This window comes from Weissella koreensis KCTC 3621, from assembly GCF_000277645.1.
The window spans coordinates 1-57,671 of record NZ_AKGG01000017.1; the positions used below are offsets into that span (position 1 = coordinate 1).

At 33.3% G+C, this 57,671-nt stretch carries 55 protein-coding genes (1 of these 55 running past the window's edge); 23 read left to right on the forward strand and 32 right to left on the reverse strand.

Annotation, left to right across the window (positions count from 1 at the left end; all coding sequences use genetic code 11):
* Positions 1-484: 484 nt before the first annotated feature.
* The 11 genes from JC2156_RS09125 to JC2156_RS08175 form a co-directional block, all read right to left on the reverse strand.
* On the reverse strand, positions 485-610 hold the full coding sequence (locus JC2156_RS09125) for a hypothetical protein (protein ID WP_006846161.1): 126 nt from the start codon (positions 608-610) through the stop codon (positions 485-487).
* Entirely contained in the window at positions 607-1,260 is a 654-nt protein-coding gene (locus tag JC2156_RS08130; protein ID WP_006846162.1) for a DsbA family oxidoreductase, read from the reverse strand. Before JC2156_RS08130 ends, JC2156_RS09125 begins: the two co-directional genes overlap by 4 nt.
* A gap of 14 nt (positions 1,261-1,274) precedes the next feature.
* Entirely contained in the window at positions 1,275-2,219 is a 945-nt protein-coding gene (gene trxB, locus JC2156_RS08135; RefSeq protein WP_006846163.1) for a thioredoxin-disulfide reductase, read from the reverse strand.
* A 14-nt stretch (positions 2,220-2,233) separates the two neighbouring features.
* On the reverse strand, positions 2,234-2,557 hold the full coding sequence (locus JC2156_RS08140) for a thioredoxin family protein (protein WP_038241359.1): 324 nt from the start codon (positions 2,555-2,557) through the stop codon (positions 2,234-2,236).
* A gap of 11 nt (positions 2,558-2,568) precedes the next feature.
* Positions 2,569-2,883 (reverse strand): thioredoxin, encoded by a 315-nt coding sequence (gene trxA, locus JC2156_RS08145; RefSeq protein ID WP_006846165.1) that lies wholly within the window; start codon positions 2,881-2,883, stop codon positions 2,569-2,571.
* An 18-nt stretch (positions 2,884-2,901) separates the two neighbouring features.
* Positions 2,902-3,198, reverse strand: coding sequence for a thioredoxin family protein (locus tag JC2156_RS08150; RefSeq protein WP_338009593.1), 297 nt, complete (start codon positions 3,196-3,198; stop codon positions 2,902-2,904).
* A 153-nt stretch (positions 3,199-3,351) separates the two neighbouring features.
* Positions 3,352-4,002, reverse strand: a complete 651-nt coding sequence (locus JC2156_RS08155) for an ArsR/SmtB family transcription factor (RefSeq protein WP_006846168.1) — start codon at positions 4,000-4,002, stop codon at positions 3,352-3,354.
* A gap of 668 nt (positions 4,003-4,670) precedes the next feature.
* Positions 4,671-5,354 (reverse strand): Crp/Fnr family transcriptional regulator, encoded by a 684-nt coding sequence (locus JC2156_RS08160; RefSeq protein ID WP_006846169.1) that lies wholly within the window; start codon positions 5,352-5,354, stop codon positions 4,671-4,673.
* 436 nt (positions 5,355-5,790) lie between these two features.
* Positions 5,791-6,960: a glycosyltransferase gene (locus tag JC2156_RS08165; protein WP_006846170.1), complete on the reverse strand. Its 1,170-nt coding sequence runs from the start codon at positions 6,958-6,960 to the stop codon at positions 5,791-5,793.
* A 45-nt stretch (positions 6,961-7,005) separates the two neighbouring features.
* Positions 7,006-7,740 carry a hypothetical protein gene (locus JC2156_RS08170; RefSeq protein ID WP_006846171.1) on the reverse strand — a complete coding sequence of 245 codons (735 nt, stop codon included), beginning with the start codon at positions 7,738-7,740 and terminating at the stop codon, positions 7,006-7,008.
* 566 nt (positions 7,741-8,306) lie between these two features.
* Positions 8,307-9,446, reverse strand: a complete 1,140-nt coding sequence (locus JC2156_RS08175; RefSeq protein WP_006846172.1) for an ABC transporter permease — start codon at positions 9,444-9,446, stop codon at positions 8,307-8,309.
* A 180-nt stretch (positions 9,447-9,626) separates the two neighbouring features.
* Between JC2156_RS08175 and JC2156_RS08180 the strand changes: the two genes are divergently transcribed.
* Positions 9,627-10,208 (forward strand): TetR/AcrR family transcriptional regulator, encoded by a 582-nt coding sequence (locus JC2156_RS08180; RefSeq protein ID WP_006846173.1) that lies wholly within the window; start codon positions 9,627-9,629, stop codon positions 10,206-10,208.
* A gap of 60 nt (positions 10,209-10,268) precedes the next feature.
* Here JC2156_RS08180 and JC2156_RS08185 read toward each other — a convergent pair whose 3' ends face one another.
* On the reverse strand, positions 10,269-11,102 hold the full coding sequence (locus tag JC2156_RS08185) for an alpha/beta fold hydrolase (RefSeq protein ID WP_006846174.1): 834 nt from the start codon (positions 11,100-11,102) through the stop codon (positions 10,269-10,271).
* Positions 11,103-11,605: 503 nt separating this feature from the next.
* On the opposite strand from JC2156_RS08185, the gene JC2156_RS08190 reads away from it, so the two are divergent.
* A complete protein-coding gene (locus tag JC2156_RS08190; RefSeq protein ID WP_006846175.1) occupies positions 11,606-12,427 on the forward strand; it encodes an aldo/keto reductase in 822 nt (273 codons plus the stop codon).
* A 62-nt stretch (positions 12,428-12,489) separates the two neighbouring features.
* Here JC2156_RS08190 and JC2156_RS08195 read toward each other — a convergent pair whose 3' ends face one another.
* The gene (locus tag JC2156_RS08195; RefSeq protein ID WP_006846176.1) at positions 12,490-14,064 is read right to left on the reverse strand and encodes a cation:proton antiporter; all 1,575 of its coding nucleotides are present in this window, start codon (positions 14,062-14,064) and stop codon (positions 12,490-12,492) included.
* A gap of 115 nt (positions 14,065-14,179) precedes the next feature.
* Between JC2156_RS08195 and JC2156_RS08200 the strand changes: the two genes are divergently transcribed.
* On the forward strand, positions 14,180-15,076 hold the full coding sequence (locus JC2156_RS08200; protein ID WP_006846177.1) for a LysR family transcriptional regulator: 897 nt from the start codon (positions 14,180-14,182) through the stop codon (positions 15,074-15,076).
* A gap of 125 nt (positions 15,077-15,201) precedes the next feature.
* Here the strand turns inward: JC2156_RS08200 and JC2156_RS08205 are convergent, their stop codons facing one another.
* The 8 genes from JC2156_RS08205 to JC2156_RS08240 all read right to left on the reverse strand — a co-directional run bounded on the left by JC2156_RS08205 (position 15,202) and on the right by JC2156_RS08240 (position 25,284).
* A complete protein-coding gene (locus JC2156_RS08205) occupies positions 15,202-16,146 on the reverse strand; it encodes a DMT family transporter (RefSeq protein ID WP_006846178.1) in 945 nt (314 codons plus the stop codon).
* Between the two features lie 431 nt (positions 16,147-16,577).
* On the reverse strand, positions 16,578-20,435 hold the full coding sequence (locus JC2156_RS08210) for a Cna B-type domain-containing protein (RefSeq protein WP_006846179.1): 3,858 nt from the start codon (positions 20,433-20,435) through the stop codon (positions 16,578-16,580).
* Positions 20,436-20,739: 304 nt separating this feature from the next.
* Positions 20,740-21,180 carry a MarR family winged helix-turn-helix transcriptional regulator gene (locus JC2156_RS08215; RefSeq protein WP_006846180.1) on the reverse strand — a complete coding sequence of 147 codons (441 nt, stop codon included), beginning with the start codon at positions 21,178-21,180 and terminating at the stop codon, positions 20,740-20,742.
* Positions 21,181-21,183: 3 nt separating this feature from the next.
* The gene (locus JC2156_RS08220) at positions 21,184-22,140 is read right to left on the reverse strand and encodes a quinone oxidoreductase family protein (RefSeq protein ID WP_006846181.1); all 957 of its coding nucleotides are present in this window, start codon (positions 22,138-22,140) and stop codon (positions 21,184-21,186) included.
* Positions 22,141-22,320: 180 nt separating this feature from the next.
* On the reverse strand, positions 22,321-23,436 hold the full coding sequence (locus JC2156_RS08225) for an oxidoreductase (protein ID WP_006846182.1): 1,116 nt from the start codon (positions 23,434-23,436) through the stop codon (positions 22,321-22,323).
* A 68-nt stretch (positions 23,437-23,504) separates the two neighbouring features.
* Positions 23,505-23,867: a DUF2255 family protein gene (locus JC2156_RS08230; RefSeq protein WP_006846183.1), complete on the reverse strand. Its 363-nt coding sequence runs from the start codon at positions 23,865-23,867 to the stop codon at positions 23,505-23,507.
* Between the two features lie 5 nt (positions 23,868-23,872).
* A complete protein-coding gene (locus JC2156_RS08235) occupies positions 23,873-24,265 on the reverse strand; it encodes a MerR family transcriptional regulator (protein ID WP_006846184.1) in 393 nt (130 codons plus the stop codon).
* Between the two features lie 128 nt (positions 24,266-24,393).
* Positions 24,394-25,284 (reverse strand): LysR family transcriptional regulator, encoded by an 891-nt coding sequence (locus JC2156_RS08240; RefSeq protein WP_006846185.1) that lies wholly within the window; start codon positions 25,282-25,284, stop codon positions 24,394-24,396.
* Positions 25,285-25,390: 106 nt separating this feature from the next.
* Between JC2156_RS08240 and JC2156_RS08245 the strand changes: the two genes are divergently transcribed.
* On the forward strand, positions 25,391-26,350 hold the full coding sequence (locus tag JC2156_RS08245) for an NmrA family NAD(P)-binding protein (RefSeq protein WP_006846186.1): 960 nt from the start codon (positions 25,391-25,393) through the stop codon (positions 26,348-26,350).
* Between the two features lie 260 nt (positions 26,351-26,610).
* A complete protein-coding gene (locus tag JC2156_RS08250; RefSeq protein ID WP_006846187.1) occupies positions 26,611-27,270 on the forward strand; it encodes an MgtC/SapB family protein in 660 nt (219 codons plus the stop codon).
* 77 nt (positions 27,271-27,347) lie between these two features.
* Here JC2156_RS08250 and JC2156_RS08255 read toward each other — a convergent pair whose 3' ends face one another.
* The 3 genes from JC2156_RS08255 to JC2156_RS08265 all read right to left on the reverse strand — a co-directional run bounded on the left by JC2156_RS08255 (position 27,348) and on the right by JC2156_RS08265 (position 30,458).
* A complete protein-coding gene (locus JC2156_RS08255; RefSeq protein WP_006846188.1) occupies positions 27,348-28,355 on the reverse strand; it encodes an NADP-dependent oxidoreductase in 1,008 nt (335 codons plus the stop codon).
* Positions 28,356-28,357: 2 nt separating this feature from the next.
* Complete coding sequence (locus tag JC2156_RS08260) at positions 28,358-28,948, reverse strand: TetR/AcrR family transcriptional regulator (RefSeq protein WP_006846189.1); 591 nt, start codon at positions 28,946-28,948, stop codon at positions 28,358-28,360.
* 187 nt (positions 28,949-29,135) lie between these two features.
* Positions 29,136-30,458 (reverse strand): replication-associated recombination protein A, encoded by a 1,323-nt coding sequence (locus JC2156_RS08265; RefSeq protein WP_006846190.1) that lies wholly within the window; start codon positions 30,456-30,458, stop codon positions 29,136-29,138.
* 90 nt (positions 30,459-30,548) lie between these two features.
* Here JC2156_RS08265 and JC2156_RS08270 point away from each other — a divergent pair, with 90 nt between their 5' ends.
* A complete protein-coding gene (locus tag JC2156_RS08270) occupies positions 30,549-30,935 on the forward strand; it encodes a MerR family transcriptional regulator (protein WP_006846191.1) in 387 nt (128 codons plus the stop codon).
* A gap of 87 nt (positions 30,936-31,022) precedes the next feature.
* Complete coding sequence (locus JC2156_RS08275) at positions 31,023-31,370, forward strand: hypothetical protein (protein ID WP_006846192.1); 348 nt, start codon at positions 31,023-31,025, stop codon at positions 31,368-31,370.
* Positions 31,371-31,411: 41 nt separating this feature from the next.
* Here the strand turns inward: JC2156_RS08275 and JC2156_RS08280 are convergent, their stop codons facing one another.
* The gene (locus JC2156_RS08280) at positions 31,412-34,060 is read right to left on the reverse strand and encodes an adhesive domain-containing protein (RefSeq protein WP_006846193.1); all 2,649 of its coding nucleotides are present in this window, start codon (positions 34,058-34,060) and stop codon (positions 31,412-31,414) included.
* A gap of 263 nt (positions 34,061-34,323) precedes the next feature.
* Positions 34,324-35,079 (reverse strand): ankyrin repeat domain-containing protein, encoded by a 756-nt coding sequence (locus tag JC2156_RS08285; RefSeq protein ID WP_006846194.1) that lies wholly within the window; start codon positions 35,077-35,079, stop codon positions 34,324-34,326.
* A gap of 144 nt (positions 35,080-35,223) precedes the next feature.
* On the opposite strand from JC2156_RS08285, the gene JC2156_RS08290 reads away from it, so the two are divergent.
* Entirely contained in the window at positions 35,224-36,120 is an 897-nt protein-coding gene (locus JC2156_RS08290; protein WP_006846195.1) for a linear amide C-N hydrolase, read from the forward strand.
* A gap of 165 nt (positions 36,121-36,285) precedes the next feature.
* Entirely contained in the window at positions 36,286-36,453 is a 168-nt protein-coding gene (locus tag JC2156_RS09025; RefSeq protein WP_006846196.1) for a hypothetical protein, read from the forward strand.
* A 118-nt stretch (positions 36,454-36,571) separates the two neighbouring features.
* Here the strand turns inward: JC2156_RS09025 and JC2156_RS08295 are convergent, their stop codons facing one another.
* From JC2156_RS08295 to JC2156_RS08305, 3 genes are all read right to left on the reverse strand, one after another.
* A complete protein-coding gene (locus JC2156_RS08295; protein ID WP_006846197.1) occupies positions 36,572-36,979 on the reverse strand; it encodes a cupin domain-containing protein in 408 nt (135 codons plus the stop codon).
* Between the two features lies 1 nt (position 36,980).
* Complete coding sequence (locus tag JC2156_RS08300) at positions 36,981-37,307, reverse strand: carboxymuconolactone decarboxylase family protein (protein ID WP_006846198.1); 327 nt, start codon at positions 37,305-37,307, stop codon at positions 36,981-36,983.
* A gap of 82 nt (positions 37,308-37,389) precedes the next feature.
* Complete coding sequence (locus tag JC2156_RS08305; protein ID WP_006846199.1) at positions 37,390-37,773, reverse strand: DUF2255 family protein; 384 nt, start codon at positions 37,771-37,773, stop codon at positions 37,390-37,392.
* A 102-nt stretch (positions 37,774-37,875) separates the two neighbouring features.
* On the opposite strand from JC2156_RS08305, the gene JC2156_RS08310 reads away from it, so the two are divergent.
* The 5 genes from JC2156_RS08310 (at position 37,876) to lepB (ending at position 43,038) form a co-directional block, all read left to right on the forward strand.
* On the forward strand, positions 37,876-38,754 hold the full coding sequence (locus JC2156_RS08310) for a LysR family transcriptional regulator (RefSeq protein WP_006846200.1): 879 nt from the start codon (positions 37,876-37,878) through the stop codon (positions 38,752-38,754).
* 98 nt (positions 38,755-38,852) lie between these two features.
* Entirely contained in the window at positions 38,853-39,683 is an 831-nt protein-coding gene (locus JC2156_RS08315; protein WP_006846201.1) for a glycosyltransferase family 8 protein, read from the forward strand.
* 233 nt (positions 39,684-39,916) lie between these two features.
* Complete coding sequence (locus tag JC2156_RS08320; RefSeq protein ID WP_006846202.1) at positions 39,917-40,588, forward strand: potassium channel family protein; 672 nt, start codon at positions 39,917-39,919, stop codon at positions 40,586-40,588.
* Between the two features lie 336 nt (positions 40,589-40,924).
* The gene (locus tag JC2156_RS08325; protein ID WP_006846203.1) at positions 40,925-42,274 is read left to right on the forward strand and encodes an amino acid permease; all 1,350 of its coding nucleotides are present in this window, start codon (positions 40,925-40,927) and stop codon (positions 42,272-42,274) included.
* Positions 42,275-42,411: 137 nt separating this feature from the next.
* Entirely contained in the window at positions 42,412-43,038 is a 627-nt protein-coding gene (gene lepB, locus JC2156_RS08330) for a signal peptidase I (protein WP_006846204.1), read from the forward strand.
* Positions 43,039-43,128: 90 nt separating this feature from the next.
* Here lepB and JC2156_RS08335 read toward each other — a convergent pair whose 3' ends face one another.
* From JC2156_RS08335 to rpmH, 3 genes are all read right to left on the reverse strand, one after another.
* Positions 43,129-43,980 carry a YidC/Oxa1 family membrane protein insertase gene (locus JC2156_RS08335; protein WP_006846205.1) on the reverse strand — a complete coding sequence of 284 codons (852 nt, stop codon included), beginning with the start codon at positions 43,978-43,980 and terminating at the stop codon, positions 43,129-43,131.
* 14 nt (positions 43,981-43,994) lie between these two features.
* The gene (gene rnpA, locus JC2156_RS08340; protein WP_006846206.1) at positions 43,995-44,369 is read right to left on the reverse strand and encodes a ribonuclease P protein component; all 375 of its coding nucleotides are present in this window, start codon (positions 44,367-44,369) and stop codon (positions 43,995-43,997) included.
* A 169-nt stretch (positions 44,370-44,538) separates the two neighbouring features.
* Positions 44,539-44,673: a 50S ribosomal protein L34 gene (rpmH, locus tag JC2156_RS08795; RefSeq protein ID WP_002828338.1), complete on the reverse strand. Its 135-nt coding sequence runs from the start codon at positions 44,671-44,673 to the stop codon at positions 44,539-44,541.
* Positions 44,674-45,306: 633 nt separating this feature from the next.
* On the opposite strand from rpmH, the gene dnaA reads away from it, so the two are divergent.
* From dnaA to JC2156_RS08385, 9 genes are all read left to right on the forward strand, one after another.
* Entirely contained in the window at positions 45,307-46,701 is a 1,395-nt protein-coding gene (gene dnaA, locus JC2156_RS08345; RefSeq protein ID WP_006846207.1) for a chromosomal replication initiator protein DnaA, read from the forward strand.
* A gap of 201 nt (positions 46,702-46,902) precedes the next feature.
* Entirely contained in the window at positions 46,903-48,033 is a 1,131-nt protein-coding gene (gene dnaN, locus JC2156_RS08350; RefSeq protein ID WP_006846208.1) for a DNA polymerase III subunit beta, read from the forward strand.
* 207 nt (positions 48,034-48,240) lie between these two features.
* A complete protein-coding gene (gene yaaA / locus JC2156_RS08355; protein WP_006846209.1) occupies positions 48,241-48,480 on the forward strand; it encodes a S4 domain-containing protein YaaA in 240 nt (79 codons plus the stop codon).
* Positions 48,480-49,622, forward strand: coding sequence for a DNA replication/repair protein RecF (gene recF, locus JC2156_RS08360; RefSeq protein ID WP_006846210.1), 1,143 nt, complete (start codon positions 48,480-48,482; stop codon positions 49,620-49,622). The genes yaaA and recF overlap by 1 nt, the downstream gene beginning before the upstream one ends.
* Before the next feature lie 46 nt (positions 49,623-49,668).
* Positions 49,669-51,645 carry a DNA topoisomerase (ATP-hydrolyzing) subunit B gene (gene gyrB, locus JC2156_RS08365; RefSeq protein ID WP_006846211.1) on the forward strand — a complete coding sequence of 659 codons (1,977 nt, stop codon included), beginning with the start codon at positions 49,669-49,671 and terminating at the stop codon, positions 51,643-51,645.
* A gap of 29 nt (positions 51,646-51,674) precedes the next feature.
* Positions 51,675-54,242 carry a DNA gyrase subunit A gene (gyrA, locus tag JC2156_RS08370; protein WP_006846212.1) on the forward strand — a complete coding sequence of 856 codons (2,568 nt, stop codon included), beginning with the start codon at positions 51,675-51,677 and terminating at the stop codon, positions 54,240-54,242.
* Between the two features lie 356 nt (positions 54,243-54,598).
* Positions 54,599-56,773, forward strand: coding sequence for an LTA synthase family protein (locus JC2156_RS08375; RefSeq protein ID WP_038241362.1), 2,175 nt, complete (start codon positions 54,599-54,601; stop codon positions 56,771-56,773).
* Between the two features lie 261 nt (positions 56,774-57,034).
* The gene (locus JC2156_RS08380; RefSeq protein ID WP_006846214.1) at positions 57,035-57,514 is read left to right on the forward strand and encodes a MerR family transcriptional regulator; all 480 of its coding nucleotides are present in this window, start codon (positions 57,035-57,037) and stop codon (positions 57,512-57,514) included.
* Positions 57,507-57,671: the beginning of a hydroxymethylglutaryl-CoA reductase, degradative gene (locus tag JC2156_RS08385; RefSeq protein ID WP_006846215.1), read on the forward strand. It continues 1,089 nt past the right edge of the window; the window shows 165 of its 1,254 coding nt (coding positions 1-165); it begins with the start codon at positions 57,507-57,509; its stop codon lies off the right edge, out of view. Before JC2156_RS08380 ends, JC2156_RS08385 begins: the two co-directional genes overlap by 8 nt.

Here is a 57,671-nt window from a genome sequence, read left to right on the forward strand (position 1 = left end):
AATATTTACGCAAAARAAGCAGCCATTTCTAATAAGGATCCCCTTACCATAAATAACTGCGTCTTTTTCTGYTTTAATGGGATTATTCGYCCMTAAATCCAGATTYATTAAAGCTTGGGAACCCGCGCCAAAYATTGGTTGCRGGTCTTTTTTATGTCCTACTTGATCGTAATTTCAAAAGTTTATATTTTTTATRTATTTAGGTACCATGTATGACCTCATTTGATCATCACGTCTTTCAAAAAACGTCAAACYCATTGATACTTATRCGTTTTGGCTTTATTTAYGTTCTTTATGATTAGTTTTGAGTCCCTTTCAATCAGTCTTTTAGCCAATTRTCTCGAATTCCCCGTTATTTCCCGACGTTCCCCGTTCAAAATCCCGMCAAAATAAAAAAACGGGATCCCTGAAGTCTTGATATTACTGACTTMGTTCTGGATTTCCCGTTTTCCCGTTTATTTKACCGATAATATATGAATATTTTTCAATTAGTTTTTGAAGCATTATTTTTTGTATCTTTTTCCTTATGATCAGATATTAAGCAACCATCAGGTCCACAAACACCTGTTTCATTGTCTGTACCAATTATATCAAAATTATTATAACTCATAATGAATTCTCCTCTAATTGAACTTGTTTAAGGGCYTTAACAAARACWTCATATGGTTGRGCACCACTAATWSCATAYTTATTATTRATTACAAAAAAWGGTGCMGCATGAATWCCKGATTGTTGAGCTTCAATTTCATCAGCTATTACATCTTTATGATATTTATCTGAATTCAAAACATCTAATATATCTTTTTCATCAAGTCCCGCTGTGATAGAAGCATCAAATAAAATTTTATGATCAGCTATTGATAATCCATCGCTAAAGTAAGTTTTATAAAAACTACTAATAACTCTTTCAGTTAATTCTGGGTCATGTTTACTTTCTGCTAATTTAATTATTCGATGGGCATCCACCGTATTAGTTGGAACAACACTATTGATATCCATTGACAATCCATCACCATGTGCCATTGATTCAATCTGTTCCATTTGCGCCCTTGCTTGCGGTTCAAGGTCTCTATTACCATGTGTAAAATGATTAATATATCCTTCATTTGTTTCTTTGGGAGATGTTGGATCTAATTCAAAAGATTTGAATTCTAATTGAGTTTTATCGTAAATTCCGATTTCCTTCATTGCTCTCTTCATACGATTTGATCCAATATAGCAAAATGGGCAAGCAATGTCTGACCAATATTTAATTTCCATAATAAATTCTCCGGCTATTTAGTAGCTGCAAACTCATGTTTAAATTCTTCAATATACTCAAACGCATTTTGCCCAGCAATACCACCATCACCAACTGCTGTTGTGATTTGGCGTAATTTCTTCTTACGAACATCACCAACTGCAAAAATTCCAGGAATTGAAGTTTCCATTTCAGAGTTTGTTAAAATCCAACCTGAATCGTCAGTGATATCAAGGCCTTGAAACATACCCGTATTAGGTGTGTTTCCGACATATATGAATACACCTGAAGTATTAACTACTTTATCTTCACCCGTTTCAATATCGAAGGTCTTAACTCCTGTAACATGATTTCCGTCACCAATAATTTCAGTAACACTAGTGTTCCAAGTGAAATCCATTTTATCATTTGTAAAAGCACGCTCTTGAATGATTTTTTGTGCACGTAATTGCTTTCTACGATGAATAACATTAACGTTTTCAGTAATATTTGCTAAATACAGTCCCTCAGAAACAGCAGAGTCTCCACCACCAATTACGGTTACATCTTGATTTTTGAAGAAAGCCCCATCACAAACTGCACAGTATGAAACACCTCTGCCTGAATATTTATCTTCACCTTCAACATCTAATTTACGATTAGTGGAACCAGTTGCAATAATCACTACTTTAGAATCAATTATATCGTCATCAATTTGAATATGTTTAATATTATGGTTATCAACTGTAAGACTCTGAACATCGCCATAAACAAAATTTACACCTGCATTAGTTGCACTTTCGTACATTTTTTGACCAAGTTCAGGTCCTTTAATTGAACTAAATCCCGGATAATTTTCAATGTCGTCAGTATTGTTCATCTGCCCTCCATAGATTCCTCTATCCAGCATCGCTACATTCAAATTAGCGCGGGCTGCATACATAGCAGCAGTCATTCCGCCAGGTCCTGCACCAATTACTACTACATCATATTTTTTCATGCTTTAAACTCCTATTAATCGGCTATATCACTTAAAAAAGCCTCTACATCTGATTTTGATTTTCTGTCCTTGTTTGCTAAACGCCCAATCTCTGTCCCGTCTGAGTAAACAACAAAACTAGGAATCCCATAGACATTCATTTCTTGAGCTAAATCAATATTTTCATCACGATCTACTTGAATAAATTTATAATCTGAAAAATCAGATTCAATTTCTGGCAATTTAGGTTTAATAAAACTACAGTCGGGACACCATGTTGCCATAAAAACCAAAACATATTTTCCATCTTTTWATCTATTTTCCAATTGTGACTTATCTATTACTGGTAATTTTTCCATAAATATATCCTCTAATTTGTATACTGAGCTAAAATATTTTTTAGTTTATCTTTAGAATGCAATCCAACTAGTTCTTCAACCACTTTGCCATCTTTTTTAATAATTAAAGTTGGAATTGACATAATACCAAATTCGTTAGCCGTCTCAGGATTAGCGTCAACGTCCATCTTTGTAACTTTGACATTATTTCCTATTTCTTTATCTAATTGCTCAACAATAGGGCTCTGCATTYKACATGGRGGACACCAAKYWGCCCAAAAATCAGTTAAWGTAAYACCGGTACTAGTTTCTTKCACAAARTCTTTRTCAKTTAARTTYTTAAYCATTTTTTACTTCTTCCTTTGTTATAAATAATATCGAATCAATATTTCCAATTTTTCTTTATCAATAAATTTAGGAACACGCTCGACAACTTCACCATCTTTCAACAAAAGAAGGCTAGGAGCAGATCGAATATCATATTCATTAGCAAGCTTAGCGTTTTCTTCAGCGTTAATAAATTCTATATTCAATTCATTTTGATATTCTTCTTTAATYTTWTTWATWATTGGTCGYTGCGTATAACAYTGRGCRCACCAATYATTCTCAAAATWMATTAASGTTAATAAAAATTCTTTGCCAGCTATACTACTGTACATCATGAACCCTCTTTCAGTTTTTAATCATTCAATTGATTTATTGAATAGTTTAACAATAACACTTTTTTTAAATGTGTCAAATGCAAATAATCCTTACTTAAAATAAAAAAATTACGCATGTCTTTTAAGAACATACGTAATTCATTTAATCTAATTTTATTTAGCCAAACTTAACGCTCTCCACTCTTGATAACTACTATTTAAACTAAAAGCATCAAATCCTCTTTCATTCAAATCATGAGTTGCTTGATTAGATCTACCGCAAAGTCTTCCACGACAATATACAATAATTGTCTTATCTTTTGGTAACTTATCCAAATTTTCTTCCAATTTATCTAATGGGATATTAAGGGCACCTTCGGCATGTCCAGCTTCGTATTCATCAACTGGACGCACATCTAACAATAAACTATCTTCTTTATTTCTAAATGCTTGATCTAATGAAATGGTTTTTACACCCTCGGCGCTATCAGAAAGTTGTTCGATTGATTTCATTTCAGAAAGTTCATCTTCTCCAACACTAATTAATAAGAGAATTAATTTACTTATTTTTTCCGAACTTATGCTATAAATAACCCGATTCCCATCTTTAGTATTTTTTACCAAACGGCTTTCTTTTAATACCTGTAAATGTCTTGATGTATTAGCAATACTCATACCTGTTTCTTTAGAAATAACTTCTACTGATTTAGATGACTGGGTTAAAAGATCTAAAATTTCTAATCGTTTGTCGCTAGCAAGACCCTTCCCTAATCGAGCCAATTCTTTATATAATTGATCTTTATATATTTGTATCGAATCATTCATTTTACACCTCTTGAATTCAATCCATTTATTGAATAGTTTAATAATGACATTTCTTATTGTCAATACATTTATATTTAGCAATATAATTTTCATTCCGTTATTTCCCGATATTCCCCGTTCAAAATCCCGCCAAAATAAAAAAACGGGCACAATGAAGCCTTGTTATACCTAGCTTCATTGGCAGTTTCCCGTTTATTTTATCGATAATATATAGATATTATTTGATTATAGATGGATCTTAATTTTAGCTGATTTCATTTATTTTACAATTCGTTCATATAGTACGACGAACTCTAACGTCTCTAGTTACCAATTCAACCCAAAACCACGCATAAATCGAAAAAACGGATGTGCTGGTTTCTTTATTATCTTGTGCCACTAATACTTTGATTTTATCGTTGACTAATTATTTATCTTATCTGATTAGAACTTTCATTACTCTTAGTTACTTGTTGATACACTATCCTTATCTGCAGAATCATCCTTTGAGATGTTCTGACTATTATTTGTATAATTGTCTTTTGAACTACTTTTACTTTCAACAGTAAATTGGCCATTTTTGTTTGCTGAATTATTTTGAATGTCTAATAACTAATCCAATAATTGTAGTACTCAACAATACATGTTTGATAATCTTAATTCCATTGCTCCATAGTTAACTTTAAATTTCATCTCGCATATTTTTCAAAATATTCTACATCTTTAATCAAGATCAATCTCATTTTTTGTTCTATTAAGTTTTGACTGACCAATTTATTCATAATTCTAGTTACTGAACTCCTGCTTTTAATCCCACAAAAATCACCGATCGTTTGGTGTGTTATTTTATGATTAATTAATATTTCTCCATTAATATTATTTTTAACACCAAATAATTTAATACATCTGTACAGAAATTCACCAACTTGATCAACCTTGCTACTACCCATATATTCCATTCGTTCTACATTTGCATTTATTCTTTGTCGATAATACATTTTTACATACTGATTTAAAATTTCATCTTTATTAACGAGTTTCCAAAACGTAAGACGATTAACTCTATAAAAAGTGGCCGTATTGGAATCAACTTTAACATCATAAGGTTGGTTAACTAATCCTTCATCCTCTTCCCTAAAAAGTGTGACAATCCCTGGTTTATTCATGTAAGAAATATTGACATTTTCTCCATTCGTCCCTAAAAGGGACATGATAACAACACCCTCAATCAAAATATAGACATGTGACTCTAAATAGCTTTCTCTGGTTAAATACATCTTTTTTGATAGTTTTACTGTTATTTTGTCATCCAGTGTTAACTTTTCCACCTCACTTAAAAGGTGATTGACATAAATTGGTTTTATATCTGCCATCCTTACAACCAGCCTCCTCGACAATAATAAATATAAGATTAAATACGTTATTTTATCGTTATTTTTATGTCTATACGGGCCATATTATAATCCTGATATCGGTTACATTTATTTCTGTTTTCATCCATATAATATGCATAATTTGTATTTTTTTGGTAACTTATGTTACCAAATTATATGAGCTATTATGTTAAGATAAATTTTTTATAATTAATTAATATATTCCCATCAACTCAAATATAGATCCAAATCCACCATTATCTTATTAGGAAACTCCTTACCCTGCATTTCTTTATATTTATACATAGAAATTATTAGTACAGATTGAATACAAATTCTCCACAAAAAAAGGCGAACCCTTGAGTTCGTCCTTTTTATCTACTTATTTCAATTCGTCTACCAGCTCGGTCAATCATTTGGCTACATTAAATTTTGACTATTTAAAATTTATATCTACTAATTTAGCTATTAATTCTGACCATATTAGCATAACTTTTGTATCTTGATACTTATTTTTAACTGTTGCTTGTGCCTGGATGCCTAATTTATGAGTTAATTCAGGATTAGTTAATAAATAAATCATCCTTTTCACAAATAAATCCACATCCCCATTATCCACTAGATACCCATTTTCATTATTATTAATCCATTCTCTTGGTCCATACTTCACGTCAAAAGCAATGGTTGGAACTCCATACTGTGCCATTTCTAGAATAGTCAGAGGCATACCTTCATAATTAGAAGACAACACTGTAAATAACGTCCTACTCATCAAATTACGTTTGATTTCTCCATTCACATAATCATTTATAGTTACGTTATTATATAATTTGTTTTCATTAACTATTTTTATAAATGGTTGTGCAACAGAAGATTCCTCAGGTTTATTCAGTGCACCATAGAAATTAACATGAACATTAGGAACTTGTGCTATAACAGGTGGCATAATTTGTGTTAAAAATTTAGTTATTCCTTTTTGTCGATCATTATATCTTGTAAAAATGTTGATTTCTTTTCGTAAGTTTACTTCTTTTCTAATAAAAACATTTTCAGAAATAGCATTTGGTAGATATACTGTTTTTTCTGGACGGATTAGTTGAGTATCTATCAAATCAAATTTTTGTTGTTTTGTTAAAACAATGAATTTATCAACTTCATTTTGCCTGTCAAACATATACTGATATTGCTCTTTAACCCCACCATGCAAATCCATATGATTATTGTGAATCACTTGTATTAACTTTAAATTAGTAAATATATGTTTATATAAAACTACCATTTGAAATAAACTTTTATCTTCATTAATTATGAATACCTTCTCATTTCGTTTTAAATCATTCTTTATTAAGCTAAGAAGCCAATTAGCTTGATCACTTTTTGAAAGGAATTGATCAGGTTGTAAAACACCTAATCCTTCCATCAAGCCCTTTTCTGCATGAAGATTAAATTCCAAATCTTGTTTCTTAATTTGCGTCGGTTCGATATGCACTAAATATACATTTCCTAAATTTAGTTTATATAATTCGTTAGCATGCATAAAAGAGGAAGAATTAATTCCTCCTTTATCTATTCCAATCGTTTTTTGTAAAACATAAAATGTAATCATAAATATATCTTTCGTATATTTTTAATGCTTTTTTAATTAAGTTGATTAGGATATATTTATCCCAAATGACTCTGGATCATTTTTTGAGTCATTAGAACGATGATACCTTTCAACAGTGCCATTTTTATGGTAATAATGACCTAAAGATAATTTTTTCGCCTTAGCTAACCCTAAAAATAAGTTTATATGATCATAATATAATGTTGATTTAATTTTATTATTTACCACAAATACATTCCTAAATAATAATCTGACTGTATCTTGATGCTCAATAAGTTTCATATCATCTAATTTGCCAACGAAAATAATTTCTTCATTTTCAAATCTGCTCAATAAAATCCTAGAATTCGTACTATCTCTTTCTAAATTATATGAATTATTACTCTTATAAAAATTTTGATAATACAACTCATCTAAAGTAGCGTGATATTTTTCAGTATAAAGTTTATATAATTTGCTACCAAAAAATCCATAAACTTTTTTCTTTATTTTAGGGTTGTTATCATATATATCACTAAGTCTATTTTTTATGATATATTGGGGTGTTTTATTCAGAGAGTATATCAAATATAAATAGTGGTCATATGCAAGCGATGGATTAAAATCAAGTGAATGATAAAATCTCCATAGCAATACTCCTTCTGTCCTATTCATTAAAACCGTATCTTCATCTTCAATTTGTAGATATATTTCAAACTCACCAAAAGTTAAATTTATACTATCTTTGAAATAGTCATTATAATGTTTATTAATAATTTCTCTTTTACTTGTATTTACCATATCTTTTAATTCCTAATATTAAATATTTTATTTAATTACACTGCTAAGCCATCTACGAGAAGATCCATACCTTATTGTTTAATCACATAAATGGTTACTTAGATTTATTTAGCCTTAATAACGCACCTTCCATTGCCATCTAACGCTCTTAGAATATCAATATCTGATGGATTTAATGAATAAATTTCTAATTAATCCATATTTATCAATCATTTTCCTACATAGATAACATACAAAAGCAACAATACAATAAAATAAAATACTTAGCTAAAGCGTAAGTAATTGACATTATTAATGTCGTTTTTGGTAAGAATGACATTAATAATAAATAATATTCCTGCATATAGTTAGATATAACAACACTGTTTTATTTTAAATAGTAATTTATTTCATAAATATCAAAAAAACAACCTTGATAATCAATAAATAGTAATTAAAAATACACCTACGAATCTGCCTAAATTGGCTTTTTCATAGGTGTATTTATTTATCTAGTCTCTAAATATTTCTTTATAAGTACCTAACTTCAATAATTATTACAGTTATGTGTTTACTCATATTATTTTTTAATTAGCCTTAACCTGAGCCTTTTTATTAGATTTAAATACTGAAGAAATTACAAGTGTTATTCCAATTAATACAACCCAAAGCAAAGATTGAGTATTACCATTCCAAAATGAGTAATCATAATAAACAATTGACTTCATTCCATCCAACAAGAACCTCATTGGTAGCCATGGCATCACCCAATTAGAGTAAAATGACGTTAACATCTCTGGGGCCAAGTTAACAATTGGCATTGAAAATAGCATCAACAAAGCGAAGACCGGAATACCAGCCATACCAATCCATAGTTCAACTCCAAACATTAACAGTTGAAAGGCAAGTGAGGCAAGTGAAGCGAAGAATACCACCGTTACAAAGCTTGAATATGAGTATCCAAGGATCTCTTGGGCACCAATTGTTGAAATAAATCCTGAAAATAATGCAATTACAATAATCACCCCAATTTCAATCAATTTTGAAGATAGCTTTGCACCTTTATTTCTATCTTCAAAACCTTTTTGAGCTAACAGCATCATGACGGTTCCCAATAACGCTCCCATCCATATAGGTTGGAAAAAACTTGAACTAGCAGTTGGTCGGTCTTTGGTACTATGAACCGTTTTAGTCGTAACATTTATTGGATTTAACAATGTTTTTTCAGTTTCGGGACTAATGTTAACATTCATCATTTGTGATTTGGTAATAACCTGGTTGGATATGTTTTGTCCAACTTTATTTGTCATCGTACTTAAAACATTTTGAACTGACGTAGCCACTGTCGCATTTTTAGCTTGATTTATAATGATACGCATCTCAGGCTTTTTTGCATTTGGCATTGGTAAATTTGTGATATCTTTTGAAAAACTCTTATCGATAATTAATGCACCATAATACTTCTGATGATCCATATCATTCCTTAAGTCTTTTTCACTATTAATTTTACTCCACTTAATCGTAGTTGCATTTTTTCCACCAGTTGAAGTTACACTGGTTAACTGCTTAACAATATTTTTAGTGACAACTGTATTATCGGTATCTACAATGGCTAACGGTAAGTTCTTAGGCGCAACTTTAGTGCTGGGAATTTGGGCAATAATTAGTAGTATACCCATTATTAAAGCCACAACTAGCGACAAAATATGAAATTTATTTTTGAACATCTCACTTCTCCTATAATAGTTAATTTAAAAGCAACATCTAGTTCTTTTTTCAACACTCTGTTGCTTTTCTTCGATTATTATTATATTTTAAAGTAAGTAATAAAGACAGAAACAATAATTTGAAAATCGTTTCAATTACAACAACCATTCATTTATTGTTCATTTTTGAAAGGAATTATTATGTATTCACATAAAACTAATCAAACAAAAGCTCAAATTATCGATGCATTCATCACAATTTTAAACACCAAAGATATTTCAAAAATTACAATATCTGATATTACCAAAGAAGCAAAAATCAATAGAGGAACTTTTTACCGACATTTTGATGACAAATTTGATTTAATTAATAAAAAAGAAGATGAGATATTGGATCAGACAAAAGATATTCTTAAAAAATATCTTGATGACAATGTTACTTCATCAAGCTTTAATACGTATCGAACTGAAGTTCTTAGTGTCCTAAATAACAATTCTTCTTTTATTTCAGCTATGATAGGTGAAAACGGAGATTTAACCTTTGAGACTAAAATCCTCACAGAGATGTATACCTTCTCCCAAAACAATATAAAATATTTTGGAATTGTAATTGATCATCCTACAATTGAACAAGAAATCACATTACAATTTCTTACTAATGGGTTACTCGGCGTGATTAAGACATGGTTGCAAAATACTGATATTAGTATTGAAGAACTTTCTCAAATAATAGATGACATTATTGAAAAGGGCATACTAAATACTATAAGTAATTCTAATTAAATTTAATATCTTGAATATAAAAAGAGATCATTCAACGATGATCTCTTTTATTAAAAAATTTTATTTCAAAAATTCATTTACTACTTTTGAAAAGTCCATTGGATATTGGAATAAAGAAGTATGTCCGGCATCAGCATAAATTTTTAGCTGCGAATTTGGAATCTGTTGCGCAATTGCATAAGAACCTTGCGTTGGCACCATTGCATCTGTATCGCCGTTCACCACTAGGGTTTCCGCATTTATTTTCGTCAAATCATCATTTTGATCATTCGCAAATTTTTTAATTGCTTTTAACTGTCTTAAATAGGCAGTTAAAGCTATTTTTTGATCTTTTACAACGACACGCTGCTTCAACCGGCCTATAAATTCACGAGCTTTTGTCTTACCTTCTGTACTGGTGGTAAAAAACAAACGTTCTTTCACATCTTGCCTGGTAAAGATGGTCTTAAGTAAAAATTGATTGGTAACTTTACCAACATCCCCAATTTTATGATCTCCCTTAGGACCCGTTCCAACGAGAATTAATTGATGAACCATTTTAGGATATTTTAGCGTGAAATCTTGGGCAATAAATCCTCCCATTGAAAGACCTAGTAAATCTACCTCTTGCAAATTCAATGCCTCTATAAAATAAGCCACTTCATCTGCCATTTCCTCAATTTTCGTTGGCACAGTCCCATTTGACAAACCAATTCCAGAATTATCAAAAACTATAATCCAACGATTCTGGCTTAATTCATCAATTAATGCTGGATCCCAATTATCTAAAGTTGCCGAAAGGTGATTCAATAAAAGTAATGGACGCCCCGTTTTGTTTCCCATTTCACGATATGCAAATTTATGGCTTCCCCTTGCCACAACAAAACGATTAGGACTCTCTAAATAATTTTCCATCAGTAATACTACTCCTTAAAATGCTTAACAATTTTACCTTATCTTCCATCAAAAGAAACTAATTTAAGGTTCCCTAACCTTCAATACAAAGTAAGGACATTTTTTTAATTTATAGAATGGTTTAATTCATCTAAATTTTTCTGAAATTTTAATTTCTCGTTTCAATTCTTTAACTTAATAAAATTATTTAATCAACTAATCTTATATTTTTCTGGAACGTTCATTCAAGTATACGATGTATTTTTTACATCGTCAATTTTTAAATTGTTTGAAATCAAACATGTTAGCCAAAATTTAAAAGCATTTACAATTTAAATAAGCAGCAATTTATAATCAATTTAGCGTTAATCATTCGTTCACACGTAATTAACTTTTTTTAAGTTCTGTTTCTAAAAATAAGGGTTAAGATTAAATATAGATAGTTATTCATAGTACGAATGACTATCTCATAAAAATAATTAACTGCAATCTTTTTACATTAATCACTAAGGAAGCTAAATACTATGGAATATTTTGAATTAAATAATGGTGTAAAAGTACCTAAATTAGGATTTGGAACTTATCAAATGCCTAATAGTATTACAGAAAAAAATGTTACTAAGGCGCTCGACCTTGGTTATCGTAATATCGATACCGCCCAAAATTATGGTAATGAAAAAGAAGTTGGAGCGGCAATTAACAAAAGCAGTATTTCACGAGACCAAATTTTTGTAACTTCGAAGGTCCAGACTTCTGGGTATGATGATACTAAACGTGGTATTGATGAATCACTTCATACCGCCCAGCTAGATTACTTTGATTTAATGATTATTCATTGGCCAACGATCCACGATGAAGAAACTTATCATGCTCTAGAAGCTGCATATAAAGCTGGTAAGGTAAGGGCTATTGGGTTAAGTAATTTTAATAGTCAACAAACACAAGCAATCATCAATCAAAGTGATGTTATTCCGGCAGTAAACCAAATTGAAACTCATATATATTGGCAACAAAAGAAAATGCATACCTATCTAAACGAACAACATATTCTGCATGAAGCTTGGGCTCCACTGGGAGAGGGTAGAACGAATATGTTGCAAGACCCGTTGCTTAAAAACATTGCAGCTAATCATCAAAAGTCTGTGGCTCAAACCATTTTAAGATTCTTAACCCAAGAAGACATCATGGTGATTCCTAAGTCTACTAATCCTGAACATATTGCTACTAATTTAGACATTTTTGACTTTCAATTAAATGCTAATGAAATTAACGAGATCAGAAATTTAGATCATAAAGCCTCAACCACTTATTGGCCATCATCAATGCAAGAAGAAGCAAATTATTAATCATTTCATTCCAAAAAAGCTTCCCTTAGATAGAAATAAATTCTATCTAAGGGAAGCTTTTTTTAAACTAGACGATTTTGAGAGTCCAACATAAGAATTTCAGCGTATAAAATTTCACTATAGATTTCATGTATAAGATCCGTCTGTTCAGGAATTTGATTAGCCAGTTGATATAGATAATTGCGCTCGGCCGTAAATGCTTGAATCATCAACTTCTGACGATTACGACTTTTTAAATGATTTAAATGAGTTCCATTTGTACCAAATTGGCGATACTGTTTTAGAAAACTTCCAATTGAGTTTCTTTTACTCTGGTCACGTAAATCATAAAGTACCATTTCCTTAATTTCTGAATCAACTTTTAAATTCTCAATGGTCTTTATTCCAATAGATACTGCCTGCTCCCGAATTTTTTGGAGATGCTGTTCACGTGTATTGGGATCTGGACTTTGCGGTAGAATAATTTTAAATAGAATGGTTGGTACTAAGAAACTCAGTAAAATAATTGTTGTTTCAGTAATAATTAACCCAATAAATAAATTATTTGGCAAATAATCACTAGCTATAAAAGTCATTGCTAATGTGACTGTTCCATGAACACCACCAAAACTAAAAACGATACTTTCCCTTACAGAATATTTAAATTTACTATAAATAAAACGGCAAAGTATTAGCAAAAAGTATACTAAAATTCCCGTTCCTATCCAAAAGAACACAGGTACGAGTGCTGGGATTGGAACAGCTGTAATTTTAGCTAAAGAAATTCCTAAAATAAAGAAAACAACACTATTTAAAACTTCAGTTAAGAAAGAAATCGACTGTAACGTAAAAACTGTTTGCCGTGAAGATACAAAACGACTTCGATTCGATTCACTATTATGCGTTAATCCAGCAATAACCACAGCAATTATCCCGGAGGTATGTAAACTTTCAGCAATAAAATAAATCAAAATAGGAGTTAAAATATACAGTAAAGTTTGCGAAGAATTAACATTAAATGTTGATCGCATCAATAATTGCCTAATTATAATTACTAAATTACTTAAAATGATTCCAATTATTGCCCCACCAATGGTCATAAACAAAAATTGGACGAAGTTTTGACTAAAAGATATGGTTCCCGTTGCAAACCATAAAAATCCTGCTTGTAATAAAATAATTCCAGAAGCGTCATTAAATAAAGCCTCTTCACTAATTCGATCAGAAACACCCGAGTCAACTTTCCGACTGGTAATTATCGTTTCAAATCCAGTCGCATCTGTCGGTGTGCTGATGGCAGCAATAATTAAAGCAAATGCTACATTTAATCCCAGCAATACATGGGTTGAAAATGTCACAATTAATGCTGAAATAAGAACTAAAACGGCTGAGCTACCAACTATTTCTTTTAAACGTGTTTCAATTTTAATTATCGGTTTCCGCTGACCATCGAAAAAAAGTAATGGTGCTAGAATAACTAGCATAAAAACTTCATTATTCAGTTGCGGAAATATATTTCTTACCCATGGTAACAATCCAATACCAAAACCAAAGATTGTATTCAAATAAGTATTCGCAATTTGAGGGAAAAGTTTAGAGATAAAGTTACTAATGGTGATTGATGCTAAAATAATGACTATAATGCTGATTAGATTCATAATTACTACTCCTTTAATTATTCTATATAAGTATACAATTAAAGTTGACAAAGGATCATCTAAGAAGATAGTATTGCGTTAATTATAGGTTAATACTTAGGAGGAATATCTTTGCATGTATGACGCGAAACTAGATACATTTATTCAAGTAGTGGAGTCAGGTAGCTTTACAAAAGCTGCGGCTCAATTATTTATTTCACCCGTTTCAGTTATGAAACAAATTGAGTCTTTAGAGAATGCTACCAAAGTTAAATTATTCAATCGTTCCACCAAAGGAGTAACACTAACTGCAGCCGGAAAATCTATATATAACTCAGCTTTACAATTAATTAAAGCCTCAGAAACAGCAGTTGAGCAGGCTCAAAATATTTCTAAAAATGAAAAACAAGTTATCCGAATTGGCACTTCACTATTACGTTCAGGAAGTCTCCTAATTGATCTGTGGTCAAAAGTTAACAGTGGTGAACTTCCATTCAATTTAAAGATTGTTCCTTTTGGTGATGATCCAAGTAGCATGCAAAAAATGCTTACATCATTAGGCGATACTCTTGATTGCTTTGTTGGTCCCGGTGATTCGTATGAAATTTTAAATGGTCCATACAAGATGGCGGTACTTGAAAATAAAATTTGCTATTGTGCCGTTCCACGTCGAAATCACTTAGCTAAAAAAGAAAGTCTTGATTGGTCTGATTTGGACGATGAGTCATTGCTTCTTGTTAGAAGAGGTCAATCTCCAGAACTAGATCAATTACGTACCGAAATTGAAACAAGCCACTCTAAAATCAATATTGTGAATACCGACAATTTCTATGATATTGATGCTTTTAATCTAAGCGAACAAGAAAATTATATTATGGAAACTTTAGATATTTGGAAAGACCTTCATCCAGCCTTGGTCACTATTCCGATGAAATGGGATTATAAAATGCCTTATGGAATTATTTATTCTAATAATGCATCTAATCATGTGCGTGATTTTATTAAAGAAAGTGAAAAATTATATCAAAATTAAAAAAATAATCCTATTAAATTTTAAACAATTTAATAGGATTATTTTTTATATACTTAATCAATATTGATTGAAAATATTTTTTTCGAAATATCAAACTTTAACAAGATGTATAAAATTAATTTAATTTATACAAAATAAACAATTACGATCCCTACAAGCATAACAGCAGCGCCAATAATTTGAAGCCGCGTCACCGGAATCTTTGAAGACCTGAAAAATGCAAATTGATCAACTAAAATGCTAAATCCTAACTGACCAAAGAGTGAAATAACTACCACCGCCCCTGTTCCAATTTGTGGTGCCAACCAAGCAATAAGAATAATATTGATTCCACCAAGAATACCGCCAATTAGGACCCACCAATCTTTTTTACCCAGCTTATTGCCATTATTATTGAATTTTAAAACAGGAGCTTTTGTAATAAAACTTATAATAATTAAAACTATAGTTCCTACCGTAAAGGTAACTAACGCCGCATGAATTGGTGAATGAAGTACTACTCCTAATCGCCCGTTGGTTGCTGTTTGAATAGCAAATAATACTCCACTAAAAATCCCTAATAGTTCCCAAATAAATTGATGTGGAACCCTCTTTGTAGATGAGTTAGAAACTTTTTTACTAGATTCAAAAATCCCAACGATACTTAACAAGCCTAAAATAACAAAAACAAGGCCGATTATTTTAACCAATGTTAATTTTGTAATTGGAGAAGAAAATAGCCCAAATTGGTCAATCACAATCCCCATCATAATTTGTCCAGAAATTGGTAAAACAGCTGCTAATTTGCTTCCTAATTTAGCAAAAAGTAAAATATTAACCGTTAAACTAAATGCACCAGTAATACTTCCCAACCATATCCACCAAGGGTTATTACTAAATACAGATGCTGGAATTGCAATAGTATGTTTAGTGATAAAAGTTAAAGCGATTAGCAATAGCATACCAATAAAGAATGAAATGGCTGATGCTAAATATGGTGATTTAGTGTAAGAACGCAGCTGTGCATTGATAGCTGTCTGACTAGATACACCAATTCCAATCAAAATAGGTATTAAAAATAGTAAAAACATTTAGTTTTCTCCTTATAAATTCGTATTAACGGATCGCTGTATAATCCTTAGAGTCTTTGTATATATTTGATTTAATAACTCCTATTGTGTTTCTTTACATCACTATGTCCCGATTTCATTCCATCGCTTCCAAGTAACTAAATGTAGTATACCTAGAAATACGCAACCGGAGAATGTGCTAATTTATTCAGACAGCATTAACCATTGGTTAATGCTAAATATTTAGACTACTTGTTATTGAATGACTAATCCATCTAAAAAAACATTCCCTGGCGTTAACCAGCTTGAAATCCTTTTCATTAATTTACTTTAATTTTTGCCCACCAAGACAAACAATATTTAATATCCTATTTTTTATATCAATACAATAAAACCACTACTGTAATATCAGTAGTGGTTTTAATCGAATTTGTCCAATCCTTGAATAAATATTACTTAAGCTTCTTCCAAACAATCATTCCAGCTAATAATGTTAACACTGCACTGATTAACCCAGTTACTGTAAGTTTTTGTGATGCCGTATTGGGCAATAAAGTTTCTACGTTCTTCGTAATGTTTTCAACAATATCGTCATTTTTATCATTTCCATTTGAAGTATCTTTATTATCTTCTGGATTATTATTATCTGGTATAACAGGTAACTCTGGGGTATTAGGAATTTGTGGTAAGACCGGTGTAATTCCCTTCAACAATGTGTTCTTCACATTGTAGCCCTCGACYTCACCCGTRTAACCATCTACATCATCTTCACTAATGGTATAAACAATCGCTTTGCCTGCGGCATCATTTTTGTTTAAGTTACTAAACTTATACTTCCAATCTTCCGCAGCTGAAACCTTCTTAGATTCTACCTGCTTTCCATTCGCCAATAAGTTGATCTTTATACTTGATGGGCGAGTCTTTTTAGCGTTATTATCATCTACCCAGGTCTTACTTCCTGAAACTGATGTCTTTTGTGGCAAAACCGGTGTAATTCCCTTCAACAATGTATTCTTCACATTGTAGCCCTCGACTTCACCCGTATAACCATCTACATCATCTTCACTAATGGTATAAACAATCGCTTTGCCTGCGGCATCATTTTTGTTTAAGTTACTAAACTTATACTTCCAATCTTCCGCGGCTGAAACCTTCTTAGATTCTACTTGCTTTCCATTCGCCAATAAATTGATTGTTATACTTGCTGGGCGGGTCTTTTGAGCGTTATTTTCATCTACCCAGGTCTTACTTCCTGAAACTGATGTCTTTTGTGGCAAAACTGGTGTGATTCCCTTCAACAATGTGTTCTTCACATTGTAGCCCTCGACYTCACYYGTRTAACCWTCTACATCATCTTCACTAATGGTATAAACAATCGCTTTGCCTGCGGCATCATTTTTGTTTAAGTTACTAAACTTATACTTCCAATCTTCCGCRGCTGAWACCTTCTTAGATTCTACTYGCTTTCCATTCGCCAATAAGTTGATCGTTATACTTGYTGGGCGWGTCTTTTTAGCGTTATTTTCATCTACCCAGGTCTTACTTCCTGAAACTGATGTCTTTTGTGGTAAGACTGGTGTGATTCCCTTCAACAATGTGTTCTTCACATTGTAGCCCTCGACTTCACTTGTATAACCWTCTACATCATCTTCACTAATRGTATAAACAATCGCTTTGCCTGCGGCATCATTTTTGTTTAAGTTACTAAACTTATACTTCCAATCTTCCGCRGCTGAAACCTTYTTAGATTCTACTTGCTTTCCATTCGCCAATAAGTTGATCGTTATACTTGCTGGGCGGGTCTTTTTAGCGTTATTTTCATCTACCCAGGTCTTACTTCCTGAAACTGATGTCTTTTGTGGTAAGACCGGTGTAATTCCCTTCAACAATGTATTCTTCACATTGTAGCCCTCGACTTCACCCGTATAACCATCTACATCATCTTCACTAATGGTATAAACAATCGCTTTGCCTGCGGCATCATTTTTGTTTAAGTTACTAAACTTATACTTCCAATCTTCCGCGGCTGAAACCTTCTTAGATTCTACTTGCTTTCCATTCGCCAATAAATTGATCGTTATACTTGCTGGGCGTGTCTTTTTAGCGTTATTTTCATCTACCCAGGTCTTACTTCCTGAAACTGATGTCTTTTGTGGCAAAACTGGTGTGATTCCCTTCAACAATGTATTCTTCACATTGTACCCATTGATCTCACTCGTATAACCTTCTACATCATCTTCACTAATGGTATAAACAATCGCTTTGCCTGCGGCATCATTTTTGTTTAAGTTACTAAACTTATACTTCCAATCTTCCGCAGCTGATACCTTCTTAGATTCTACTTGCTTTCCATTCGCCAATAAGTTGATCGTTATACTTGCTGGGCGAGTCTTTTTAGCGTTATTTTCATCTACCCAGGTCTTACTTCCTGAAACTGATGTCTTTTGTGGTAAGACCGGTGTAATTCCCTTCAACAATGTATTCTTCACATTGTACCCATTGATCTCACTWSTATAACCATCTACATCATCTTCACTAATGGTATAAACAATCGCTTTGCCTGCGGCATCATTTTTGTTTAAGTTACTAAACTTATACTTCCAATCTTCCGCGGCTGAAACCTTYTTAGATTCTACTTGCTTTCCATTCGCMAATAAGTTGATCGTTATACTTGCTGGGCGGGTCTTTTTAGCGTTATTTTCATCTACCCAGGTTTTGTTTCCTGAGATAGAAATATCAGGATTAAAAGTGTTAGTCACATCATAACCATTAACATCACTTAAATAATTAGGAACTCTATCTTCACTGACAGTATATTCGTATTTTTCCCCATCTTTATCGTTTAAAGATAAATTATTAAATTTATATTGCCAATTAGTATCTGCGCTAACAACTTTAGAATCAATCTTATTTCCATTTTGTAATAAATTAATCACAACTGATGATGGCCGCATATATTCTGAATTATTATCATCTTCCCAACTCTTCGTACCGACAATTGATGTTTTAATATCATTATTCAAAGAATTCTCTATGTTAAATCCATCATCCGTTTCAATGATTTTACTTGTATAGTTAGGAATACCTTCTTCTTTAACTTCATACTTATAGGGATTTCCATCCGGATCCATGATAGCTAAATTTGTAAAGTCATAATTCCAATCATCACTAGCTAGTGCCGATCTAGTAAGGAATTGTTCACCATTTCTCAGAAGATGAATAACAACATGATCTGGACGTAATTGATTGGCATTATCATTATCCTTCCAAATCTTTTTACCTTTAAGATCTTTAGCATTATTATCGCCACTACCGCCACCATCTTGACCACGCCAGCTAGCAGTACTATTAGCCTTCGCTAATTCATCATTACCATCAAAAGAAATAGCATGGTTTGCATATCTACCTAATACACCATTATCTATAATACGTGATTTATACGTTATTAAAATTGATGTAACAGCATTTGGATCTTGTGAAGCTTTAGAAGTTAATTCACCAAAATTAACGGTAACTTGCGCGGAACCATCACCTTGCTTAATAAAGTTTAAATCTGAATTATCAACCTTTAAAACTTCAGAAGATCCTTTATAATTACGATACTTTATAACAGTAGAGCCCGCGATATATTCCATACCTGGATCCATACGGTCCACAAAAATAGAATTATTAACAGCATTACCAACGTTATTCACTGTGATTGACCAATCAATAATAGTTGGATCCTCTTTATCATATGTTAAACTCTTCGAAATAAGGCTTTCACCACTAGACCCCCCACCACTATCCTTAGAAAATTTTAAATGAATTTTATTATCTGGATTGTCCGATGTCGGTAATAAAATATCATTTCCATTATCATAATCGATTTGTGACTTATCAAAATTTGACCAAAAACTAAATTCACCTTTAATGTTAGTTAGCGTTTTAACACTATCATCAAAAGTAATAATCGCTTGCCCATTAATAATATCTACTGTTCCCATTGAAACTCCATTAAATTTAAGGTCAATGGGTTTAACTCCAGTTCGATATTTAATGATATTATCAATATTCATAATATACTTTTCGCCAGGGACTACTGTATAACTATTTGGTACTTCAAAATCCATATTAAATTGAACTTTTGTACTTTCACTAACAGTACTGCCAGCTAAATTTTTTCCACTACCATCGGTAATTGAGACATTTTTTATGAAATTTATGTTTGTATCTTGTGGACTAGCTATCGCCTCTGCTACCACTATACTCGGATTTAAAAATACACTAAATAATAATATTATTATGCTTAATATAGTTGTTTTTTTCATACTTATTCCTCCTTGAATTGAATAATTAAAATTCAATATTTAATTTACATATATATAGTTAAATAACATAAAGATTAATTTTATTCTAACAGAATTATGGCAATTCTAGTTGATTTAAATTAAATAATTATATTCATCTAACTAAGAACAGCGATTCTTTTAATTTTTATTTAATAAACGTTACCTAGTGTAGATAAATAACACATTTTGTTATTTACAATTTGACTATCATTATCTTCTTTATAGACAAAAAAGAGCTAAGCTAATTAGGCCTAACTCTGTTTCAATTTTATTAAGATATACACTATTCTGGAATATTACTCATAGTTTCAGCTAGATGATTTAAATTAACTTTTAATTCCAACTTTTCTTTATCAGACCAATCATTCAAGGCTTCGCGCATTACCTGTCGTCGAGTTTCATTAATGAGGTTATTAAATCGTTTGCCATGTTTAGTTAACTCTGTTAAACGAATTCTTGCATCATCTACTGAATAATACGTTTGTACTAAACCTTGTTTTTCCAATTTATCAATTTGCCGACTCACACTGGAATGATTCTTTCCCACCGTATCAGCTAAATTTCCAACACTAGTTGGTTGCATTCTAGCAATACCGACAAAAATTGGAAAGGCTGTAGGGTCTAAATTAATGTGTGCATTTTCAACCATTTTTTTATCACGACTAGGTTTATTAAAAAATGTTACCAAGGCGATCAAGCTTGTAAAAATATCATCTTCTAACATTATTTACCGAACCTTAACTACAGCTCTAGGAGCCGTCGGTGCTACCCAAGCCTCTTGAATCTCAGGTAATGAAAATACTGTTGTAGGAATTTTAAGCCCTTCTTGAGCAACCATGTGGTAAACCCCTGCTATAGACTCTAATAAGTTCAAGACGGATACGCTGTTAATCCCACTTCCAATTAATTCCAACTTTGATGATCTGAAGAGGGCAGATGGTAAGGCAACTTCTTTTTTACCTGCAGCACTTCCAATCGTTATAAATCTAGTTGGTTGTTTATAATCGCTTTTCGCTATTGCTATCATAATTGCCAATGCCGAATCACCCCATAAATAGTCTAATACAATATCTATTCCTGCTGAAGCTAATGGCTTTAAATTCTTAATCATTCCTTCTTTATCAGCTTTTTTAGTTGAATCAAAAGAAACATATTCATCAGCTCCCAATTCTGACAACTTTTTATCATCACGACCAGTAACGATAACTTTACCAGCACCTAAATGACGTGCTATTTTTATCGCTAAGCTTCCTGCTGATCCCGTTGCGCCATTTATTAAAACAGTTTGTCCAGGCTTTAAACCAGCCCGGTAAACTAAAGCTGCCCAAGATGACATTCCTGGGTTAGCAATAGCTGCTGCCATAATGTCATCAACTTCATCCGGAATCGGAACTATCATCCTTTCATCCACTACGGTCTGATTGGCTAGTCCTCCATAAGGTGCTTCAGTCATAGCAAAGTATACTCGTCGACCATCAAGGGTATTCCCAACACCATCAACTCCTGGAATAAAATTACTTTGATTATCTACCGAATAATGTTGACCCATAGCTCGCATCTTAGTGAGGTTACTCAATGCCGAAGCATTTACATTAATCAACACTTGGCCCGCTTTAGCCACTGGTTCTGCATAGTCACCATAAGTTGGTATCTGTCCAACTTCATTTATAATTGCTGCTTTCATGATTATTAACCTTCTTTGTTAGTTCAAATTGGTGCATCTTGCACTAAATTAGATTATATTCCTTTTGCGTGCAAAATGCACTTAAAAATAAATACATTAGTCTTTTTGATTTGATTATTACAATTTTTAATTTTGTACAACAAAAAAAGAGCTTTAAATTTAAAGCTCTTTTTAATTTAATTATTCATCTTTGGCAAACCGAACAAAATCCTTTAATCCACCCTCTAGCCACATTCTAACTGCAGGTTCAGGAATATTTAAATCATCATAATCAGCCGGAGATAAGATATAGCGCACGGCACTTTCTTCATGCCGCTCATGTTTTTCAACCCATTTAGGATCAACCATCAGCTGAATACCCATAGCAACAATATCAGCGCCTGCATCCATGGCCTTTTCAGCTTGCGCAGCATTTCGAACTCCACCAACCGTAATCAATGCAACATCATCATTCAAAGCTTCATTAAACATAGTTACTAAAGGCGTTTTTATATCTTGATCTACAAAAGGCGTTCCAACTGCTTCAAATTGAGACAAATGAATATAATCAAGCTTTCCACCTTGACTGATAGTTTTAGCTAATTCTATTGAATCATTATAATGATATCCACCCTCAAAGGTTTCTTCTGGGCTCATTCGATATCCAATAATAAAATGATTCGTTGCCATCTCAGATACAATTTCAGATATTTTATCGATTAATTCTAAAATAAATCTGTATTTATCTCCCCATTTATCCTGACGTTTATTTGATTGACGTGAGAAAAATTGTTGCGGTAAAAATTTATTCGCCCCATGAATTTCAATCCCATCAAATCCGGCCTCAATTGCTCTTCTTACGGCCTGAACATAAGATTCTATTACTTGCTCAACTTCTTCACTTGTTAACGCTCTTGGTAACTCACCTCCATTGGGATCTGCAATTGGAGAAGGACCAACGGGTTGTTTTCCGTTTAATAAATTATGATTAGTTAGACGACCAGAATGATGTAACTGTAAAACTGCTTTTGATCCACCATTTTTTATACCAGTTGCAATCCTTGATAATCCTTTAATCAGACTATCATCAGCAATACTTATTTGTCCTGGAAATCCTTTACCTAATTCCTCTATATAGGCTGCTTCAACAATTATCATCCCTGGTCCACCAGCTCGAGTTGCGTAATATTTAATTTCATCCTTAGAAACATGCCCATCATAAAAAGATGAATCCAAAGTTGTCGGTGCCATAGCGATTCGATTTCTAAGATTTGCACCATGCTTTAAAGTAATCGGGTTTAAGAATTTATATGTCATAATTATGTTCCTCTTTTTATTTAATATTTACATTAAATACCCTCGCCCTAACTATAAGGCAAATTTTTTTAATTTATGGGAATCATTTTCACAGTCGCTGCTGAAACAGCTTCACTTGTCATTAAGTCTAAATAGGAATTATATTTTTGTCTAAATGCTTTATCCACATTTATTTTTGTTTTAATGTCTGTTGGGAACTCCAAAATAACATCTTTTTCAACACTACCAATAACTATATGTGCTTTTTTAGCTACCAATGCTGCTTGGTACCATTTACTGGTTACCCCGCTGGCACCTCTAGCATAGAAACTTCCATTTGATGACACACCCCAAATGTATGTTGGTTTATGCATCTTTCCTTCAGCATTTGGAATTGAAATAAATAACGAATCTTCTTGATCAATCGCATCTAATTCTTCTTGAGTCCACATAATTTCTAATTCTCCATTTCTTCATTCATTAAATTTTTTTCAATTTTAATCATATGCGAGTCATAGTTATCTATTTTAAATTGTATATGTTCACGTGTCTGTTTTAATTCAGAGATTTTTTCATCTAACTCGTCTTTAGTTTCTTCCAATAAATTAATTCTACCTTTAATTGATGAATCACCTTGTGAAACAAGTTTTGTATAATCAATTATTTTTTCAACATGTACGCCAGCATGCCTTAAATCCCGCGCAAAGTTAAGCCATTGTATTTCCAAATCGCCAAAAACTCTATTTCCATTTTTATCTCTCGGAATTGGAGGAATTACACCTAATCGTTCATAGTATCGAATAGAATTTGGCGTTAGGCCTGAAATATTTGCTACTTCTTTAATATTCATAATTACCTCTCTTTTATACAACATATAACACCTTTGCCCTGACTATAAGGCAAGTAATTTTATTTAAATATGTTTCATACTAAATTAATAAAAAAAGCTAACTAATGTTTAGCTAGCTTTAATTCCGATTAATCATACTCATTTAAAATAACTTCTTTCATTAAATGAATTAAATCATGAAGAAATAATCGATCATCAGACTTCAAATAAGCAAGGCCATAGGTTATTTTCACTTCACTCTCAAGTGGAACGCTAGCAATTTCCAGATCATTTTGATCAATTACAAAACCAGGAAGAATCCCAATTCCTTGTTGACCTTTAACCATTGTGACTAAGGTGTTTGCCGTCTCAGCTACATTGAATTTACGTTTTGGGCCTAAGTCTTTCAATGTCATTTGTACCTGATCAATTGCTGGTGGGGATTGACGAGGATTGAAATAAATAATATCACTATTTATCAAATCATCAATTGTTAAAATCGACCTTTTTGCCAGACGATCAGTTATCGGCAATAATACTTTGAAATTTGATTCTAAAATCGGTTCAAAAGCAATATTTTTATTGATTCCAACATTATCATCCGTTGTTAACAGTAAATCGAAACGTTTGCTTAATAAATCATCCACACTACTATTTAAATTAAAATTATGAAGAGCCAGATTAACATTATCTAAATCGGTGGCCATCCTTTTTAGTAGTTTTGGCAAAAACATTTTTTCGAACGGAGTATTTGTATATCCCAAAGTAATATTATCAAAAAAATCCTGTTGCTTAACTTGCGTGACTGTTTGCTCAATTCGCAACATAATATCACTAATATTGTAATAAAAAAATTCACCTTCTGCCGTTAGTGAGACTATTCCTTTGTTTCTGTTAAATAATTTTTTAGTCAATTCTAATTCTAGTTGCTGAATATTTTTAGTAATAGATGGTTGGGTCATATGCATTTTTTGCGCTGTTTCTGAGAAATTCAGGGTTTCTGCCACATTGATAAATACATTGATTTGTGTAAAATTCATATTCGTCATTCCAATCAGTTATAGGTTATAACAAGGAGTAATTTATTAAATCGAGTTCATTGTGATATTATTAACTTATAAATTAAAAATAAAAGAGGTTATTATTATGCGTTATATCGTTACTGGTGCCGATGGAAAATTAGCCGGTCGTGTTGCCGAAATTATGTTGAAAAACGTTAGTGGTGATCAACTTACTTTCACTTGTTATGACATGAACCGTCTTCCTGCTGATAAATTGAAACGTTGGCAAGATGCTGGTGTTCGCGTTGTTGAAGCTGATTATAATGATAAAGAATCATTAGTAAAAGCTTTTGCTGATGGAGATCGACTCTTCTTAATCTCTGGATTAGATGTTGGTAAGCGTGTTCAACAACACAAAAATGCAATTGATGCAGCAATTGAAAATGGCGTTCAACATATCACATATACTTCATTCGTTGGAGCTACGGATCCAGCTTATGAACATGTCTTTGTAACTCCAGACCATACTGCTACTGAAGAATACCTTGAATCTACTGGGATTCAATATGCCGCCCTTCGAAACAATCTCTATCTTGAAACATTCATGACAATGCGCGCCATGCTTGCATTTATGTCTGATGGACGTTGGGTTACAACTGCCGGTGAAGGTAAAGCAACCCTAGTTCATAAGGATGATTGTGCCGCTGCCGCTGCCGCTGCTCTTCTTGGTAAAGGTGGAGACCGTAAAGTATTTAACATCGTTGGTTCACAAGCAATTTCAGTTCGTGAGCTTTGCGAAATCATCGCTAAACGCTCTGGTGTAGATCTTGAATATGTTCCCGCAACCCAAGAAGAATATTATTCATATCTTGAGAAATTAAATATTCCTCATGACATGAGTGGTGACTTTTCAAAATCTCCTGCTCCATTCAGCGCTAATGATGTTGTAGATAACGATCAAGCTGTTGGTGATGGTTTGTTTAATGTCGAATCTAATGATATCGAATTTTTAACAGGTAACAAGCCTAAAACTGCCATGGATATTGCCGCTAATTTTGACTATATCTGGCGTGATAACATTACCAACTGGCGACAAATGAAGTAATTCAATTAACCTTTAATGCTCATCAATTTAAAATTGATGGGCATTTTTAATTACAATATATTTTAACTATATTCCAAGTAATTTAAAACATCAAATTAAGTTAATCAACCAAATATTATTAAAGTTATGATCACTCATATCTTACTTTTATATCAAATATAAAATTTTTTTAATGATTCACGTGAAACATTAAAAGCTTTATTTTCTATTTATTAAAAATTACTGCTATACTTATTTTTAATATAAAAAAGGAGTGTTTTATGGAATTTAATTTTATCATTAAACTATTATTATCTGTCGTTTTAGGTATAGCTATTGGCTTAGAGCGTCAAACTCGCTTTAAATCAGCTGGGGTTAGAACCCACGCTCTAGTTTCCTTGGGTGGAGCCTTAGTGATGATTATTTCGAAATATGGATTTATGGATCTTTTAAATCTAAATAACATCGCTTTAGACCCATCACGAATTGCTGCTCAAGTTGTTAGTGGAATTGGATTTTTAGGGGCTGGACTAATCATTGTTAAAGGTGATAAGTTTCTCAGTGTCTCTGGTTTGACTACAGCCGCTGGTGTCTGGGTTACTTCTGGAATTGGAATGGCTGTTGGTGCAGATATGTATATCTTAGCAATTAGTGGTACTGTTATTATTATTATCTTGCAATTGATTTTATATAAATTTAAAGATTTTAATCTTCATACTATCTACCATGTTCGTATGACCAGCTCTATCGATGATGAACAGGTCAATGAATATCTAAGCCAAATTAGATCAAATAAATTCAACCCAGTTATTGATGCAATCAAATTGGAGCACAAACAAATTAGTACTGAATTAACGGTGGTTCTATCAAATACTGATGATTTGATTGATCTAAAACAATCAATGCCAAATAACATTTTTATCGAAATTACTGGTGAATAATTCAGTTATTTATATCAAAATAAAAAAACGTTAATCTTTAAATAATTAAGGGTTAACGTTTTTTAGTTATTAGATATTTATTTTTCAAAACTTATGACAACTTTACCAGAAGTCCCACCGGCAGCTACTAATTGAAGAGCTTCTTGTGCTTGATCTAACGAAAAGACCCGTTCATCAATTGCAGGTACAATTTGACGATCTTCTATAATTTTTGTAATTGTCTTTAATTGTTGACCACTAGAGCGAACAAAAATAAAACGATATTCGACTCCATACTGCTTAGCTAATTTATCAAGCTTAGATCCCACCAAACTAAATAATATTTGCTTCCATTTAGAAAGATCGTGTTCCACAGCAAACTTTTTATTAGGTCCTCCAACCAGGCTTAATATCTTTCCACCTTTTTTCATAATTTTCATTTCACGTTCAATTTCTTTAACACCCAAAGTATCAATAACGTAATCAATTTCAGAAAGTATTTCCCAATAGTTTTCCTTCCTAAAATCTAAATACTGATCAGCTCCTAAATTCATAATGTGATTACGAGCTGCTTCATTCCCTGACACTATTACTTTTAATCCCATTGATTTTGCTAAAGGAACTGCAATTTGACCAAAACTACCTGAGCCTCCTGGAATAAAAATAGTTTTTCCTGATTCGACTTTCAGCTCCTCATTCAAGGCTTGATATGCTGTCAATCCTGTTAGTGGAACTGCTACCGCCTGTTTCGCTGACAGATTACTTGGCGTATGCCAAATTGCATCTTCAGCAATAGAAACATATTCACTAAATGCTCCAATTTTATTTAGTGGTAAACGACTATAAACTTGATCCCCAACCGCAAAATTTTTAACTTCAGATCCTACTTCAACGATTTTTCCGACAACTTCATTCCCAAGTGTTAAAGGCATCCGATAATTTTGAATTAACTTTACACTACCATTAATATTCATGATATCCAAAGGATTAACTGCTGCATATAAAGGAGCGATCATAACCTCATCTGGTTGTAAGCTAGGGCGATCAATTTCATTAATTTCAACTTTTATTTCTGAACTATTTTTCTTTATTTGTGCCGCTTTCATATTTAATCCTCTATAGTTTTCCATGGCAATGTATCAATAATATCTTCAACGATCTTAGTTAATATTTCTGATTTTGTGTCTAATTTGATTGATACGCGAATTCCGATTAATGCTAATTGCAATCGATTAGCTAATGTTTCAAGTGAAATAGATGGCATTAATTCATAAGTAGCCTTTTTTAAAATTTTCAATATTAAGTTTGTCTCTTGTTGCATATAATCATTAATAATTGCATTAACATCTGGATCAACCTGTGCTAACTCAGTTGCTGAATTAACGATTAAACATCCTTTTGGTTGTTGTTCATCATGGGTTTTTAGAAAAAATGAAAACACTTCATTTAATTTAGTTCTTAGATCCTTTGAATCAGTTACCACATCAATAAATTGTTCTTCTAGATATTGGTGATAATACTCCAAGACACGCAAGAAAAGACTGTGTTTATCACCAAATGTAGCATAGATACTTCCTCGATTAATCTGCATCACATCTACTAATTCTTGCATCGATGTATTAGTATAACCTTGCTCCCAGAATAAGTTCATAGCTTTTGTTAGCACATCATATTGATTAAATTCTTTTACTCGACTCATCATGTCCTCTTTCTGGAATGTTCGTTCAATTATAAATCAGACTCTCTAAATCGTCAATTTTTAATGCCTCATAATTTATATTATTTCATTTAACCGTTTAAAAATACACCTATAAACATGCTTAAACGCTTGTTAAAAGATGTATAAGATTTGATATTAAATAAATATTATTCTTTTAATATGACTTTTATTTATCGTGTTGGTTATGCCAGTCTTTTATTTGAATTAATCTATCTTTAAAACGTCCTTCTCTTCCCTTATTTGTAGGAATATAGTATTCATGACCTTCTAAAGAATCTGGCATAGTTTTCATAGTTGTTAATTTATCTTTAGCATAGTGTGCTAATTCGTAACCTTTACCATATCCTAAATCCTTCATAAATTTAGTTGGCGCATTTCTGATTTGTAATGGAACTGGTTCGTTTTTAGTTTGTTTAACATCTTTTGTTGCGGATAAACGGGCCTTATAAACTGCATTTGACTTTGGTGCCAATGATAAATAAGTAACTGCTTCAACTAAATGAACATCACACTCTGGCATCCCAATAAATTGACAAGCTTGAAAAACATTTACAGCAATGTTCAACGCATTAGTATCTGCTAAACCAATGTCCTCGCTTGCAAATCTCAATAAGCGCCTCGCGATATAGATTGGATCCTCACCACCTTCAAGCATTCTTGATAACCAGTATATTGCAGCATCAACATCACTATTACGCATTGATTTATGTAGGGCTGAAATAATATTATAATGTTCTTCCCCATTTTTATCATAAAGTACAAACTTTTTAGTAATTAATTGGCTTAAATTGTCCATGCTAATAGTAATAACGTTTTCATTTTTATCACCATTCAGCACTGCCATCTCTAACGTATTTAAGGCCATCCTAGCATCACCATCAGAAAAATTAGCAATTGTTCTCATTTCATCTTCGCCAATTTTAATTACCTGTTCCCCATAACCATTGGGGTTAACAACTGCATTTTTAATTAGTACTACAATATCCTCTTGTTGTAACTCTTTCAGAATAAATACTTTACAACGTGATAGTAAGGCTGAATTGATTTCAAAAGATGGATTTTCCGTTGTTGCTCCAATTAAGGTAATGCTACCACGTTCAACATATGGTAGAAAAGCATCTTGCTGAGCCTTATTGAATCTATGAATTTCATCCACAAAAATCATGGTTTTTTGTCCTATTTCTCGATCTAATTCAGCCTGTTTCATAATCTTTTTAATATTGCTAATGCTACTATCTACTGCACTAAATCTCAAAAAATTAGATTGTGTTTTTAGAGCTATAATTTCAGCTAATGTTGTTTTTCCAACTCCTGGTGGGCCCCAGAATATCATTGATGAAACCTGATCATTTTCGATGATTTCACGTAAAATTTTATCAGTCCCTAACAAATGACCTTGACCCACAAAATCGTCCAGGTTACGTGGGCGAACTCTATTGGCCAAAGGCATATTTTCAAATTGATTAGCAAAAAGCGACCCTTGTTGCATGAATAAAATACCTCCTTTAGATAAAATCGTTATATACTAAATGATATTCTGTAACGTATGGTTACAGTCAAATGAGAGGACTTTATTAATATGTTAAAAATCAGTGAAATGGCCAAATTAGCTAACACTACCCGCCGCACCCTCATTTTTTATGACCAAATCAATATTTTCAAACCTGCACAAATTAGCAACGCTGGATACCGTTATTATGATTATAATCAACTATATGATCTTTTATTTATTTTAGGACTTCGTAGTTTAAACATATCTCTTGATGAAATAAAATTAATTAGGTCAGATTCACCAGCATCTACCACCTCTCAATTATTAAATACCCAAATAAAAATAGACGATAAGATTACCGAACTTTTACGCATTAAAAAAGTTATTCGTAATAGAATTAACATTAAAAATTCAATTAATGTGAATGAATTATATCAGCCCTTAATAGCTACTAGAGTCACCCATGTATTTTGATGTTCTCGTCAATCCGTTGACTGTACTGAAGAAGAAGTTGCCCAACTATTTTCAGAATTCTACAAGCAACTTGATTATTTAACAGTTATGGATACTAAACATTTGGGATTATTAACTAATCTATCGCTTGATAATCCCACTGGATACATGGATGCTTCATTTCTAATTCTCAAAGAATCATCTAATGATGATAATAAAGTTTTGATGCCATTAATAGAAAAAGAAGCTGGTCAATATGCTAGCATTTTAGTAGAAAATACTACTGATGGTATTAATCTAGGTTTAAATAAATTAAAGCTATTCTGTCAAAATAAAAAAATTCAAACTGACGATCATTTATGGCAAATTAATTCAGATGATACTTTGATTGAAAATGGGGCTTCTAAATATGGTTGGCTAGAATTTCGTACTATTAGCAATACAGAAAAAAATTAAATAAAAAATAGGACTATAAATTTATAGTCCTACTTTATTAATTATTTACGCTTTTTTTCTAATAAATATAATAGTGATAGCATACTAGTTAATACAATTGAAACTACTACACCCATCGTCAACTTATTATTTGCTTCTGTCTGTGGTAAGTTTACACCTTGCATAACTTTATCTAGATCTGCCCCCGTTTTGGCGTTATTAATTCGATTAGTATAGTCTTGCTTCTGGTCCTTATCAAGATTATTCAARTCRTTTATCTCTTCAATCGCATTCTTCTTGTCGTCAGCTAGCTTATCTGCCGCTGCCTTCTCATCTGCAGCYTTCGCTGCATCTACGATCTTTGTGATTTCATCGGCTGCCTTAGCCCCATTTACTTGATCTATATAGTCTTGCTTCTGGTCCTTATCAAGATTATTCAAGTCGTTTATCTCTTCAATCGCATTCTTCTTGTCGTCAGCTAGCTTATCTGCCGCTGCCTTCTCATCTGCAGCCTTCGCTGCATCTACGATCTTTGTGATTTCATCGGCTGTCTTAGCCCCATTTACTTGATCTATATAGTCTTGCTTCTGGTCCTTATCAAGATTATTCAAGTCGTTTATCTCTTCAATCGCATTCTTCTTGTCGTCAGCTAGCTTATCTGCCGCTGCCTTCTCATCTGCAGCCTTCGCTGCATCTACGATCTTTGTGATTTCATCGGCTGTCTTAGCCCCATTTACTTGATCTATATAGTCTTGCTTCTGGTCCTTATCAAGATTATTCAAGTCGTTTATCTCTTCAATCGCATTCTTCTTGTCGTCAGCTAGCTTATCTGCCGCTGCCTTCTCATCTGCAGCCTTCGCTGCATCTACGATCTTTGTGATTTCATCGGCTGTCTTAGCCCCATTTACTTGATCTATATAGTCTTGCTTCTGGTCCTTATCAAGATTATTCAAGTCGTTTATCTCTTCAATCGCATTCTTCTTGTCGTCAGCTAGCTTATCTGCCGCTGCCTTCTCATCTGCAGCCTTCGCTGCATCTACGATCTTTGTGATTTCATCGGCTGTCTTAGCCCCATTTACTTGATCTATATAGTCTTGCTTCTGGTCCTTATCAAGATTATTCAAGTCGTTTATCTCTTCAATCGCATTCTTCTTGTCGTCAGCTAGCTTATCTGCCGCTGCCTTCTCATCTGCAGCCTTCGCTGCATCTACGATCTTTGTGATTTCATCCGCTGTCTTGGCACTATTAACTTGATCGATATATCCTTGCTTTGTCTCGTCATCCAAGTTTGGCAATGCCGTAATCTTTTCTATCGCGTCTTTCTTTTCTGCTGTTAAGTCATCGACTTCTTGGTCGGCATTTCGCGCCTTTTCTAGAATATCGTTTACTTCACCTACTGTTTTGGCTCCATTTACTTGATCAACATATCCTTGCTTTTCTTCTGCAGTAAGATTATTCATATCATTAATTTCTGTTACTGCATTTGTTTTCGCGTCATCCAAGATCTTCTTATCTGCAGCTGTCGCTGCGTCCACGATCCCTGTAATTTCATCCGCTGTCTTGGCACTATTAACTTGATCGATATATCCTTGCTTTGTTTCGTCATCCAAGTTTGGCAACGCTGTGATCTTTTCTATCGCATCTTGCTTTTCTGATGTTAAGTCATCGACTTGTTCTTTTCCAATAAAGACATTACTTGATCCTGAACTATTTGTGAAAAGATCAACCGTAATAAAATTTGGATTCGCCATCGTTCCAACGAACTTTTCAGTATTCACCTTACCATTATCCAAATTATCAGCTGTTTTAATTGTTACTGGCATCACCACAGTAGTGGATCCAAATAATGATATATTAGCTATTTGATTAAATAAATCACCACCAGACTTCAAACCAGTCTTTGAAACTTCTAAGGCATCTATTGCTAATTTCTTCGGTACAGCTAAGGCCGTATTAGCCAAGCCGGAACTAAGTCCTCCAGTAAATGTCGTATTATTAACAGCCGTCTCCAACTGACTCAATGCAGTTACTAAATTATTAGCAATAATTTCACTACTACCGGTCCCAATATCAGCTGATAAATATGTTCCATTATCTTGAATTGAGGTATTATAACTACCCGTTGTGGAATTCAAAGCTGTTTCAACTGCATCTAAAGCATTATTAACACCAGTCAAATCAGCATGTACTCCTGGATACAATCCTTGTAATCGATTAACTTCATTTACCAATGTATGAATTAAATCCAAATTTGTTTTTAACAAAGCAAATTTATCCAGAGGGACAGTTATATTAGTTGTAACTTGAGCTGGCCCATTGGCAACAACTTTCCCTTGTAATTCAGTAGGAATCCCCAAAACCGCATATTTTTTATTATCACCTAATAGTGAAACATCAACGGCACTTCCCCCGCTGATTGTGAAATTAACATTATTATCTTGTGAGGGATCCAACCCACTTTGCGCACTCGTTCCGCTATTATTACTTGTATTAATATCAGAAAACAATTCACCATGGACAACTGCAGCCTCAATAGAATGACTAATATTATTATTAAAGCCCAAAATATCATTAATTGGACCTACTGCCCCACTAGATCCAATGATCGCTCCTATCATTAAAGAAGCTACCCACATTTTTTTAGATTTATATAGTTTTTTTCTAGTAATCCGATTTTCACCTACTACTAAATTTTCGAGAGTCTTTTTCATAATTTATTTACCTCCAAGTTAGGAACATCCGTTAGTTGTATAGTCATTTATTTATAGATGTGAAAGCTTTTAGTATCAATTAATCCGAGATTTACCTATATTTTAACATATAAATTAAATTTTTTTAATCTTATTTAAATCCACAAGCAATACTTTTTTAATAAAACATCATATATCCTTATCAAACCGGCTTTTTATCCTTTTTTGTTTATTGTAAATAAAAAACGAAATGAAAATAAATATTTTCATTTCGTCATAATTTTTTAATGAAATTTATTTAAAATATTCAAAATCTCAATACTGTTTTTTTGCATTGCATAATCTGCTGCAGTCCGCCCTGAATTATCCGTAATTGACTGGTCTGCACCATGCTGTAATAATATGCGTGTAATATCTTGATATATTTGATTATTTTCTCGAAGCCCCACAACCTCAATTAAAGCAGTATATCCAAAATTATTTTGATAATTTATATTTTCTTGTCCATAATCTAAAAGTAATTTAACGTTATCAATATGTCCCTTTTCTGCTGCCGGAATTAAAGCATTGCCACCATAACGATTATGCTTACTTAAATCTGGTTGCGAATTTTTTAACATCTCTCGTAAAATTTCCGTTCTTCCCTCAGCCCCAGCATATAAATAGGGACTGTCTTTCATATCATTTTGAAGGTTAATATCAGCACCTTTATTAATTAATACTTTAGCAATTTGGACATCATTATTATGAACAGCTAAATTTAATGGGGTATTTCGGTTGGAATCTAATTCATCAATTTTATAATATGGTGTATTCACAATTAAATTAACTTTTTTTAAATTATGTTGATTCACAGCTAAGATTAAATCTCCTGTTCTATACTCATTTCTTTGACGACTTGATTTATTATCAATTTTAGAAACTTTAGTTGAACTTTCATTATCCTTACTAATTGTCACTTCTTTTAACTGAAAAAAAGTATATATTACGCCACTTAATAAAAAAACACCTAAAACCACTAAAAACACCTTTTTATTCATATTATGTATCCCTTGTTATTTAATTTATTACGTATACAAAAGATATTTAATTTTTTTCATTAATATCAATTCAAAAAAATTAAATCCATCTTTATGTTAGCAATGAGTATAATATTAATTATAAAGATATGGGGAGGATTTAAAATGTGCACTAGTATCAAAATGCAGGCTAAAGACGGTAGTTTAATCTTTGCTCGGACAATGGACTGGCATCCATTCAATCCCCAAGTTTTAACCATTCCCAAAAAATATCAATGGGTTAGTACTACTGACACTAGCAAAATTTTAATAAATAAATTTAAAGTCATGGGCGTTGGACATGATATTCCTAATATTCATGTTGATATTTCAGATGGCATTAATGAACACGGATTAGCTGTCCAAAAGTTAACTTCTAATCAACAATTTAATAATGATAAAAATATTTTTAAAAATGACCGAATTTATCTAGCTCCTTTTGAAGTAGTTACTTGGATCTTAGGTAACTGTACATCAGTAAATGATGTTATAGATAAAATAAAGAACATTCAAGTCATTCCTGATATAGATAAAGATCACGCTATTCTAGGTCAAAACCTTCACTACGCCTTAACTGATCCAACTGGAAAATTAATTAATCTTGAAACAATAGGCGCTCAGTTAAGAGTTGTCAAAAATCCAATTGGCGTTGTGACAAATTCACCCAATTTGCAACGAGAAATAGCTAAATTAGATCAATTTTTGGATTTTTCAAAACCTGCAACTCATTTAAATGCCATAGCCAGTGATGATTTTAATGGAAAACATACCATGCCTGGCGGATTTAATCCTTCCGCACGTTTTATTCGGGCCACTATTTTAAAAGAACACGCAATTACTCCTGAAAATCGTGATGAAAATATTATTGAAACATGGCATATTTTAGACAGTGTTAACGTCCCAAAAAGTCATAATCGTTCTGATACATACACGATTTATCAAAGTGCGGTTGATCTAACTTCTCACCGTCTTTATTTTCAAAAATATGATGATTTATCTATTTCAATTTATGACTTTAACTAAATAATAAGCATCTAATCAATAAGATAATATTTTTGTCAGTTATAATTAACATTTTCTACTTAAAAAATAATCCAGACGGATCAATAAAATTCATCAGAGAGGCTAACTTGATTTCTAATTAATGATAAAATTATGCAAGAACATTTATATAAAGAGGATCACTATATGGCAGAACATACTAAAGCATTTTATAAAGCACATAAGAATGACCCTAAATGGGCCCCAGAATATAAAAAATTTCGTCAAAAGCAGATGGACACTTTTGCTTCACGTCTTCTCGTCTCTTTAGTCGTATTGGACTTGATTTTAGCTGTAATAAGCATCATTAAGTAAAAAGAATTAATTAATTTTGAAAGCATCGACATCAATGTTGATGCTTTTTATATGAAAAAAACCGTAAGCATTGAACTGCTTACGGCATTATCATCTTATTAAGACTTAATTTAAATAACTAAACTAATGTATCATAAATTTCATCACTAACTGGTTCCAGCCATTCTGGTGTTCCAGTAGTAATCGCAATATGTTCAAACCAGCTATCTTTTTTAGCACCGTGCCAATGCTTAATTCCATCAGCTGTAACAATTCGATCACCCTTCTTCAAAGATACTGCCGGCTTACCTTCTTCTTGATACCAACCTTCACCAGCCGTTACCAATAAAATTTGATATCCATCATGATGAATATGCCAATTATTTCGTGAACTTGGTTCAAATGCAACGACACCAACACCTAAGTCCCCTGTGGGAGCTTGAATTAAGTTAGTTAAAAATGTGTCCCCAACAAAATATTCCCCATACGGATTTGGTTGTCCAGCTTCAAAAATAGTTCCATCTTTAATTTCATTATTTTTAATCATCTTATTTTTCCTCCTGATAAACTTCTTGAGCAACCTTAAAAGCTGACCACGCTTTAGGCCATCCAACATAAAATGCCAATTGTGTAATTACTTCAGAAATTTCATCTTTTGTAATTCCATTTGCTTTTCCTTTTTGCATATGAAAACTCAATTGTTCAAAGGCTCCCGTTGAAATTAAAGCTGTAATAGTAATTAAACTTCGATCTCGCCCAGCAAATTGTTCTTCACGTGACCATACTTGACCAAATAGAACATCATCATTTAATTCGGCAAATTTAGGCGCAAATTCACCTAAAGCATCATGTCCCGCAGTTACTTTTTCACTCATTTTTATTCCTCCATTACTTTTTCTATTCATTAGAATTAATTTAGCTCATTATCTATAATAAATAAACTTTTTTGTATCTAAATTAATCCACTAACTTAACGCGAAAAGTTGCATTTTGTGGTCCTTTTGCAATCATTGGCAAAAGATAACGACTATCCGCATATTTTAAACGATAACCTTCATCGATTTTATGGATTAATTTTTTATTTTGTTCTATTGCAATGTATTCAAATTCAGCTTGATATTTTTCCCCGCCAATTTGTACAATACCTTCTTTTTGTTGACGTGCAGATTTAAACCATCTGGAGTTTTCTCCATTCCAAGCTCGAATATAAAGGTTATCATCTGCCACTACAAACCAAATCCACGTTAATTTACCAGTCGTTTTACCGTCTTCATAATACGGAGCAACATGTAAATCATCAAGTTGCATAAATTTATCAACCTGTTGTTGCGTTAATGCCATAAAGCTAACCTCCCTCGCTCTATTTTTAGTCTAACGCATTCATATAATCATTACCAATGATTAGTTTTTATAGTAAACTATTCCTAGAGGTTATAATCAATTATGGAAATTAGAGTCCTGAAATATTTTTTAGAAGTAGCCAATTTAGGTACTATAACTGCTGCAGCAAATAAATTAAATATAACGCAACCTGCGCTTTCAAAACAAATTAAGGTCCTAGAAAATGATTTAGGCGTTAAATTACTTGATCGTGAAAAAAAGCCTTTACGTCTTACTAATGAAGGAATTTATTTAGCTAAACAAGCTGAAACTATTTTAAACTTAACCGAAAAAACAATTTTAAATATAAAGAGTAATGATGTCATTACCGGAGAAATTACTATTGGGGCCGCTGAGACTCCGTTGTTTTCAATTATAATTGCGGCTATAAATACCATGCAGAATGTATATCCCAACGTTACCATTAATCTAGTCTCAGGAAGTTTAAATGATTTACTAGATAGATTAAATCATGGATTACTTGATTTTCTATTTGCGCTCGATTTTAATGTAAAAGGTCAATATGATTTTATTGATTTACCTCAAAAAATTAGGCGGGGAGCTTATTTGAATCTAGATCATCCAGAATCAAATCAAATTAGTATGCCCCCTAATAAATTATTACAATATCCATTAATTATTTCCAGAAATCCAATCTGGAAAGATTATCTAGGAGCACTTACTAATAAAACGATCAATGAACTAAACATTAAAATGACCTTTAATTTGATCGGTAATGCTATTCTATACCCTAAATTAAATTCTAATGTTATGCTAATTGGCATTGAAGGATTAATTGAAAGCCCCGAAATAAAATTTATCCCCCTTGATGAAAAAACTACATCAACTGGAACTATCATTTGGAATCACACACCCTTTTTATCTGCATTACATGAAGAATTTATATATTATTTAAACCGACAAATTGATGATTTAAAATAATGTTTATTCTTTACAATGTTTCACATGAAACATTTATCTCAACACTACTATCCCTAATTTTAAAATAAATATATCTTTCATATTAAAGGAGCTTATTCATGCCTGAAAGCATTAATTTACTCGTAACACTTGATGAAAATTATCTACCCCATCTAAAAGTAATGTTGTTTTCATTACATCAAAATAATTTAGAACAACTTTTTGATCTATGGCTCCTGCACGAAAAGATTCCTGATCAAAAATTAATTGAACTAGAAATACTACTTAAAAAATTAAATATCAACCTACATTCCATTAAAATTACAGATCAACTCTTTGCAAACGCGCCAACTGTTGAACGTTATCCTCGAGAGATGTATTTTCGTCTTGCCTGTGGTATTTTGTTACCAGATAATGTTAAACGTGTCATTTATCTGGATCCTGATATCCTAGTAATTAATTCCATCAAGCCGCTATGGGAACTAGATCTAGAAGGAAATGTTTTTGCTGCTTCGGTCCACGCAGGTTTAACTAATATTTCAAAAGGCATCAATAATATTCGTTTACAAACAACTAACAATTATTTTAATTCTGGGGTCCTTTTGATTGATGTTGCTAAAGCTCGTGAAGTCGTTAAATTAGATGATATTTATCGCACCATTCAAAAATATGGTGACTATCTATTACTTCCAGATCAAGATGTAATGAATCATCTTTATAGTCATGTAACACTCGAAATTAGTGAAGAAATATGGAATTATGATACTCGTCGCTCTAATATCTATTTCACACGTAATATCAAAAACTTCAATATGCAATGGGTTGCTCAAAATACGGTTATTTTACATTTTTGTGGCAAGCCAAAGCCATGGACCGGGAAAAATAATACCCGTTTTGGTTTAATTTATTCTCATTACCAACAACTTCTCAATCAACTTGAATTAAATTAATAAGCTAAAAATAACGATCAACGGTTATTTTTCCTCCAAATGCTTTATACGCATTTTTCTTGAAAATAATTTATTAATTTAAAATAAACAATGATTACGTTTAACCTAAATTAGACTTATTTAATGATCTTTATCCGACTTATAAGCTTTAAAACATAACCCTCTCTTTATAATTTAAAAATTAATCAGTATAATAAGCATAAATACATTCAAGAAGGTGGAGATAAACAAAAATGGCAGAGACATACGCAGTGGTCGGACTGGGACGTTTTGGTAGTTCATTATTAGAATCACTAATCAGCGATGGTCAAGAAGTCTTAGCAATCGATAATAATACTGAAATGATTCAAAATTATATGGGATTAGCTACGCATGCTGTTATTGCTGATGCTCAGGATGAAGAATCTCTCCGTGAATTAGACTTAGCTTCTTTTGATCATGTTATTGTAGCCATTGGTCATAATCAACAAGCTTCAATTTTAGCAACCATTATTTTAAAAGATATTGGATGTAAGCATGTTATTGCTAAAGCAGAAAATAATCTACATGCCCGCGTCCTTAATAAGGTTGGTGCTGATGAGGTAGTTCGTCCTGAACATGAAATGGCTCAACAAGTAGCCAATCGCTTAGTATCACCTAACTTATTGAATTACATTTCTTTGAGCGATGATTATTCAATTGGGGAAATTAAAATCACTAATTTTTCATTCATTAATCAATCCTTAGCTGATTTAGATATTCGATCTAAGTATGGATTAAATGTCATTGCAGTTAAAGCCCATGATCAACTATCAGTTTCACCCGAAGCCGATTATGTCTTAAATATTGGTGATGTTTTAACGGTTATTGGAACCAGTGAAGACGTTCAAAAATTCGATCGATTAGTTTCTGGAATCAAACAATAATTTTAATCACCCCCGGCATTACTTGACGCTTCTAAATAGGATCGCTATAATAATCTAATTAATATCAATCTTATGAAGAAATTATTAAAGATATCAGCGTATTGTTTTAGCGAACTTGTGGGTGGTGTAAACAAGTACATACCGATATTTAAGGAAAATAATGGAGTAAGATTGTAACAAGTAAATCAATTAAGTTGCTTAAATCAAGTCTATTGATTTAAGAAATAGGGTGGAACCGCGTTTTTAAGATTGATCCAATAACGTCCCTATGTCAAAAATATTTTTGGCAAAGGGTTTTTTTTATGCCCCTTTGTTTCATATGAAAAAGGAGTAAATATGTCTGAACAACGTGAATTAACACGAGCACTTTCAGCTCGTCATGTCCAAATGATCGCTCTAGGTGGGTCAATTGGGACAGGCCTTTTTTTAGGATCAGGAACTGCAATCCATTCAGCTGGACCGGCCCTAATTCTAGCTTACCTAGTTACCGGAATTTTTGCCTTTTTAATGATGCGTGCCGTCGGTGAACTTCTTTTATCAAATTTAAAAATTCGTTCATTTATTGATTTTGCAAAAATATATCTTGGAACAAAATGGGAATTTGCTATTGGTTGGGCCTATTGGTTAGCTTGGGCTAGCTTAGCTATGGCCGACCTTACCGCCACTGGTATTTATATACGTTACTGGCTACCCAATGTCCCGCAATGGTTAACGCCACTTATTGTAGTCTTAGTGGCACTCAATTTAACAACCGTCAAACTATTCGGTGAAATGGAGGCTCTGTTTGCATCAATTAAAATCATTGCAATCTTAGCTTTGATTGCAAGTGGTTTAATCATGATTATGACTGGTTTTCATCAAGGTAACAATGTGGCTTCTTTTCAAAATTTAATTAGCCATGGTGGTTTCTTCCCAAAAGGCCTTAAAGGTTTTATTCTAGCTTTCCCAATGGTTATCTTCTCTTTTACCGGCATTGAAATGATTGGTTTAACCGCTGGTGAAACAAAAAATCCTAAAATTGATATTCCTCGTGCGATTAATGCTGTCCCTATTAGAATTGCACTTTTCTATATCGGTGCCATTACTATTATCATGGCAATTTTTCCATGGAATCAAATTACAACAACTCAATCCCCATTTGTGCAAGTTTTTGCCCGCTCTGGGATTAATTTTGCTGCTGGAATTATTAATTTTGTCGTTTTAACCGCCGCACTATCAGCCGCTAATTCAGCCATTTTTTCAACATCACGAACCCTCTACGTATTAGCAAAAAATCGTTTAGCCCCTCATTCTTTAGCACACTTATCAAAAAACAATGTACCGATTACCGGAATGCTTGCTTCAGCCATTATTTTCCTAATTGTCGTTTTACTTAATTATTTTTTCCCCAGTCAGGCTTTTAATTTGATTACTGGTGTTGCTAATACTTCATTCATCTTTGTTTGGATACTTATTTTAATCACTCATTTGAAATATCGTAAGACAAACGCTCAATTAAATTCTTTCAAGATGCCTTGGTTTCCATATACAGACTACCTCACGATTATTTTTTACATATTTATTCTAATAATTTTAATTATTAATCCTTCAACTACATTATCAGTGATACTAACTTTTGTTTTCTTTGCTATCATGCTCGGTGGATATCAAATCTTAGAACGTCGAAATAATAATTCGAGCTTTTAATTTATAAACTATGCTTTTAAACTTTCTTTTTATTAATTATTTATAATATTTACTAGCCTATCTGATTGCTTAGTTCTATCAAGCCCATAAATTGTGCTACAATAACAAAAAACAGTTAAGAAATGGGGAGTTTATTCATGAAAACTTTTAAATCGATTATAACATCATGGGTTTTACCAATTTTAATCGGTTTGGCATTGGCCTTAATCATCCGGCAATTTTGGTTTACGATTGTTCGTGTTGATGGGACTTCAATGGAACCTAACTTAGTTAATAATGAACGGGTCCTAGTTTTACGCCCATCAGAAATTAAACGTGGTAGTGTCGTAGTTTTCAATGCTCAAGGCGTTGATCCAGCTGTCCAAAATAAACTTGATTATGTTAAACGTGTTGTTGGATTACCTGGAGACACGGTTTCTGCTAAAGATGGTAATCTCTATGTTAATGATAAAAAAGTTGATCAATCTTACCTTCCCAAATCTGAACGTGAAGCAACAAATAGTGTAAACAATGTAGGAAATTGGGATAATTTATCTGAATTAGGTCAACATATGAACTGGGTTAAAGATAGTCAAACAATTACTGTTCCAAAAGGAAAATATTTTGTTCTAGGTGACCATCGTTCAGTTTCAAATGATTCTCGTTATTGGGGATTTGTTCCCAAAGATAAAATGTTTGGAGTCGTTAAAGTTGGTTTCTGGACCAAGACTGACCCAAAAGATGCAATTAACCAACAATATTTACATTTCTTTGATACCAAATAAATCAAAAAAACGCATCGTTTAGGAATTAATCCTAAAACGATGCGTTTTTTATTAAAATTAGCAAAAGCATCAATATTACTTAAGCATGAATTAGTTGCGTTTCTTTGACCGCTTAGCTTTATTAATTGCTCGTTCGCGGTCCTTAATAGCTTTCTTCTTAGCTTCACGTTCGCGACGAATCTTGAATGGATTTTGAATTGTCCAAGTTTGGATCGCTTGGAATGCATTTGAAACAACCCAATAAAGAGACAAAGCTGATGGAACGTTAATCGCAAATAAGAAAATCATAACTGGCATGGCATATGTCATTGTCGATGTCATTGAATTTCTCTCAGGCTGACCCAACATCACCAAATATGATGATACAAAGGTAAATACGGCTGCCAACAAAGGAATAATATAAGTTGGATCATGTTGTCCCAATTGGACCCATAAGAAGGTTCCAGTTTGTAATTCTTTTGTATTGAAAATAGCCTGATACAATGCAATCAAAATTGGCATTTGAACAATTAATGGGATTAATGAAGTAAAGGGACTAACACCCGCTTCTTTGTACAAAGCTGTGGTTTCCGCTTGCATTTTCTGCATTTGATCCGTATCACGTTTATTAGGGTACTTTTCTTGTAACTTCTTAATGGCTGGTGCAATTTCTTGCATCTTAACCATTGAACTAGTTTGGTGTACCATCAAAGGTAAAATCAAGATTCGAATTAATAATGTAAAAATAATAATTCCAAATCCATAACTATTTCCAAACCAACTTGATACACCCATAATTGAACGAGCAAAGTTACCAATAATGGTACCCTTCCAGAATCCATGACCAATTGCTGGACCTTGGTACATCAATGCAGCTATTACCATAATGATAAGGGCAACTAATGCTGCAAGTACTGACTTTTTATAATTCATTAAAAAAGATTTGATTTTTGACAAATTCATCTTGTTCTCCATTATTAATCTTTAGTATCGGTTTCAGCAACAGGCACTTCTGTAAATAGATCTGCTAATTTAAACACATGGACAATATTATGCTTAATTACATCCATTGGTTGATCATGCGCAGATGGTCGAGCAATCACTAAGATATCAACATCAGTTTTTAATTGGGGTTTTAATTCCAAAACACTTTGACGAATTCGGCGTTTAACCCAAACTCTTTCATGACCACGTAAACCAACTTTTTTTGAAATCGAAATTCCTAGTCGCAAATGTTTTTGAGCTGGCTTTTCCATAACATAGACAATAAACATCTTATTAGCAACTGAATTATGCTGTTCAAAGACGGCTTGAAAGTCCTTTTCTGTTTTAACGCGAAAACTCTTGCGCATGTTGTTCTCCTTAATTTCAAAATGATTTAATTTCTCGATCGAATTGGTGTTTCATCGATCCAAATAAATTTTTTCTTTTTTTAAATAAAAAAACACGGGTGATCCCAGCCAAATAGCCGGAATCACCCGTGTTAGTTATTATCAGTTTCCTAATAAAGGCGCTGCCGAATTAGGCTGACAATACCTTGCGGCCCTTTTGGCGGCGACGTGCAAGCACTTTGCGCCCGTTACTTGTGCTCATGCGCTTGCGGAAGCCGTGCACGCGTTCGCGGTGACGCTTCTTTGGTTGATATGTGCGCTTCATGTGATTACACCTCCCATTCGTAGTTAGATTTTTTCTGCTTTTTTCAATATCAAAAACAATTCAAGGATTATAATACCATTTCTATAAAAGTAAGGCAAGCTCAAAACCTTCGTTGTAATTTAAATTAATTTAATTGAAAAATATAGTTATCCAAAATGTAACTTTCCGTTATGTTCATAAAAAAATAAAAATAACAGAGAGTTATGCAGTTTTCCACAAAATCCACAGTTTTTCCACAATATTAACAGGGTGTTTACAGGCGTTCCTATTGTTCCTGTGGAAATGTGGAAAACTCTGTTGATAACCTGCCATGCCCACATAACTTTTACACAAATGGCTCTGTATAACACTTTATTTTTATACTTTTTTCACATCATGTAACTTTTTGTTAATAATTTTTTAAACAACCCTGTGTATTCTTGGATAACTTTTTCAACAAACTGTTAATATCTCAATGTGTTATTTTATTCGTCAAAATTTTTATTTCGCTCAATTTTAACCTGTGGAAAACTACGCTAAATCCTGCTACAATAACATATGTTTTGAGCGAAACGATTTCGATTATTTCGCATTTTTTATTTAAAAGATAAATTTTTAAAAATACTTAATACTTATACTAAGGAGGAGCACATAATGGACCACACTCAACTCTGGGATGCGATTAAAACTGAACTACGAAAAAGTATCGGCCCGGGGATGTCTTTTGATAATTTTGTTGAGGGTCTGACGCCGATTCGATTAATTCAAACTCCCAATAACTCCGACCAGCTATACCTTTCAACGACACACAAAAACGTCGCAAATGAATGGAAACCAAATGGTCAATATTATAATCAATTCCTCAGTGCTTCAATCCAAGTCACCGTGGACTTACTTGGCAATCCAACCTTAATTTTACCGGTTGTCAGCTACATTGAAGTCAAAGCTGAAAAAATAGTCCCCACCCAATCCACTACAGCCGAACAACTTGATCTAAATCTTTCTGATAATATAGGGTTAAATTCAACTGAATCACGGCTAAACCCTAAATATCGATTTGATAGTTTTATTGCTTCAACGCCCAATCGTGAAGCTAAATCAGTTGCTGAAGCAGTTGCTGAACACCCTGGTCAAGAGTGGAATCCCCTTCTTTTATATGGAAATTCTGGTCTAGGCAAAACTCATTTAATGCAAGCAATTGGAAATGATCTTCTAATAAGAAACCCTAAAGCAAGCGTTAAATTCATTACAACAGATGATTTTATGAATGATTGGACCGACGCTTTACGATTTAATAAAACCAACGAATTCAAAAAAGAATATCGTAATGTCGACCTACTACTTGTTGACGATATTCAATTATTGGCTGATAAAGAAAACGTTCAAGAAGAATTTTTCAATACTTTTAATGCCATTACACGTGATGGTCACCAGATCGTTTTGACATCTGACAAATTACCAAAAGACATTAAAGGAATCGAAGAACGTCTTGTTTCACGCTTTGCGATGGGATATTCAGCCAATTTGACACAACCAGATCCAGAGACAAAAATTGCAATTCTAAAAAATAAAGCTGAAGAATCTAGTATTGAAATTTCATATGATGTTCTTTCTGAGATTGCCAATGCCGTTAACACCAACGTCCGTGATTTAGAAGGTGTTTTCAAAAAAGTAGTTGCTAAAATTAAAATTAGTAATTCTGAAGTAACAGTTGACGCCATCCGTGAAATTTTGAAAGATCTTAATTTTGAACGTTCAAACATAATAACAATCCCATTAATTCAAGAAGCGGTTGCCCATTACTTTGATTTAAATATCAGCGATTTAACTGGAAAAAGTCGTGTGAAAGAAATTGTTATTCCTCGTCAAATTGCTATGTATCTTTCTCGCGAGATTACCCAAGAATCATTACCAGCCATTGGCCGAGCCTTTGGTGGTAAAGATCATACAACTGTTATGCATTCAACTAATAAAATTGAAGAAAATATGCTAGATGATGCTAAACTGGAACAACAAGTACAAGAAATTAGAGCCTTAGTTCAACACTAGCCTGTGGAAAACTAAAAAGTTATTATTAATTTATCCACAGATTTTTAAACATGCTTTAACTCTAGATATTACTTTAGTTATTATACTTTTACACAGTTTCCACAGGGCCTACTACTACTACTACCTCTAATTAATATTAATTAATCATTAAAAATAACAGCGCCTTACCCATATTAATCCCACAAAAGGAGTTTTTACGTTATGCAATTTTCAATTAACCGCCAAATTTTAATTAAAGCCCTAAATAATGTAAATCGAGCTATTTCAGCTAGAACTGCAATGCCCATTCTTGCCAACATTAAATTAGTTTTAACCGAAGAAGGATTGACTTTGACGGGTTCAGATACAGATATATCAATTGAAACCACGATTCCCAAAAATGATGATCAAGCTCAATTAAAAATTGATTCAATTGGTGGAATTACATTACCAGCTACTTTTTTCACAAATATTGTGAAAAGAATGCCCGGAGAAGAAATAAAATTAGCTAATATTGACGTTTTTCAAGCTAAAATTAGTTCTGGCTCAGCTGAATATGATATCCATGGTCAAGATGTCAATAGTTATCCTCATCTTCCAGAAGTTGATATTAAGAATCAATTAACATTACCTGCTGAAACTTTGATTGAAGTTATTCGTCAAACAGTTATTGCAGTTTCAAAACAATTAAGTCAACCAATTTTAACTGGAGTTCATTTTATTTTGGGTGGTGGTAATTTAACTGCAGTTGCAACTGATCGCCATCGTTTAGCACAACGCACAGTCCCATTTGAAAATGAAGAAGTGAACGCTGATATTATTATCCCAGGGCCTTCTTTGTTACAACTTCAAGGAATGCTTGAAGAAGTCGAAACTGTTGAAATTCGTGTTGCTGCAAATCAAGTTATTTTCCAACTTGGACCAAATACGCTCTTTTATTCACGTCTCTTAGAAGGAAATTATCCTGATGCTTCACGTTTAATTCCAACAGAAAAAAAGACGACTTTGACAATTAATGCGCGTGAATTGTTGCAAACTATTGATCGGGCAGCATTGCTGTCACATGAAGGGCGTTCAAATGTAATTCAATTTGATATTTCTGGTGAACATTCAATTATTTCATCAAATTCTCCTGAAGTTGGAAAAATTGAAGAAGAAATTTTTGCGGCTGAAACAGCTGGAGAAGACCTTACAATTTCATTTAATCCCGATTATATGCGAGACGCTTTGAAATCATTTGGGGATGAAGAAATTCAGATCGGGTTTAAGACCGCTTTAGACCCATTTACACTTGTTCCTACTAATAATGCGACGAATTTCATACAATTAATAACACCTGTTCGTACTTATTAATTGATTTAATTATCGAAATAAAAAATTAAGAAGAGCCGAAATGAGCGTTAAACGCTTAATTTGGTTCTTTTTGTCAAAATGGCGTAAAAGTCCATAGAGGTCTTATTAAAGCCAAATAGATAAAAAAATGGTATAATTAAAAGTAGCTAATTTTGGAAATAAAAAATTATTTTTATCGTATTATCCGCGTGATAGAAAGGACTTGATTTGGCAAAAGAAGTGTCAATCACAACCCCTTATATAACTTTAGGGCAGTTGTTAAAAGAAACGAGTACTATTGGCACTGGTGGCCAAGCAAAATGGTATCTTCGTGAAAATGAAGTATTAGTGAACCAAGAAATTGATATGCGCCGTGGTCGTAAATTATATCCCGGAGATGTTGTTGCATTACCAAATGGTGACCGTTTTGTGATCAATGGTGAAGGGGCAACTCCTAAGTTTGAATAATGCGATTATCATCATTAGAGCTTGATAATTTCAGAAATTATCAAAACTTAGAAGTCGAATTTTCGCCTGGGGTAAATGTTTTTTTAGGATCAAATGCTCAGGGTAAAACTAATTTATTAGAGGCGATTTATGTTTTAGCATTAGCTCGATCTCATCGAGCACACAGCGATAAGGAATTAATTGGTTGGAGTCAAAAAACGGCTAAAATTAAAGGTGTTGTGGAGCGAAGAACAGGTAAAATACCTCTTTCATTAGCTTTTAGTCCCAAGGGTAAAAAAGCCCGAATGAATCATTTAGATCAAGCCAAACTTGCTAATTATATTGGGCAAATGAATGTGATTTTATTTGCTCCAGAAGATTTAAATTTGGTAAAAGGGAGTCCACAAATTCGTCGGCAGTTTATTGACCGTGAATTTAGTCAGATGAGCCCTAAATATCTCTATATTGCTAATCAATATCGAGGAATTTTAAAACAGCGAAACCAATATTTAAAACAATTAAGTCATCATGAAAGTTCAGATGAGTTATTTTTAGAGGTGCTGACAGAACAGTTAATTGAATATGGGAGTGATTTAATTTGGAGACGGTTGCAATTACTTAAACGTCTCGATAATGCTGCTTCCCCAATTCAGGAGGCAATTACAAAGGATCAAGAACATTTAAAAATTGAGTACGTTTCTCAATTAAATGTTACAGATTTAACCGATCTAACTATGATTCAAAAAGGCCTAAAACAGCACTTTAATAAATTAAAAAAACGTGAGATTCAAATGGGGACAACCCTCTTAGGACCGCATCGGGATGATCTCCAATTTATGGTTAATGGTCATGATGTGGCTACTTTTGGTTCACAAGGTCAACAACGTACAACAGCTTTGGCTGTTAAATTAGCGGAAATTGATCTTATGAAGGAAGAGACGGGGGAAGAACCAATTCTATTGTTAGATGATGTTTTGTCTGAATTGGATTCAACTCGACAAACGCATTTATTGACGGCAATGCAAGATCGGGTTCAAACGTTTATTACGACCCCGTCATTAAGTGATATAACCCAAAAGTTGATCAAAACACCACGCGTCTTTAAGGTTGAACACGGAACACTAACATTACAATCAGAAATCGATGAAGCGCCTAATTTATAAAAATAAGAATTAGGTTGCTGCAAGCTATGTGAGAGGAGTTTTTTAAATGGCTGATGAAGAACAAGTAACATCAATCAATTCAGAAGAAGTGGGGGTTATGCACACGGAGGCTGGAGCTTATGATGCTAGTCAAATCGAAGTGCTTGAGGGTCTTGAAGCAGTTCGTAAGCGACCTGGAATGTATATTGGAACAACTTCTAGTCAGGGACTCCATCATTTAGTTTGGGAAATTGTTGATAATGGAATTGATGAGGCCATGGCTGGCTTTGCAGATCATGTCACTGTTACAATTGAAGCTGATAATTCGGTTACAGTAACTGACAATGGTCGAGGAATCCCAGTTGATTTACAAAAGAAAACTGGGAAATCAGCCTTAGAGACAGTCTTTACGGTTCTACATGCTGGTGGAAAATTTGATGGTGGTGGTTATAAGGTTTCTGGTGGATTACACGGAGTTGGGGCTTCTGTAGTTAATGCTCTTTCAACACGCCTAGATGCTATAGTAGTTCGTGATGGAAAAGGTTATCAAATGGCCTTTGAACGTGGACGAACGGTACAGACTATTACTGAAATTTCAGCAGAAGGATTGGAAGTGGAACGTGGAACGATCGTGCACTTTGTTCCGGATGCTGATATTTTCCAAGAGACCACAGTCTTCAATGCTAAGACTTTAATTGATCGAGTTCGTGAATTAGCCTTTTTGAATAAGGGCTTGCGCATTTCATTCACTGACAAACGAAATGATGAAAATAAAACTGAGACTTTCTATTATGAAGGTGGTTTGAGAGAGTATGTTGAATACTTGAACCGAAATAAGACTGTTTTGTTTGAAGAACCAGTTTATGTTGAGGGAACTTCAAATAATATTGAAGTTGAAGTTGCCTTGCAGTATACCGATGATTATCGATCAAATGTGTTGCTTTCTTTCGCTAACAATATCAATACTTGGGAAGGTGGAACGCACGAGACCGGATTTAAAACAGCAATGACGCGGGTAATAAATGATTATGCTCGTCAAAATAACATCTTAAAAGAAGATGATGATACACTTACAATTGATGATTTAAGAGAAGGTTTGACGGCAATTGTTTCAGTAAAGCATCCTGATCCATTATTTGAGGGTCAAACGAAAGCTAAATTGGGTAGTTCAGATGCCCGGACTGCTGTTTATCGAATGTTTAATGAAACATTTAAACGTTTTATGTATGAGAATCCGGTAATAGCTAAGCAAATCGTTGAAAAGGGTCAATCAGCTAAAAAAGCTCGGATGGCAGCCAAAAAGGCCCGTGAAGAATCTCGAAAGAAAACTGGATTAGAAATTTCAAACTTACCTGGTAAGCTAGCAAATAATACTTCTAAAGATCCAGCTATATCAGAATTATTTATTGTTGAGGGTGACTCTGCCGGTGGTTCTGCTAAGCAAGGTCGAGAACGATTAACTCAAGCTATTTTGCCAATTCGAGGTAAAATTTTGAACGTTGAAAAGGCTCAAATGAAAACTATTTTAGCCAATGAAGAAATTCGTTCATTGTTTACGGCGATGGGAACTGGCTTTGGTGAAGAATTTAATATTGAAAAAGTTCATTATCATAAATTAATCATCATGACTGACGCCGATGTTGATGGAGCTCACATTAGAACTTTGCTATTAACATTGATTTATCGCTACATGCGTCCGCTGCTAGAAGCCGGATTTGTTTATATCGCACAACCACCTTTGTATCAGGTTCGACAAGGTAAGTTTGTTAAATACCTTGATACTGATCAAGAATTAAATGAACTGTTACCAACTTTGCCAGCTAGCCCTAAGCCAGTTGTTCAACGTTATAAGGGACTTGGTGAAATGGATGCCGAACAACTTTGGGAAACAACCATGGATCCTACTCAACGTCGTATGCTGCGAGTTGAATTAGATGATGCCGAAGAAGCTGATCAAGTATTTAGTATGTTGATGGGTGATAAGGTTGAGCCTCGACGTGAATTTATTGAACAAAATGCGCGTTATGCCGAGTTGGATGTTTAATTTAAATTATTGATTGAAGGGAGTTAAAAATGACTGAAGAAATAGCACAAAATGACGGGCGGATTAGTAATGCCCCATTAAGCGCGCAAATGAAGAATTCATTTTTGAATTATGCCATGTCAGTTATTGTGGCGCGAGCATTGCCTGACGTACGAGATGGATTGAAACCCGTTCATCGTCGTATTCTATATGGAATGCATGAATTAGGGGTGACCCCGGATAAACAACATAAAAAGTCAGCTCGTATTGTTGGGGATGTTATGGGTAAATATCATCCACACGGTGATTCAGCAATTTATGAAGCAATGGTTCGAATGGCTCAAGATTTTAGCTATCGAAATATGTTAGTTGATGGGCATGGAAATTTTGGATCAATTGATGGAGACCCAGCTGCCGCTATGCGATATACCGAGGCTCGGTTGTCAAAAATTGCAGTTGAAATGTTACGTGATATCAATAAAGATACGATTGATTTTGTAGATAACTATGATGGAACTGATCGTGAACCAACTGTTTTACCAGCACGTTTCCCTAATTTATTGGTTAATGGAGTGACTGGAATCGCAGTTGGAATGACTACCAATATTCCACCACATAATTTGGGTGAAGTAATTAATGGACTTCACATGTTGATGAATAATCCAGAGATTACAACAACTGAATTGATGGAAGCAATTCCTGGTCCTGATTTCCCAACTGGGGCAATCGTAATGGGAAAGGCTGGAATTCGTCGAGCTTATGAAACTGGTGAAGGTAAAGTAACCGTTCGAGCTAAGGTGGAAATTGAGACAGATAAGAGTGGACGTGAAAAAATTGTAGTGACTGAGTTGCCTTATATGGTTAACAAGGCTCGTTTGATTCAACGAATTGTTGAATTAGCACGGGACAAGCGAGTTGAAGGTATTTCTGGAGCGAACGATGAATCTGATCGTGAAGGTTATCGGATTGCAATTGATGTTCGTCGAGATGCTTCAGCTTCAGTAGTCTTAAACAATTTGTACAAAAATACCCTTTTGCAAACCACTTATAATTTCCATATGTTGGCGGTTAAAAATGGTGAGCCAAAGTTGATGGGCATAAAAGAAATTTTAGTTTCATACTTGGAGCATCAACAAAATGTTATTCGTCGTCGAACAAAATTTGAATTGAAGAAAGCTGAAGCGCGTGCGCATATCTTAGAAGGTTTGCGGATTGCACTTGATCATATTGATGCTATTATTTCAATTATTCGCAATTCAAAGACAGCAGAAATTGCTAAAGATCGTTTGATCAATGAATATTCACTTTCTGATAAGCAGTCACAAGCAATCTTAGATATGCGTTTGGTTCGATTGACTGGCTTAGAACGCGATAAGATTGAAGGCGAATATCAAGCTTTGATGACTCAAATTGCTGATTTGAAGGATATTTTGGCTAATCAATCTCGGTTGGATCAAATTATCTATGAAGAATTACTTGAAATTCAAGCTAAGCATGGTGATGCTCGTCGAACGGAGTTACAAATTGGGGATGTTACAAACCTTGAAGATGAAGATCTAATTGAAGAAGAAGAAATCGTGGTAACTCTTACGAATGGTGGCTACATTAAGCGAGTCCCAACTTCTGAATTTAGAGCACAAAATAGAGGTGGTCGTGGAGTTCAAGGAATGGGTCTGAATGATGATGATTATATTGACCAATTAATTGGGACTTCAACTCACGATACGCTTCTCTTCTTTACAAGCTTAGGTAAGGTTTACCGAATGAAGGGATATGAAATTCCTGAGTATGGTCGGACAGCCAAAGGAATTCCAGTTATTAATTTGTTAGGTAAATTAGATGATAATGAGCAAGTTACCAAGATAATTAATGTCCGAGGTGACACCGCTGAATCAAATGATTATCTCTTCTTTGTGACTCAACAAGGTGTGGTTAAGCGAACTTCAGTATCAGAATTCGGTAATATCCGTACAAATGGTTTGAAAGCCTTAACTCTCCATGATGAGGATGAATTGATTGCAGTCTTAACTAGTGACGGCGAACAAGAGATCTTTATTGGAACTCATGATGGATATTCAGTTTCATTTAGTGAAACTAATGTTCGTTCAATGGGTCGTTCAGCGGCCGGAGTTCGTGGGATTCGTTTACGTGAAGGTGATTATGTTGTTGGAGCGGATGTTCGTCATGATGGCGATGAAGTTCTAGTAATTACTGAAAATGGTTATGGTAAGCGAACTTCAGTATCAGAATATCCTGTTAAGGGTCGTGGTGGTAAAGGAATTAAAACTGCTAATATCACAGATAAAAACGGATCATTAGTGGGAATTTCAATTGTTTCTGGTGATGAGGACGTGATGCTAACAACAGATCAAGGGGTTATGATTCGATTCACCGTCGATTCAGTTTCACAAACCGGTCGAGCTACGCAAGGAGTACGATTGATGCGTTTGGGATCTGAAACTAAGGTTGCTACCTTCACAAAGATGGATGCTGAAGAAGTGGTTGAAGTTAATGATGATGAAGAAAATCAAGTAGGATCAGTTACGGATAATACCAATGATGAAATTGGAACTGATGCTGTTAATAAATTATTAGATCGAGCTGAAACTGATCAATAATTATTGTGATTTTATTTAGTTAATTAATTTTTAAATTAAAAATATAAAAAGAAGCCGTAGTATTAAATTTGAGGTATACTCTGATTTGATGCAGTTAAGTAATGTTTATTTTACTTATACGGCTTCTTTTTTTAAGCCAAGAAGATGGTAAATGTTATATAATGGGACGGTTATAAAAAATTAAAAGTAGATTTAGATCGCCTGAATTAGGGATTTGATACGATCTTAAATTAATTTAAGAAATAAATTGACCTGTGATATCGACCGGTTAATTTTAATTATGGCTTTTATAAATTTAGCAAACTCACCATTTTGTAAGTTTAAAAATTACTAATTGGCTTGAAGGAGGAGCAGTTTTGAGACATTATGGTCGATTTGATTGGATAAAATCGCGTCTTGGTTTTATTATTTTGTTGGTATTATTATTTTGGCTGAAGAGCATGATGGCCTATGTATTGGATTTTAATTTATTTAGTGGGTCAAGTGTCATTCAAGTGATTACGATTATTTTGAATCCATTGCCGTTGCCATTATTATTTATTGGATTAGCCTTTTATTTTAGAAAAAGTCGTTATTTTTATCCAATTGCAATTGTAATGGCATTTATCAATACATTATTACTTTATTTAAATGTTATTTATTATCGTGAATTTACTGATTTTATGTCCGTTTCTACGATGTTGGGTTATAACAAGGTTAACCAGGGACTAAGTGCATCAGGACTAGCTTTAGCTAATTTTCATGATATCTTTTTCTGGCTTGATTTTGTAGTTATTATTGGTTTATTTTTATTTAAAAAAATTAAGGCTGATAATGAATCACCAAATAAATTTATGAGTTTTGCCTTCTCAACATTAGGGATATTCCTCTTTATGTTGACTCTAACTTTGGGTGAGATTGATCGCCCTCAATTAATTGGACGGCAATTTGATTCAAACTATATGGTGAAATATTTAGGAATTGATGCATTTACTATTTCTGATGGTGTTCGTCTCCGCAATATTAATCGTGAACGAAATTCGGTTAAGAAAACCGATGTACAAAAGGCTTTGGATTATATTGATGATCATAATTTATCTGATGTAACGAAGTATCAGGGGGTGGCAAAGGGTAAAAATGTCTTTGTTATTCATTTGGAATCATTTCAGCAATTTGTCATTGATATGCAGTTAAATGGACAAGAAGTGACACCATTCCTGAATAGTTTGTATCATTCTGACTCAACTTTAAGCTTTAGTAACTTTTTTAATCAGGTTGGTCAGGGTAAGACATCAGATGCGGAAAATATGTTGGAGACTGGAACTTTTGGTCTGCCATCAGGTTCATTGTTTGCTTCGCACGGTTCAGATCAAACTTTCCAAGCGATGCCAGCAATCCTACATCAAACACAGAATTATTCTTCAGCAGTGTTCCATGGAAATAATGCTAGTTTTTGGAATCGAAATAACGTTTATAAAAATATGGGTTATCAGTATTTCTTTGATGCTAGTTATTACGATACATCTGGCGACAAGGCAATGGGATATGGGCTTAAAGACAAATTATTGTTTAATGATTCCATTAAATATTTGGAAAGACTTCAACAACCGTTTTATGCTAAATATATTACGGTGACGAACCATTTCCCTTATGCTCTTGATGACCGAGATAAGGATGCTAATTTTCAAACGGCATCTACGGATTCAGATGTAGTGAATGGATACTTTGAAACTAATCATTACTTAGATCAATCAATCAAAGAATTTTATGACTATTTGGATAAGTCTGGATTAGCTGATAATTCAATGATTGTTTTATATGGTGATCATTACGGAATTTCTAATTCTGAAAATAAGAGTTTAGCACCAGTTATCGGTAAGTCTGCTGATGATTGGACGGATTGGGATAATCAACAATTGCAGCGAGTTCCGTTTATGGTAAATATGCCGGGCTGGCATGGTGGTGGAATTAAGGATACTTATGGTGGTGAAGTTGACGTAATGCCAACTTTGCTTCGTCTCTTAGGTGTTAAGAATGCAAAGCAATATGTGAATGTTGGTCAGAATTTGTTGGATTCTAAAAAGGAACAAATTGTGGCATTCCGTAATAATAATTGGATAACACCTGAATACAGTAGGGCTGGAGATGAAATTTACGATAGTAATGGGAAGGTGCTTAAGAAATTAACGACTAAGCAACAAGCTAAAGTAGATAAAATTCAAGAGAAGGTTAATAAACAATTATCGGTTTCTGATTCAATAAATCAAAAAGACCTCTTACGTTTCTATACTCCAAAGAAATTTAAACCAATTCAAGCACAGAAGTACAATTATGCGCATGGCTTAGGAAAGTTGGAAAACTTGTCAGTCAAGTTAGGAGATAATGCTACTGACCTTTATCATAAGAACGGAGATAAGAGTACAGTGGACCTTTATCAGACCGACGCGCCAGAAAAATCGGAGCCGCGTTCAGATACTTCAAGAATTACGCAACAAAATCCGGATGATGTTGATAAGCATGATGCCGGAGCGGATAATGAACCAAATCCATAGTATTAAATTTAGGAAGCTATAGATCATAGTAGACTTTGTGGTTAGATTATTAAATCTAAATCATAGTCGTGCTAGATTAATTAGCTTCTTTTTTTATTTAGTTTCATAAATACGTTATAATTACGCTGAACGTTAATTTTATTTTTAAAGTTGATGAGGATTTATTTTTAAATAGAATGAATAATTAAGTTTGAAACAGAAACTATTAAGTAGGTGAAAACTGGCCTAACCAAAAATAAAAAGGGAGGCGGGAATAGTAGTATGAAATATTTATTTAAAAAAGAACAGTTAAAATTTGGATTTAACATGTCACAATATGTATTTAGAATTGGCGAAATTGAATCAATGTCTGGAATATCAGCACGCCAATTAAGGTATTGGGAAAGCAAAGGGATTATTATGCCTTTGGAACGGGAAGATGAACAGTCTGGAAGAATCTACCCGTTTAAAATGTTTATTAGAATTATGATGATAAAAACCTATTTGGATCAAGGGAATACATTAAAAAATGCGGTGATACGTGTTGATGAGACACAGAATTTTATGCGACCAACGCATGATATTTTATCCAGTGCATTCCATGGATTAGTTTATGAAGAAGATATGGTTTATATTGATCTTGGTGATTTTGATACAGACGGAAATCAACGTTTATTGGCATATCAAAAAAAATCAGGTGAAAATCAGAAAGTTAGTTATCGAATAGTTGATAAAGAGGATTTGGAGGAAAGTGATGAATAAGTGGTCGGGCTTTTATCATTTAGATCAAGCTCAACGTATTAGGCGGCTACAAGAGGATTATAAATTTGATCAGAATGAATTAGCATTGTTCCAAGCATATTATGATCTCATCGGAGAGGCTCAAGTCGAGAATTATATTTACCAATTTGGAGTTCCT

Coding starts and splice junctions, on each gene's coding strand:
- JC2156_RS09125 (WP_006846161.1), bottom strand. CDS start 610: ATGAGTTATAATAATTTTGATATAATTGGTACAGACAATGAAACAGGT.
- trxB (WP_006846163.1), bottom strand. CDS start 2,219: ATGAAAAAATATGATGTAGTAGTAATTGGTGCAGGACCTGGCGGAATG.
- JC2156_RS08155 (WP_006846168.1), bottom strand. CDS start 4,002: ATGAATGATTCGATACAAATATATAAAGATCAATTATATAAAGAATTG.
- JC2156_RS08160 (WP_006846169.1), bottom strand. CDS start 5,354: ATGGCAGATATAAAACCAATTTATGTCAATCACCTTTTAAGTGAGGTG.
- JC2156_RS08165 (WP_006846170.1), bottom strand. CDS start 6,960: ATGATTACATTTTATGTTTTACAAAAAACGATTGGAATAGATAAAGGA.
- JC2156_RS08170 (WP_006846171.1), bottom strand. CDS start 7,740: ATGGTAAATACAAGTAAAAGAGAAATTATTAATAAACATTATAATGAC.
- JC2156_RS08175 (WP_006846172.1), bottom strand. CDS start 9,446: ATGTTCAAAAATAAATTTCATATTTTGTCGCTAGTTGTGGCTTTAATA.
- JC2156_RS08180 (WP_006846173.1), top strand. CDS start 9,627: ATGTATTCACATAAAACTAATCAAACAAAAGCTCAAATTATCGATGCA.
- JC2156_RS08185 (WP_006846174.1), bottom strand. CDS start 11,102: ATGGAAAATTATTTAGAGAGTCCTAATCGTTTTGTTGTGGCAAGGGGA.
- JC2156_RS08190 (WP_006846175.1), top strand. CDS start 11,606: ATGGAATATTTTGAATTAAATAATGGTGTAAAAGTACCTAAATTAGGA.
- JC2156_RS08195 (WP_006846176.1), bottom strand. CDS start 14,064: ATGAATCTAATCAGCATTATAGTCATTATTTTAGCATCAATCACCATT.
- JC2156_RS08200 (WP_006846177.1), top strand. CDS start 14,180: ATGTATGACGCGAAACTAGATACATTTATTCAAGTAGTGGAGTCAGGT.
- JC2156_RS08205 (WP_006846178.1), bottom strand. CDS start 16,146: ATGTTTTTACTATTTTTAATACCTATTTTGATTGGAATTGGTGTATCT.
- JC2156_RS08215 (WP_006846180.1), bottom strand. CDS start 21,180: ATGTTAGAAGATGATATTTTTACAAGCTTGATCGCCTTGGTAACATTT.
- JC2156_RS08220 (WP_006846181.1), bottom strand. CDS start 22,140: ATGAAAGCAGCAATTATAAATGAAGTTGGACAGATACCAACTTATGGT.
- JC2156_RS08225 (WP_006846182.1), bottom strand. CDS start 23,436: ATGACATATAAATTCTTAAACCCGATTACTTTAAAGCATGGTGCAAAT.
- JC2156_RS08230 (WP_006846183.1), bottom strand. CDS start 23,867: ATGTGGACTCAAGAAGAATTAGATGCGATTGATCAAGAAGATTCGTTA.
- JC2156_RS08235 (WP_006846184.1), bottom strand. CDS start 24,265: ATGAATATTAAAGAAGTAGCAAATATTTCAGGCCTAACGCCAAATTCT.
- JC2156_RS08240 (WP_006846185.1), bottom strand. CDS start 25,284: ATGAATTTTACACAAATCAATGTATTTATCAATGTGGCAGAAACCCTG.
- JC2156_RS08245 (WP_006846186.1), top strand. CDS start 25,391: ATGCGTTATATCGTTACTGGTGCCGATGGAAAATTAGCCGGTCGTGTT.
- JC2156_RS08250 (WP_006846187.1), top strand. CDS start 26,611: ATGGAATTTAATTTTATCATTAAACTATTATTATCTGTCGTTTTAGGT.
- JC2156_RS08255 (WP_006846188.1), bottom strand. CDS start 28,355: ATGAAAGCGGCACAAATAAAGAAAAATAGTTCAGAAATAAAAGTTGAA.
- JC2156_RS08260 (WP_006846189.1), bottom strand. CDS start 28,948: ATGAGTCGAGTAAAAGAATTTAATCAATATGATGTGCTAACAAAAGCT.
- JC2156_RS08265 (WP_006846190.1), bottom strand. CDS start 30,458: ATGCAACAAGGGTCGCTTTTTGCTAATCAATTTGAAAATATGCCTTTG.
- JC2156_RS08270 (WP_006846191.1), top strand. CDS start 30,549: ATGTTAAAAATCAGTGAAATGGCCAAATTAGCTAACACTACCCGCCGC.
- JC2156_RS08275 (WP_006846192.1), top strand. CDS start 31,023: ATGGATACTAAACATTTGGGATTATTAACTAATCTATCGCTTGATAAT.
- JC2156_RS08285 (WP_006846194.1), bottom strand. CDS start 35,079: ATGAATAAAAAGGTGTTTTTAGTGGTTTTAGGTGTTTTTTTATTAAGT.
- JC2156_RS08290 (WP_006846195.1), top strand. CDS start 35,224: ATGTGCACTAGTATCAAAATGCAGGCTAAAGACGGTAGTTTAATCTTT.
- JC2156_RS09025 (WP_006846196.1), top strand. CDS start 36,286: ATGGCAGAACATACTAAAGCATTTTATAAAGCACATAAGAATGACCCT.
- JC2156_RS08295 (WP_006846197.1), bottom strand. CDS start 36,979: ATGATTAAAAATAATGAAATTAAAGATGGAACTATTTTTGAAGCTGGA.
- JC2156_RS08300 (WP_006846198.1), bottom strand. CDS start 37,307: ATGAGTGAAAAAGTAACTGCGGGACATGATGCTTTAGGTGAATTTGCG.
- JC2156_RS08305 (WP_006846199.1), bottom strand. CDS start 37,773: ATGGCATTAACGCAACAACAGGTTGATAAATTTATGCAACTTGATGAT.
- JC2156_RS08310 (WP_006846200.1), top strand. CDS start 37,876: ATGGAAATTAGAGTCCTGAAATATTTTTTAGAAGTAGCCAATTTAGGT.
- JC2156_RS08315 (WP_006846201.1), top strand. CDS start 38,853: ATGCCTGAAAGCATTAATTTACTCGTAACACTTGATGAAAATTATCTA.
- JC2156_RS08320 (WP_006846202.1), top strand. CDS start 39,917: ATGGCAGAGACATACGCAGTGGTCGGACTGGGACGTTTTGGTAGTTCA.
- JC2156_RS08325 (WP_006846203.1), top strand. CDS start 40,925: ATGTCTGAACAACGTGAATTAACACGAGCACTTTCAGCTCGTCATGTC.
- lepB (WP_006846204.1), top strand. CDS start 42,412: ATGAAAACTTTTAAATCGATTATAACATCATGGGTTTTACCAATTTTA.
- JC2156_RS08335 (WP_006846205.1), bottom strand. CDS start 43,980: ATGAATTTGTCAAAAATCAAATCTTTTTTAATGAATTATAAAAAGTCA.
- rnpA (WP_006846206.1), bottom strand. CDS start 44,369: ATGCGCAAGAGTTTTCGCGTTAAAACAGAAAAGGACTTTCAAGCCGTC.
- rpmH (WP_002828338.1), bottom strand. CDS start 44,673: ATGAAGCGCACATATCAACCAAAGAAGCGTCACCGCGAACGCGTGCAC.
- dnaA (WP_006846207.1), top strand. CDS start 45,307: ATGGACCACACTCAACTCTGGGATGCGATTAAAACTGAACTACGAAAA.
- dnaN (WP_006846208.1), top strand. CDS start 46,903: ATGCAATTTTCAATTAACCGCCAAATTTTAATTAAAGCCCTAAATAAT.
- recF (WP_006846210.1), top strand. CDS start 48,480: ATGCGATTATCATCATTAGAGCTTGATAATTTCAGAAATTATCAAAAC.
- gyrB (WP_006846211.1), top strand. CDS start 49,669: ATGGCTGATGAAGAACAAGTAACATCAATCAATTCAGAAGAAGTGGGG.
- gyrA (WP_006846212.1), top strand. CDS start 51,675: ATGACTGAAGAAATAGCACAAAATGACGGGCGGATTAGTAATGCCCCA.
- JC2156_RS08380 (WP_006846214.1), top strand. CDS start 57,035: ATGAAATATTTATTTAAAAAAGAACAGTTAAAATTTGGATTTAACATG.